This is a genomic window from Staphylococcus sp. 231237_7MaSpsaltlick, assembly GCF_043107035.1.
In genome coordinates this window covers 115,344-173,014 of the sequence record NZ_JBICNX010000009.1, presented here as the reverse complement: position 1 = coordinate 173,014, position 57,671 = coordinate 115,344, and the positions used below count along the sequence as shown (strand labels likewise).

The 57,671-nt window shown below is 33.1% G+C and carries 51 protein-coding genes and 1 pseudogene (2 of these 52 cut by a window edge); 5 read left to right on the top strand and 47 right to left on the bottom strand.

The window, feature by feature from the left end:
* Positions 1 to 262, bottom strand: the 5' portion of a protein-coding gene (locus tag ACF91D_RS18160; RefSeq protein ID WP_017724257.1) for an Asp23/Gls24 family envelope stress response protein. Its footprint begins 110 nt before the window's first position; 262 of the gene's 372 nt are visible here — the first part of the coding sequence; its start codon is at positions 260 to 262; its stop codon lies beyond the left edge, outside the window.
* A 247-nt stretch (positions 263 to 509) separates the two neighbouring features.
* On the opposite strand from ACF91D_RS18160, the gene rpmB reads away from it, so the two are divergent.
* Positions 510 to 698: a 50S ribosomal protein L28 gene (gene rpmB / locus ACF91D_RS18155; RefSeq protein WP_002483503.1), complete on the top strand. Its 189-nt coding sequence runs from the start codon at positions 510 to 512 to the stop codon at positions 696 to 698.
* A gap of 87 nt (positions 699 to 785) precedes the next feature.
* Here rpmB and ACF91D_RS18150 read toward each other — a convergent pair whose 3' ends face one another.
* The 11 genes from ACF91D_RS18150 to ACF91D_RS18100 all read right to left on the bottom strand — a co-directional run bounded on the left by ACF91D_RS18150 (position 786) and on the right by ACF91D_RS18100 (position 11,191).
* Positions 786 to 1,421 (bottom strand): thiamine diphosphokinase, encoded by a 636-nt coding sequence (locus ACF91D_RS18150; RefSeq protein ID WP_101050779.1) that lies wholly within the window; start codon positions 1,419 to 1,421, stop codon positions 786 to 788.
* A 5-nt stretch (positions 1,422 to 1,426) separates the two neighbouring features.
* Positions 1,427 to 2,071, bottom strand: coding sequence for a ribulose-phosphate 3-epimerase (gene rpe, locus ACF91D_RS18145; protein WP_327620638.1), 645 nt, complete (start codon positions 2,069 to 2,071; stop codon positions 1,427 to 1,429).
* Entirely contained in the window at positions 2,072 to 2,947 is an 876-nt protein-coding gene (gene rsgA, locus ACF91D_RS18140; protein ID WP_039066803.1) for a ribosome small subunit-dependent GTPase A, read from the bottom strand.
* A 410-nt stretch (positions 2,948 to 3,357) separates the two neighbouring features.
* Positions 3,358 to 5,406 carry a Stk1 family PASTA domain-containing Ser/Thr kinase gene (gene pknB, locus ACF91D_RS18135; RefSeq protein WP_039066804.1) on the bottom strand — a complete coding sequence of 683 codons (2,049 nt, stop codon included), beginning with the start codon at positions 5,404 to 5,406 and terminating at the stop codon, positions 3,358 to 3,360.
* Positions 5,403 to 6,146, bottom strand: coding sequence for a Stp1/IreP family PP2C-type Ser/Thr phosphatase (locus ACF91D_RS18130; RefSeq protein WP_039066806.1), 744 nt, complete (start codon positions 6,144 to 6,146; stop codon positions 5,403 to 5,405). Before ACF91D_RS18130 ends, pknB begins: the two co-directional genes overlap by 4 nt.
* A gap of 4 nt (positions 6,147 to 6,150) precedes the next feature.
* Complete coding sequence (rlmN, locus tag ACF91D_RS18125) at positions 6,151 to 7,245, bottom strand: dual-specificity RNA methyltransferase RlmN (protein ID WP_039066807.1); 1,095 nt, start codon at positions 7,243 to 7,245, stop codon at positions 6,151 to 6,153.
* A complete protein-coding gene (gene rsmB, locus ACF91D_RS18120) occupies positions 7,246 to 8,556 on the bottom strand; it encodes a 16S rRNA (cytosine(967)-C(5))-methyltransferase RsmB (protein WP_238347251.1) in 1,311 nt (436 codons plus the stop codon).
* 2 nt (positions 8,557 to 8,558) lie between these two features.
* Positions 8,559 to 9,491, bottom strand: a complete 933-nt coding sequence (gene fmt, locus ACF91D_RS18115) for a methionyl-tRNA formyltransferase (protein ID WP_327620704.1) — start codon at positions 9,489 to 9,491, stop codon at positions 8,559 to 8,561.
* Positions 9,484 to 9,972: a peptide deformylase gene (locus ACF91D_RS18110; RefSeq protein WP_039066810.1), complete on the bottom strand. Its 489-nt coding sequence runs from the start codon at positions 9,970 to 9,972 to the stop codon at positions 9,484 to 9,486. The genes fmt and ACF91D_RS18110 overlap by 8 nt, the downstream gene beginning before the upstream one ends.
* Before the next feature lie 253 nt (positions 9,973 to 10,225).
* Complete coding sequence (locus tag ACF91D_RS18105) at positions 10,226 to 10,915, bottom strand: GNAT family N-acetyltransferase (protein WP_101050783.1); 690 nt, start codon at positions 10,913 to 10,915, stop codon at positions 10,226 to 10,228.
* 78 nt (positions 10,916 to 10,993) lie between these two features.
* Positions 10,994 to 11,191 (bottom strand): hypothetical protein, encoded by a 198-nt coding sequence (locus ACF91D_RS18100; RefSeq protein ID WP_039066813.1) that lies wholly within the window; start codon positions 11,189 to 11,191, stop codon positions 10,994 to 10,996.
* Between the two features lie 876 nt (positions 11,192 to 12,067).
* Between ACF91D_RS18100 and ACF91D_RS18095 the strand changes: the two genes are divergently transcribed.
* Complete coding sequence (locus ACF91D_RS18095) at positions 12,068 to 12,967, top strand: ABC transporter substrate-binding protein (RefSeq protein ID WP_208181568.1); 900 nt, start codon at positions 12,068 to 12,070, stop codon at positions 12,965 to 12,967.
* Between the two features lie 1,295 nt (positions 12,968 to 14,262).
* Here the strand turns inward: ACF91D_RS18095 and priA are convergent.
* The 4 genes from priA to gmk form a co-directional block, all read right to left on the bottom strand.
* Complete coding sequence (priA, locus tag ACF91D_RS18090) at positions 14,263 to 16,671, bottom strand: primosomal protein N' (RefSeq protein ID WP_101050785.1); 2,409 nt, start codon at positions 16,669 to 16,671, stop codon at positions 14,263 to 14,265.
* A 1-nt stretch (position 16,672) separates the two neighbouring features.
* Positions 16,673 to 17,881: a bifunctional phosphopantothenoylcysteine decarboxylase/phosphopantothenate--cysteine ligase CoaBC gene (gene coaBC, locus ACF91D_RS18085; protein WP_039066820.1), complete on the bottom strand. Its 1,209-nt coding sequence runs from the start codon at positions 17,879 to 17,881 to the stop codon at positions 16,673 to 16,675.
* A gap of 436 nt (positions 17,882 to 18,317) precedes the next feature.
* Positions 18,318 to 18,530, bottom strand: a complete 213-nt coding sequence (gene rpoZ / locus ACF91D_RS18080; RefSeq protein ID WP_029377521.1) for a DNA-directed RNA polymerase subunit omega — start codon at positions 18,528 to 18,530, stop codon at positions 18,318 to 18,320.
* Positions 18,530 to 19,153, bottom strand: coding sequence for a guanylate kinase (gene gmk, locus ACF91D_RS18075; RefSeq protein ID WP_017724241.1), 624 nt, complete (start codon positions 19,151 to 19,153; stop codon positions 18,530 to 18,532). The genes rpoZ and gmk overlap by 1 nt, the downstream gene beginning before the upstream one ends.
* A 159-nt stretch (positions 19,154 to 19,312) precedes the next feature.
* Here gmk and ACF91D_RS18070 point away from each other — a divergent pair, with 159 nt between their 5' ends.
* Positions 19,313 to 21,010 (top strand): Rqc2 family fibronectin-binding protein, encoded by a 1,698-nt coding sequence (locus tag ACF91D_RS18070; RefSeq protein ID WP_039066822.1) that lies wholly within the window; start codon positions 19,313 to 19,315, stop codon positions 21,008 to 21,010.
* A gap of 327 nt (positions 21,011 to 21,337) precedes the next feature.
* A pseudogene (locus ACF91D_RS18065) lies at positions 21,338 to 21,632 on the top strand (IS5/IS1182 family transposase); the annotation flags it as partial.
* Between the two features lie 27 nt (positions 21,633 to 21,659).
* On the opposite strand, the gene ACF91D_RS18060 reads toward ACF91D_RS18065, so the two are convergent.
* A complete protein-coding gene (locus ACF91D_RS18060) occupies positions 21,660 to 22,067 on the bottom strand; it encodes a VOC family protein (RefSeq protein ID WP_017724238.1) in 408 nt (135 codons plus the stop codon).
* A gap of 148 nt (positions 22,068 to 22,215) precedes the next feature.
* Positions 22,216 to 23,070: a YitT family protein gene (locus ACF91D_RS18055; RefSeq protein WP_039066824.1), complete on the bottom strand. Its 855-nt coding sequence runs from the start codon at positions 23,068 to 23,070 to the stop codon at positions 22,216 to 22,218.
* Between the two features lie 835 nt (positions 23,071 to 23,905).
* Between ACF91D_RS18055 and ACF91D_RS18050 the strand changes: the two genes are divergently transcribed.
* Entirely contained in the window at positions 23,906 to 24,805 is a 900-nt protein-coding gene (locus ACF91D_RS18050) for an Mph(C) family macrolide 2'-phosphotransferase (protein WP_327620639.1), read from the top strand.
* A gap of 399 nt (positions 24,806 to 25,204) precedes the next feature.
* Here ACF91D_RS18050 and ACF91D_RS18045 read toward each other — a convergent pair whose 3' ends face one another.
* From ACF91D_RS18045 to bshC, 29 genes are all read right to left on the bottom strand, one after another.
* Entirely contained in the window at positions 25,205 to 25,387 is a 183-nt protein-coding gene (locus ACF91D_RS18045; protein ID WP_039066827.1) for a hypothetical protein, read from the bottom strand.
* Positions 25,388 to 25,409: 22 nt separating this feature from the next.
* On the bottom strand, positions 25,410 to 26,021 hold the full coding sequence (gene pyrE / locus ACF91D_RS18040; RefSeq protein ID WP_039066829.1) for an orotate phosphoribosyltransferase: 612 nt from the start codon (positions 26,019 to 26,021) through the stop codon (positions 25,410 to 25,412).
* A complete protein-coding gene (gene pyrF, locus ACF91D_RS18035; RefSeq protein WP_208181574.1) occupies positions 26,022 to 26,714 on the bottom strand; it encodes an orotidine-5'-phosphate decarboxylase in 693 nt (230 codons plus the stop codon).
* Positions 26,715 to 26,818: 104 nt separating this feature from the next.
* Positions 26,819 to 29,992 (bottom strand): carbamoyl-phosphate synthase large subunit, encoded by a 3,174-nt coding sequence (gene carB, locus ACF91D_RS18030; RefSeq protein WP_327620640.1) that lies wholly within the window; start codon positions 29,990 to 29,992, stop codon positions 26,819 to 26,821.
* Positions 29,985 to 31,085, bottom strand: a complete 1,101-nt coding sequence (locus ACF91D_RS18025; protein ID WP_392437490.1) for a carbamoyl phosphate synthase small subunit — start codon at positions 31,083 to 31,085, stop codon at positions 29,985 to 29,987. Before ACF91D_RS18025 ends, carB begins: the two co-directional genes overlap by 8 nt.
* Positions 31,085 to 32,359, bottom strand: coding sequence for a dihydroorotase (locus tag ACF91D_RS18020; RefSeq protein ID WP_039066836.1), 1,275 nt, complete (start codon positions 32,357 to 32,359; stop codon positions 31,085 to 31,087). The genes ACF91D_RS18025 and ACF91D_RS18020 overlap by 1 nt, the downstream gene beginning before the upstream one ends.
* Positions 32,356 to 33,258: an aspartate carbamoyltransferase catalytic subunit gene (locus ACF91D_RS18015; protein WP_069792867.1), complete on the bottom strand. Its 903-nt coding sequence runs from the start codon at positions 33,256 to 33,258 to the stop codon at positions 32,356 to 32,358. The genes ACF91D_RS18020 and ACF91D_RS18015 overlap by 4 nt, the downstream gene beginning before the upstream one ends.
* A gap of 32 nt (positions 33,259 to 33,290) precedes the next feature.
* Positions 33,291 to 34,595 carry a uracil-xanthine permease family protein gene (locus tag ACF91D_RS18010; RefSeq protein WP_039066839.1) on the bottom strand — a complete coding sequence of 435 codons (1,305 nt, stop codon included), beginning with the start codon at positions 34,593 to 34,595 and terminating at the stop codon, positions 33,291 to 33,293.
* A 279-nt stretch (positions 34,596 to 34,874) separates the two neighbouring features.
* Positions 34,875 to 35,402, bottom strand: a complete 528-nt coding sequence (gene pyrR / locus ACF91D_RS18005; protein ID WP_039066840.1) for a bifunctional pyr operon transcriptional regulator/uracil phosphoribosyltransferase PyrR — start codon at positions 35,400 to 35,402, stop codon at positions 34,875 to 34,877.
* Positions 35,403 to 35,985: 583 nt separating this feature from the next.
* A complete protein-coding gene (locus ACF91D_RS18000) occupies positions 35,986 to 36,903 on the bottom strand; it encodes an RluA family pseudouridine synthase (RefSeq protein WP_039066842.1) in 918 nt (305 codons plus the stop codon).
* A gap of 12 nt (positions 36,904 to 36,915) precedes the next feature.
* Positions 36,916 to 37,392, bottom strand: a complete 477-nt coding sequence (lspA, locus tag ACF91D_RS17995; protein ID WP_069792868.1) for a signal peptidase II — start codon at positions 37,390 to 37,392, stop codon at positions 36,916 to 36,918.
* A 211-nt stretch (positions 37,393 to 37,603) separates the two neighbouring features.
* Positions 37,604 to 38,398, bottom strand: a complete 795-nt coding sequence (locus ACF91D_RS17990; protein WP_101050796.1) for a VOC family protein — start codon at positions 38,396 to 38,398, stop codon at positions 37,604 to 37,606.
* Positions 38,399 to 38,657: 259 nt separating this feature from the next.
* Entirely contained in the window at positions 38,658 to 41,408 is a 2,751-nt protein-coding gene (gene ileS / locus ACF91D_RS17985) for an isoleucine--tRNA ligase (protein ID WP_107549549.1), read from the bottom strand.
* 250 nt (positions 41,409 to 41,658) lie between these two features.
* Positions 41,659 to 42,276 carry a DivIVA domain-containing protein gene (locus tag ACF91D_RS17980; RefSeq protein ID WP_039066847.1) on the bottom strand — a complete coding sequence of 206 codons (618 nt, stop codon included), beginning with the start codon at positions 42,274 to 42,276 and terminating at the stop codon, positions 41,659 to 41,661.
* Between the two features lie 153 nt (positions 42,277 to 42,429).
* Positions 42,430 to 43,209: a YlmH family RNA-binding protein gene (locus ACF91D_RS17975; RefSeq protein ID WP_069792872.1), complete on the bottom strand. Its 780-nt coding sequence runs from the start codon at positions 43,207 to 43,209 to the stop codon at positions 42,430 to 42,432.
* Positions 43,210 to 43,298: 89 nt separating this feature from the next.
* On the bottom strand, positions 43,299 to 43,589 hold the full coding sequence (locus tag ACF91D_RS17970) for a YggT family protein (RefSeq protein ID WP_039066850.1): 291 nt from the start codon (positions 43,587 to 43,589) through the stop codon (positions 43,299 to 43,301).
* Between the two features lie 12 nt (positions 43,590 to 43,601).
* Entirely contained in the window at positions 43,602 to 44,201 is a 600-nt protein-coding gene (locus ACF91D_RS17965) for a cell division protein SepF (RefSeq protein WP_039066851.1), read from the bottom strand.
* A gap of 5 nt (positions 44,202 to 44,206) precedes the next feature.
* Entirely contained in the window at positions 44,207 to 44,881 is a 675-nt protein-coding gene (locus ACF91D_RS17960) for a YggS family pyridoxal phosphate-dependent enzyme (RefSeq protein WP_327620642.1), read from the bottom strand.
* 17 nt (positions 44,882 to 44,898) lie between these two features.
* Positions 44,899 to 45,687, bottom strand: a complete 789-nt coding sequence (gene pgeF / locus ACF91D_RS17955; RefSeq protein WP_039066853.1) for a peptidoglycan editing factor PgeF — start codon at positions 45,685 to 45,687, stop codon at positions 44,899 to 44,901.
* Positions 45,688 to 45,810: 123 nt separating this feature from the next.
* Positions 45,811 to 46,986 carry a cell division protein FtsZ gene (gene ftsZ, locus ACF91D_RS17950; protein ID WP_039066854.1) on the bottom strand — a complete coding sequence of 392 codons (1,176 nt, stop codon included), beginning with the start codon at positions 46,984 to 46,986 and terminating at the stop codon, positions 45,811 to 45,813.
* A gap of 29 nt (positions 46,987 to 47,015) precedes the next feature.
* Positions 47,016 to 48,443, bottom strand: coding sequence for a cell division protein FtsA (gene ftsA, locus ACF91D_RS17945; protein ID WP_069792874.1), 1,428 nt, complete (start codon positions 48,441 to 48,443; stop codon positions 47,016 to 47,018).
* Positions 48,444 to 48,548: 105 nt separating this feature from the next.
* Positions 48,549 to 49,436, bottom strand: a complete 888-nt coding sequence (locus ACF91D_RS17940) for a cell division protein FtsQ/DivIB (protein WP_392437484.1) — start codon at positions 49,434 to 49,436, stop codon at positions 48,549 to 48,551.
* A 15-nt stretch (positions 49,437 to 49,451) separates the two neighbouring features.
* On the bottom strand, positions 49,452 to 50,801 hold the full coding sequence (gene murD, locus ACF91D_RS17935) for a UDP-N-acetylmuramoyl-L-alanine--D-glutamate ligase (protein WP_039066856.1): 1,350 nt from the start codon (positions 50,799 to 50,801) through the stop codon (positions 49,452 to 49,454).
* Position 50,802: 1 nt separating this feature from the next.
* Complete coding sequence (gene mraY, locus ACF91D_RS17930) at positions 50,803 to 51,768, bottom strand: phospho-N-acetylmuramoyl-pentapeptide-transferase (protein ID WP_039066857.1); 966 nt, start codon at positions 51,766 to 51,768, stop codon at positions 50,803 to 50,805.
* A gap of 209 nt (positions 51,769 to 51,977) precedes the next feature.
* Positions 51,978 to 54,275, bottom strand: a complete 2,298-nt coding sequence (locus ACF91D_RS17925) for a penicillin-binding protein (RefSeq protein WP_069792876.1) — start codon at positions 54,273 to 54,275, stop codon at positions 51,978 to 51,980.
* The gene (gene ftsL / locus ACF91D_RS17920) at positions 54,256 to 54,648 is read right to left on the bottom strand and encodes a cell division protein FtsL (RefSeq protein WP_017724210.1); all 393 of its coding nucleotides are present in this window, start codon (positions 54,646 to 54,648) and stop codon (positions 54,256 to 54,258) included. Before ftsL ends, ACF91D_RS17925 begins: the two co-directional genes overlap by 20 nt.
* A 14-nt stretch (positions 54,649 to 54,662) precedes the next feature.
* Positions 54,663 to 55,598: a 16S rRNA (cytosine(1402)-N(4))-methyltransferase RsmH gene (gene rsmH / locus ACF91D_RS17915; protein ID WP_327620643.1), complete on the bottom strand. Its 936-nt coding sequence runs from the start codon at positions 55,596 to 55,598 to the stop codon at positions 54,663 to 54,665.
* Positions 55,599 to 55,613: 15 nt separating this feature from the next.
* Complete coding sequence (gene mraZ, locus ACF91D_RS17910) at positions 55,614 to 56,045, bottom strand: division/cell wall cluster transcriptional repressor MraZ (RefSeq protein WP_039066862.1); 432 nt, start codon at positions 56,043 to 56,045, stop codon at positions 55,614 to 55,616.
* Between the two features lie 148 nt (positions 56,046 to 56,193).
* On the bottom strand, positions 56,194 to 57,671 hold the 3' portion of the coding sequence (bshC, locus tag ACF91D_RS17905) for a bacillithiol biosynthesis cysteine-adding enzyme BshC (RefSeq protein WP_208181579.1). The gene runs 136 nt beyond the window's last position; only the last 1,478 of its 1,614 coding nucleotides appear in the window; the start codon falls outside the window, past its right edge; the stop codon is at positions 56,194 to 56,196.

The window sequence follows — 57,671 nt, the reverse complement described above, 5'->3', positions numbered from 1 at the left end:
TGCTTGCAACTTCTGATATTTTTGTCCCGAAGCTAACAATTGTATACATATCAACATCAATCACTCCATTGTCTTCTCTTACAACAATGCCTTTAGAATAATTTTCATGCCCTAATATTTCGGCAATACCGTCTCTTACTTGTTGTCTAGAAGCCATGCCTACAATTCCATAACATTCTACTGCTTTACTGCCCACCACTGATGCTATTACTTCGTTTGAAATATCTATGCTACCATAATCATTTGTGATTTCTAACGTCATAAAATTGCCTCCTAAGTTTATGGTTCTGAAACGAACTGTAAATAAACAATTATTTAAAATGAGTTTAATAATAAAATACTATATTTATCCACAGTTTACAATTATACCATAATTTAGTTCTAACAAAAGTAGAACTCATATAAATCAGAAAAATTTCTCATTATATTGTTATATTTTTCTATTTATGGTATATTGTTTAGGTATGTAGTAGATACGTGTATTTATATTTATTAAAGGAGGTACTTTCATGGGCAAACAATGTTTCGTAACAGGTCGTAAAGCTTCAACTGGAAACAATCGTTCACACGCTTTAAATTCTTCTAAAAGAAGATGGAATGCTAACCTTCAAAAAGTTAGAATTCTTGTAGACGGAAAACCTAAAAAAGTTTGGGTTTCTGCACGTGCTTTAAAATCTGGTAAAGTAACTAGAGTTTAATAAATATAATGCACGAAAAAACCAATCCTTATGTGGAGGATTGGTTTTTTTATTTTCAGACGCTTTATCAAAACATAATGATAGATTTTAATCTCTACTTCGTATCATCAATATATTCCCTTCTATTAACTCCACTTCCCCATTCGAAGCTTGAATCTCATTGGAAATAGTTAACGTTGACCCCTGCTTAAGCGTCTCCCTATAAAGGTTATATTTAAAATGCTTTAATGTAATGACCGTTGGATATGTAACAGGAATAAAAGAAATATATGGGTACAACTCATTCATTTCAATATGATATTGACCTCGTTGTAAAAATTGAACTTCATTTGACTGATCAATCAATTTTATAACGATATCATTTTCTACATATTCAGGTTTCTCCAAAATTTGTAAAGCACCCAAAAAATGATCTAATCTACCACCAGTAGCACCATACACATGTATTTCTTTATATCCACTCTGCACTGCTTGGTCTATCCCTAATGCTAAATCTGTATCATCTTTTTCTGAATTATACGGGTTTATTTCAATTTGTTGTTTTATAAATGATTTTTCTTCTTGTGTAATTGAATCAAAATCGCCAACTGCAAATTGCGGTGTGATACCAGCTTCCAACAACATTAATGTACCTCTATCTATACCAATCCAATCGGCATCAACATTATCAACCAGTATATCTTTAGGTAAATTTCGATTACCACATAATAAATTGGCTTTCATTAACGTCAACCTTTCAATGTTTTAGTAACTGACTTATAATCACTTTGTTTGAAGAAGTATGACCCTGCAACTAACATATTTGCACCATGATCAATCACGGTTTGTACTGTTTTATCATTAATACCACCATCAACCTCAATATCAAAATCTATATTTAGCCTTTGTTTAACTTCAGATAGTTGATCTAGTTTATCAACTGTATCACCAATAAATGATTGTCCCCCAAAACCAGGATTTACGGTCATCACTAATATATAATCTACCATTTTGATAATAGGAACAATTGCATCTACCGGTGTTCCTGGATTTATCACCACACCAGCCTTTACATTGGCATTCTTAATTTGTTCTATCACGCGATGGATATGTGGTGTAGCTTCTACATGAACTGATATCATATCTGCACCATGTTCTGCAAATAGTTCTACATATTTTTCTGGTTCCTCAATCATTAAATGTACATCAATAGGTAATCGAGTTCCTTCTCTAACTGCATCTAAAATTGGAATACCAATTGAAATATTGGGTACAAATTGACCATCCATAACATCAAAATGTACACCATCTACGCCAGCTTCTTCTAAAGCCTTTAATTCTTGTTGTAAGTTTAAAAAATCTGCTGATAATAAAGATGGGTAAAGTTTTGCCAATTAATATCTTTCCTTTCTATTTGCAATCTCATTAAATAGTTGCACGTAATGATCATATCTAAATTGTGTTATATTACCTTGTTCTACTTCAATTTTGACATTACACTTAGGTTCATTGATATGATTACAATCTCTGAATTTACATGATTCGCCATACTCATGAATTTCCATGAAATAATTTTTGAGTTCATCTTTTTGAATATGGTCAAAATCTAATGCACTAAAGCCTGGCGTATCTGCAATAAATCCATGTGTTCTCTCAAAAAGTTCTACATGCCTAGTAGTATGACGACCGCGATTAAGCGCTTTTGAAATGTGTTGTGTTTCAATATCTAAATCGGGGAAATATTTATTCAACAATGTAGATTTCCCAACACCAGATTGCCCACTTAATACGGCTAATCCATCGCCCCATTGCGCAAAAACATGTTCGATATCATCATTGATACTGATGAATTGAGTCTTATAACCCATGTCTTCATATACATTTAATAACTGTGTCACCTTTTGTTGCATTTCAATTGAAGCTAAATCTTTTTTAGTTATAAGTATGCGTGGACGCATGTGATATGAGTGTGCGATAACTAAAAAACGATCTAGTAATTGTGTAGAAAAATCTGGTTCTACTGCACTCATTACTAAAATAAGATGATCAACATTACTTACAGGTGGTCTTTTGATTTCATTTTTTCTTTCGTGGACATGTTGAATATAACCCTCTGTTACATTTTCAACTTCAAAATCCACTACATCACCAACAATGGGCGAGAATTTATTTTTTCTAAATAGACCACGTGGTTTAGTGTCATACATTTCGCCTTCTACATCTACACGATATACGCCACTGATTGATTTTATGATGCGTCCTGTTTTCACTTAGGCACCTCTCTTATAATTACTTGTACTCTTTACATTATAGCAAAGCCTTTTTAAATTAAATATTATTTGAGTTTATTTTGGATAAAAAAATTAGTGATTGGTAAAAAAATACATTAGCTAAATATTCTATCTCAACTATTCTCATATAATGATATACAAAACACCAATGCAATCAATTAAATGATTACATTGGTGTTAAATTTGTTAGCGACACTATACTCGTTCACTTTGTTTGGTTCGCAAGACCTTTGCTCTTGCATAAGCGACACTATACTCGTTCACTTTGCATCGGTTCGCAAGACCTTTGCTCTTGCATAAGCGAAACTAAACGCGTTCACTTTGCATCGGTTCGCAAGATCTTTGCTCTTGCATAAGCGACACTATACTCGTTCACTCGTTAAGTGTCGCTAAAAATCATAGGGGATGTCTTTATCAGCAACAACCTTATCATCAACACGAACAGTAAAACCAGCCGTCTTACCTTTCTCAATTGTCATCGGTATCTTAATAGTTTTGTTTTCTTTAATCTTAAATGTCTGTGCTGCGGATGATCCTTGATCATCTTTATCTCTGATATACACTTTAACTTCCTGGCTTTCATCATCGTCACCAGTATATTGCACTTGATATGTTTCGGTATATTCTTTCGTTGCAGCTTCTTCATCTTTAGAATCGTCCTTATCTTTGTCATCTTTGTCCTCAGCCTTATCCTTAGAATCATCTTTAGACTCTTCCTTACCTTTAGACACAACAAACGATATCGTCGAACCTTCATCTACTTCTTCACCTTTTGGTGATTGACTAATAACATCATCTTTTTTAACTTTGTCATCATTTTTTTCTTCTGAAACTTCTACCTTAAAGCCTTTTGATTCCAACGCTTCTTTAGCCGTTTTAAAAGATTTATTTTCATAATCATCAACATAAACTTGTTTAATACCTAATGACTCAATTAATTCAATATTACTGTCATTAACTTTCACTTTATCTCCAGGTGAAATGTTTTGTGATTCAATTAAACCTTTAGCTACATTTTGTTTGCTATAAGCTTGTTTAACTTTACTATCTTTAATACCTAAATCTTCCAACTTACTTATGGCCTCAGATTTTGACATGCCATATAGACTTGGCATCTCAGCTAATTGTGGTCCTTTAGACATCACTATATCTACTTTACTGTTTTGCTCTAATCGCTCACCTTGTTCAGGCTTCGTTTTTATAATTTTATTTTCAGGGTATTTATCACTGTACTCACGAGTGGTTTTACCCATTTGTAATTTGTTTTCTTTCAAAATATGTTCGGCTTCTTTTTCAGTTTTCCCTGTTAAATCTGGCGTTTCTAAATATTTATTACCAAACATGCCCATAGCCATAAAGCCGAATAAACCAAATAACAATAAAACAATAATTAAGGTATATAAAAATTTCTTCTTCTTAGAACGTTTCTTTCTAGGCACTGCGTAGATATGTTCTTCACTGGATTGAAATTGTTGTTGATTGACAATAGGAATTTGCATTGTCTCACTAATACTTTTACCTTTGTCTTCTTCGCGTGTCTGGTTTGCAATTTCTGATTTATTTATCGGTACTGTTTTAGTATTAGTGATAGAAGATTGGTATCTGTCTTCTGATACACGTTCATCTGACATAACAGTTTCTAAATCATTTTGCATTTCTCTTACTGATTGGTAACGCTCCATCTTGTCTTTTTCAGTTGCTTTCAATACAACGTTGCTCAAAGCTTGACGAATATCTGAACGTTCATCAGTTACATTAGGCATAGGATCTTGAATATGCTTTATTGCAATACTGACAGCAGTTTCTCCAGAAAATGGTGGTTTACCAATAAGCATTTCATATAATACAACACCCATTGAATAAATATCTGTGCCATTATCTGTAATATCTCCACGTGCTTGTTCTGGGGACAGATATTGGACAGTACCCAATACATGATTTGTTTCTGTCATTGTTGTTTCACTTAAAGCTTTAGCTATACCAAAATCCAATATTTTTAATGTTTGATTTTTATCCACTAAAATATTTTGTGGCTTAATATCTCTATGCACAATTTTTGTATCGTGGGCGTGTTTAATACCATTGATAATTTGATTTATAAAATTCAATATTATATCAACATCTAAAGGATGATTTTTTTGAATGAATTCCGATAATGTCAAACCTTCAATATATTCCATAACTAAATAGAAGTTTTCATCATCTTCTGTTACATCAAAAACGTTAACAATATTATTGTGAGATAGTTGTGTTAAATTATGTACTTCTCGTTCAAACCTTTTAATTGCTTCATCTTTTTCACCTGATGGAATTCTAATAGCTTTAATTGCGACACTTCGCTTTAGAATCGAGTCTTCAGCTAGATAGACTCTACTCATTCCACCGCCACCAAGTTGTTTGGTTACTTTGTAACGTTCATTAATTATTTTGCCTATCATACTTTATCACCTTCAACCTCAGCCAAAACTAAACTTACATTATCGTTTGTACCTTCCGTTAATGCAAGTTCAATCAAATATTGACCTTGTGTTTCTAATTCGTTGTCTTGAAGCAACGCTTCTTGTATTTTATGATTACGCACAAAGTCTGTTAAACCATCAGAATTCAACATGAGATAGTCATAAAACTTTGTCTTTTTTACAAAAATGTCTGGTGTCACCAATCTATCTGTTCCCATTACTTTTGTAATGATATTACGTTGTGGGTGCGTATATGCTTCTTCAGCAGTGATTTGGCCAATCATAACAAGGTGATTCACAAAAGAATGATCATTTGTAATTTGCTCAATCTCTCTACTATTTACTAAGTAAGCACGTGAATCTCCAATATTTGCAACGACCACATAGTTATCAAATACTAAAGCACAAACACAAGTTGTACCCATACCTTGATACTCTGGGTTTTCTACTGATTTGTCATAAAGTTCTCGATTAATAGCTTTTAAGGTTGTCTTCAACCAAGTTTCAGCTTGATCTGCCTCGATTAAATTTTCTTCTTCAAATCGTTGCTGTAACTCTTTGGTTACGAACTGACTAGCTACTTCACCTGCTAAATGACCCCCCATGCCATCACAAAGCACTAATAATTGTTGTTCTGTACGATTGTAAAAAACGCCACCAGCATCTTCGTTTTTATCACGATATTGTCCTGTGTCAGTAAAAAATTGTGCATTTAGCATGTCTCTACCTCGTTTCTACTTTTCGTTCCTTAGCTCTTAGTTGCCCACATGCAGCATCGATATCTGCACCTTGTTCACGTCTAATTGTTGCATTTATACCTAGTCGTTTTAACTCTTTTTCGAATTTAAAGATATCTTCTTTTGGAGTCTTAACATAATTTCTTTCTGGCACGTGATTTACAGGAATTAAGTTAACATGGCAATTTAATTTTTGTATCAAATGCGCAAGTTCCCTAGCATGTTCTACTTGGTCGTTAACACCACCAAATAAACCATACTCAAAAGTAATACGTCTATTTGTTTTTTCTTGATAATAATTGATTGCTTCCATTAACTTTTCAACGTTATAAGCTCTGTTAATAGGCATTAATCGTGAACGAACTTCATCGTTCGCACCATGCAAACTAACTGCAAAGTTAATTTGAATATCTTCATCAGCAAAATCATAAATACGTGGAATAATGCCTGAAGTAGAAACTGTAATATGACGCGCACCAATATTTAGTCCATTATCATCATTAACAATTTTCAAGAAATCCATCATTTCATCATAATTTTCAAATGGTTCACCAATGCCCATAATTACAATTTGAGATACACGTTCTTCAGTTTCGTCTAATGCCTTTTGTACCGTTAATACTTGTGAAACAATTTCGCCCGCTTCTAAGTTACGTTTTAATCCACCTAACGTAGAAGCACAAAAAGTACAACCAATACGACAACCAACCTGTGTTGTTACACATACTGAATTACCATATTCATGTCTCATCAATACCGTTTCGATTGTGTAACCATCTTGTAGCTCAAAAAGGAACTTGATTGTACCATCTTTACTTTCTTGTTTAACTACTGTTGTCATCGTAGTCATAGTAAAACTGTCTTTTAAAACTTCTCTTAATTCTTTTGATAAATTTAACATTTCATCAATACTGTCTACACGTTTTTCATATAACCATTCAAAAATTTGTTTTGCTCTGAATTTTTGTTGGCCATTATTAACTAACCATTCTTGCATCTCGTCGTATCTCAGTGAAAAAATTGATTGCTTTTCAAAATCGGGAAGAAATTTATTCTTTTTTTTCTTTTCTGTAGTTATCATTTAGTAAGTTTCCTTTCTTTTTATCCTAGTAATGAAAAAGCCATCAGAGTTGAAATCTTGAGGTAACACTTGCATTGTCTTCACTTTTTCGCCAGTTATTGGATGTTCAAAAGCATCAAATTCAAAATCTTTATTCGCTTTTAAGAACGTGTATATTACATTTTCATTTTCCATTTGTTCAATCGTACAAGTTGAATAAATAATTGTGCCGCCTGGTTTTACGCTATCTTTCACATTATTTAAAATTTCTAATTGAATTTCAACTAATGATTGAATAGAATGTTGTGATTGTTCATATTTAATTTCAGGTTTATGTCTTAATACACCTAAGCCGCTACATGGTGCGTCAACTAAAATCTTATCATACACTTTATCATATTTTTCAGTTGCATCGTGTTCAAAAGCAGAAATGTTAGATAAACGTAATTTTTTAATATTGAAATCAATTAAATCAATTTTATGTTCGTGGATATCAGTCGCGTCAACATGACCTGTACCGTTTAATATTTCAGCTATATGGCAAGCTTTGCCACCTGGTGCACTACATGCGTCGAGTACTTTGTCACCTTCTGTTAATGACATAATTTCGCCAACGAACATCGAGCTTTTATCTTGGATAGACACCAGCCCATCTTTAAATAATCTTGATTCAATAATTGGCTTACCACTAATATGCAAGCAAGTATCAATTTCTTTATCTAGTTCTACTATATAATCATCATCTGTTAATCTTCTAATTGCTTCATCAACAGTAATTCTTGTTAGATTAACACGAACAGTTGTTGACACTTTATCTAAGAAAGATTGTGCAATCTCTTCTGTCTTTTCTAAGCCGAAATGTGTAACCCAATGATCGACTAACCATTTAGGTAAGCTATATTCAATAGCAATTCTCTTCTTATCATCTGTAATTTCCGTAAAGTCTGGTAACTCACTGCGCATCATATTTCTTAAAATACCGTTAACTACGTTTCCATTATGTGGTCCACCTTTATATTTAGCTATTTCCACTGCTTCATGGATGATAGCATGTTCAGGTATTTTATCTAAGTACGCGTATTGGTAAATACTCATCCAAAGTAATTGTCTTACCCAACCTTTAAGTTTTGTCTGTACAAATGGTTTTAAGAAATAATCTAATGTATATTTTCTTTTCAACGTGCCATATACAAGTTCTGTAAACAAACTTTTGTCTGCTCTGTTTAATTCATTATTTGATAATACTTCGTTAATAATAATATTACTGTAAGCTTTATCATTTATAATATCTTGGATTGTTTCAAATGCTAATAACCTTACATTTGTATCTATTGTCATGATAGTACCTTCCCAACAAGCGCAGTTTGTACTCCGCTTAAATAGTTTGCAGTTAACATACGTTTTTTACCTGCAACTTGTATATCTGTTAATGCAATAGCATCATCAGAACCTGTAGCAACAATAATTGCTTTTTTCGTTGTTTCTATAATTGTTCCAGGTTCACCTGTTTTACCTTGCTCAATTCGACTAGCATATACTTTTAAGTTACCATCGTCCATTTTTGTATATGCGACTGGCCAGGGTGAAAGACCTCTTATATGATTGTATATTGCTTCGGCTGATTGCGACCAATCTATTTTTTCTTGATCACGACTAATGTTTGATGCAAATGTTGCTTCGGCTTCATTTTGTTCTATACGTTGATTTGTACCATTTATTATTGAAGGTAACGTCTCTTTTAATAAGTCTGCACCTAAGAAACTTAATTTATCATGCATTGATTCAACATTATCTTGATCTTCTATTGCAATTGCACGCTGAGAGATAATATCTCCTGCATCTAATTTTTTAACCATATACATAATAGAAATCCCTGTTTCTTTCTGACCATCTATAATCGCTTGGTGTATTGGTGCTCCACCTCTGTATTTCGGCAATAATGACGCATGTACATTGATTGCGCCTAATTTAGGAGCATTTAATAATGATTCTGGTAAAATTTGTCCGAAAGCTGCGGTGACAATTAAATCTGCATCTAATGAAATAAGTTTCTCTAAATCTTCTGATTGAGCTAATTTTTCTGGTTGGTATACTGGTAAGCCATGTTTCACTGCCACTTCTTTAACTGGCGGTGGTGTTAATGTTCTCTTTCTACCTACTGGTCTATCTGGTTGTGTTACAACAGCAATCACATTATGTTCAGCAATTAACATTTCTAATACTTTTGTTGAAAAATCAGGTGTTCCCATAAAGATAATTTTACTCATTGTCAAAATACGCCTCCATCTCAGCTTCGTCTAAAATACGCTCTGCACGTTCTGTAAATAATATGCCATTAAAATGATCAATCATATGTAAAATCATTCTAGCAATATCATCATATGCTGTCATTTCTACTTCATTACCATGTTTATCATTACTTTTAACCACAATCATTTTACTTCTAGTTACTTCACCGAATACATTTGGCACACTAATGGAACCTTCTAAATCTGTCACTTTTTCATCAGATTCATTGACTAATTGAGGATTAATCAGTTGTAACAAACCGTCTATTTCCATATCTATAATAGCTACTTTTTGTTCAATACCTATTTGCGGCGCACAAATTGCAGATGCTTCAACATCATACATCGTATCTTCTAAATCTAATAATAGTTGCTCTAATCGTTTATCAAATTGAGTTACGCTTGGTATCGTCTTTTTAAGTATTGGGTGTTTGCTTGTTACAAGCTGCTTAATTGTCATAATTATATCTCCTCATAAAAATTCATCATATCATTATAACTTATTTTAATAGAAATTGCATCATACATTCAAATTTAAGATTATAGTATATCTCATATATATGTATTGGTTTATCCCTTTCCAATGCGCGCATTAAGTTATTTTGTTACTATTATTTTCAATATAAAAAAATGATTTTATCACAATTTGATAAAATCATCTCTTAAAAACTGATTCATTTTCATATTATCTTTATATATATTAAAGATTAATATTAGATAGACAAACGATAAATTTGATTACCAAATTCATCAAAATTCTTTTCATCTAGCCATTTTTCATATTGTTGTTTAAACTTCGGCCATTCGCTATCAATGATGGACAACCAACAAGTGTCTCGATTGCGTCCTTTATAAACTTTATGATTTCGAAAGATACCTTCATATTTAAAACCTAAACGTTTTGCAGCTTTGATAGAAGGTTCATTATGTGCGTCGCATTTCCATTCATATCTTCTATAGCCTAACGTTTCGAAGATATAATTAGCCAATAAAAATTGAACTTCAGTCGCGATACGTGTTCGTTTTAAAATATTGGCATAATGAATATGCCCAACTTCAATGGAACCATTTGACTGATCAATTCTAAGCAAAGCAACCATACCCATTGCTTGTTCTGTTTGGCTATCAACAATCGCAAAAAAATATGGATCTTTGGATTCAACTTTTCTATTTAAGTATACTTTAAACGCTTCTATATCTTGAGGTTGTTCATCAGGTAAATAAGTCCAATTAGGCAAATCCTCAACTGTTCCAAAATGGGCATATAAGCCTTCGCTATGTTTTGGTTTCAACTTTTCTAAGCGACAATATCGACCTTCTATTAATGTTACATTCGGTAAATTGGGCGCTCGAAAATCTTCTAGTTTATCACCAATAGGTTGATTAAATTCGTTGTATTTCATAAGCATTTACCCCTTTGATTTAGTATATTCTCAAATAGTTATGTATACTAATATCCTATTTAGAACTACTCATATTGTTTATTTAAACATTTCCTCTGAAGTTGTATTAAAAAATTCTGCTAATATTTGCGCGTCTTGATGATTTAATTTCACTTTTTTCTCTTCTATTAATTCAATCATTTCTGGACTAAGTGACGTATTATATAAAGATGTAATGCGATTTGATAATTCTACTATGCTTAAGCCAACCGCTTCTCTATTACTAAGCAAACTCATAGGCACAACTCCTTAATCATCAATTTTAAAAAGCAACTTCAACACCGGATAATAAACTTTATTTCATTTTATGCTACAAGCTTATTTCAAATTGTCAGCAATTTAAGTAGGACTCCTTACTCCTTAATATACCTTCATTCAATATTAAATGCAAAGTTAAATTTGATTATTTTTTTGTAAATATTATTAAATTATATATTTCTTACGTTTTTATAAGTATTTTAATATTATAGTTTGAGTTATACAAAAACGAGTGGCATAAGTTTATTTTGTCCTAATTAGCTACTCGTTCAATTGATTATTTCATATAAACATTAGATGATTATTCTGATTTTCATAAAATTAAATCGTCTGAGATTATCTAGTCTATTTTATATAACCTGCCTTTTTTGCCCTTATAAGCGCCCGCCTATTCATCTGAACGAGTACTTAATTTCACTTAAAATTTTTCGTTTTTATTATTACATTGGTTATTAGATTAAAATGTAGCCACTAGTATATTCAGATAAATTGGAACAATAAAACTTTTATCTATAATTGTGAAACTTTGCGTAACTTTTCGTTTTTCTGTTTATCTAAAATATGTAACTTCGATATTAGATTTTGGCGCCTAATAGAGAACCCTATACTTATTATAACCTGTTCTATCTAAAGTTTATTCAACGTATTTAATAAATTCCATTTTATTAATCATCTGATTAAGTTTCAAAAATTATATCGATTAGGTCTTTGTAACAAATAAATTAAGTATAAAGATGTAAACATTTATGATGAAAAAATAAATTTTAATTATTTCTTTTATATCTTCACATTTTTTATTGATAATCAATATCAATTAGTTCATAATTAATTTAAATAATTATAAGGAATGATTTAATGAAAAAAATACTTTTTTTAATATTTTCTTTACTATTAATCTCAGTTGCTTGCGATCAGGAAAATAAAGAAAATAAAGAAACCAAAACGTTTCAAACTAAATCTGGAGAAAAAATTAAAATACCTAAAAACCCAAAAAGAATTGTAGTCCTAACTTCAAATTACGGTAACTTTAAAGATTTAGGCAATAAACCTGTCGGAGTTAATGCAGACTTTCCAAAATCAAAATATATAAATGAAAAAGGTGCTAAACGTGTAGGTTCAGAAGATGTAGAAAGCGTTGCAAAATTAAAACCCGATTTAATTATAACTTATGATGTTAATTCAAAAATTAAAAAATATCAAAAAATAGCGCCAACAATTCCTATAAAGTATAATGATTATTCATACAAAGAAATGCATCTTGCAATTGGAAAAATTTTAAATAAAGAACAGAAAGCTAAAAACCAAATTAAAGATTTAGAAAATCAATTACACCAAGATGGTCAAGATATAAAAAAGAACATTGGTAAAAATAAAACATTCACCGTAATGGAAATACAACCAAAGCAACTTTCAATATTTGGCGAAAATTTCGGTAGAGGGACCCCCATTATATATCAAGAATATAAGTTTTCATTTCCTAAAAATGCAAAAGAACAGTTATCTGAAAATGGTTTTAAAAAAATAGCATATGAAAAATATAATAACTACGCAGCTGATTACGTACTAATTCCAACAAAAGATGGCAAACCTATAAAAGACAGTTTCACTAATTCGTCACTTTGGAAAAATCAATCAGCATATAAGAATGAAAATATCTACTATTATCCTAAAAATGAAGCGACATATTCAAATCCATCTTCATTGAAAAAATTATCAACTCATTTCAAAAATATTCTAATAAGAAAGTCTACCTAAAATAGACGATTTCAAAACTTAGACAAACCCTACGCTTAATTTGGACTGACCCCAAATAGGGGGAATGAAATAAAAGGCTGTACACTTTTAACGGTTGGTGAGTAAAATCATCAATCGTTATTTTTTATATTTGAATACAAAAAAGCACAAATTAGCACGGTATCCATGTAAATTTTTGCTAAATCCTCTATATCTCATTCATCTTATACTACGATGTAATTTTACATCGATTTTATGTAATAAATAATTATTAGGAACCAATTCATAGATAGGGGTTATTTCATATTGCTTTCTTTTATCAATTGATTTATTCAACATAATAAACATCACCACTGTTTAAATTATATATTATACTATTTACATATAAAATTAGCAGTGATTTGAGCCGACTCCTGTGGGAAGAGTACTTGCCCAAGACTACAGGCTAAGGCAGTGCTCGCGAAAAGCTTGTACAAAAAACTGCCAACAAAGTCAGATACTTTGTCGACAGTAAAAACGCAACTCCTAAACAGTGTTGCGTGTAGTTGTATTACCATAAAAAAATATATTAAATGCTTTTTATTTTTTAAACTTTAATTAACATTTTTAAACCTATGTATGTACCTACGCACAACTCTTACTATCATAGAAATAGTTGGAAAAACCATGGCTAACAATATCCAATAATAAATATCAACAAAGGTATTTTCCCATTCTAAAGGGATTAAGATACCACATATTAAATATAGTATCAAAATAACAAAATTTATTAAAACACATAATAGTAAATGACTGAACTTCGAGACACCTTTATAATTAAAAGTGTTTTTCCAATATCTTAAATACATTTTTTCTCCTTTATATTAAATAAATTCTATAGTTATTTAATTAAAAACCACTCTAAACACAAGTGTGGACTTAGAAAGTATGTCTGGATGTACGCCTTATGGACATGTATTAGACCTATTCTATCTAACAGCACCCTAAGGTATACCACATAATATTATTATATTAGATATACTTAGTAAACTATAATTAATATAAAAAAGTTACGTCACATACTTTCAGACATACACATACTGATTTGTTAGAAGAAATGGAAGTTTTGTTAAAAGCTATTATGAAAAAAGTGGGACATATAATCGAAAAACTACTACCACTATATACACCCCTACAACAGAAAAATAGACAAACAGTCAACCGAGAAATTAGAAATATCCCAAGTTGAACTACCTGCCCTTTTTCTGCCCTTAATTAAGTTTCAGTAACCTCATAAAGCTTTAAAAACACTACTATTAAGCACGTATACTACCAATTTACATCATCATTTGGGGGTTTATGTCTATCTTTAAAGATAATTTTTCTTTTAAGTATTGATCATGATAATAATCGTCTAAGTATTTTAGTGCCTCATGTAATGCGGGTTCACTTTTATATTTCACTAAAATTTGAAAACGGTATTCATTGTTAATACGAGATAAAGCTGCCGGCGATGGACCGAGTACTAATGCTTTATCCGTTAAATGTTGTAACAAAATTTTATGAATATGTTTCGATGCTTCCATAACTTTTTTCATTTCTTTATGTGCAACCGTAAAGTTAATTAAAAAGAAATAGGGTGGATATTTCCCCATTTTACGGTAATTCATTTCCTTATTAAAAAAGGCTGTATAATCGTTAGCTTGAACATCTTTAATAGCATAATGTTCTGGATTATATGTCTGGATGATAACTTGCCCTTCTTTTTCATGTCTACCAGCTCGACCAGAAACTTGGGTTAATAATTGATACGTTCTTTCACTAGCTCTAAAATCCGGAAGATTTAACATGGTATCAGCATTTAAAACGCCCACTAATGTAATATTTGGAAAATCTAAACCTTTAGCAATCATTTGAGTACCAAGCAAAATATCTCCTTTACCTGCTCCAAAATCATCTAAAAGTTTTTCATGTGCGCCTTTTCTTGTAGTTGTATCCACATCCATACGTATAATACGGGCTTCTTGGAAGGCTTCTTGTAATAACTCTTCAACTCGTTGGGTGCCTGTACCCACTTGTCTAATATGCTCACTTTCACAGTTCGGACATTTATTGGGTGGAACTTCTTGATGTCCACAATAATGACATTTAAGTTGATCTGTCGATTTATGATAGGTAAGTGAAATATCACAGTTTGGACATTGTGGCACATGACCACAATCCCTACATAACATAAATGAAGCATATCCCCTTCGATTTAGGAATAGTACGATTTGTTCGTTTCTATCTAATCTTTGTTGTATAGATTTGCGTAATTGCTCAGAAAACATCGAACGATTACCTGAACTAAGTTCAGTTCTCATATCTACTATTTCAATTTCTGGCAATGCTTGCTGATTGACCCTATTTGGTAATGACAACAATTCATAAACGCCTTTTTCTGCTCGTGCATAAGTTTCAAGACTTGGTGTTGCACTCCCTAAAATCAAAGGACATTTATGATACTGACTTCGCCATTGGGCTATATCTCTGGCATGGTACCTAGGATAATCTTCTTGTTTATATGAAGACTCATGTTCTTCATCAATTATAATCATCCCTAAATTTTTAAACGGAGCGAAAACACTTGATCGCGCTCCTACACTTACGCTCGCTTTACCATCCCTAATTTTCTGCCATTCGTCATAGCGTTCACCCTTGGACAGACCAGAATGCAATACTGCTACTTCATCGCCGAATCTCCTTTTAAACCTTAAAACCATTTGAGGGGTCAAAGCAATTTCTGGTACTAACATCATTGCTTGTCTTCCTAATTTCAATACTTCTTCAATCGTTTGTAAATAAACTTCTGTCTTACCAGACCCAGTGACACCATGAAGCAAATAAGTTCGTTGTTGACGTGCTCGAATATTTTCTAGTATAGAGTCATATGCCGCTTGTTGATCATCAGTAAGTTGTTGTTTTTGATCTTGTTCAAAAACACGTGTTTCAAAGGGGTCACGTTCAACAATAGCATCATACTTTTCTACAAAACCTTTACGCATTAAAGTATCAATACTTGATTTAGAAAAGCCCATTTCTTCTAAATCTTTTAATAGTACCGTATGATGACGCTCGTCTAATAAATAAGCATAGAGCTCGTACTGTTTTTTTGATTTTTCCAAAGAACCTAAGACGCTATCATAGTCGAAACCCTCTATAATGCTTACAGCACGTTGTTTCTTTTTACTAACATTTTGAGATAAAAGTGTCATTTCAGATACTATACCTTGCTTTAACAATGGTACTATTTGGCCTAAGTCATCATTATATTGAGCCTCTTTATATAGATATTGACCTTCTTTGTCAAACTTAACTTTAAGAGCTTCTGGAACTGCGTCTACATCTTCAATTAAAAAAACTTTTGTATATTTCGCCTTAATAGCGCTTGGCAACATTACTTCTAACATTGAAATTCGTTTTGTAACGAAGTAATTATTATACCACTCAGTTAATTGGATAAGCTCTTCTGTTAATTCTGGTTTGATATCTTGAATCTCTTTAATTTCCTTTAATTTTGCGGTATCTATATTGCCATCGGGTTTATCCGTGACTTTCATAACATAACCTTGAATGGTTCTCGGCCCAAATGGAACAATAACTCGCATACCTACTTGAATCATTGATTGTAGTCTTAGAGGAATTATATAGTCAAATGTAAAATCAACGCTCTTTGAAGGTATATCAACAATTACCTTAGCTATCATATTATTGCCACCTTGTTTCTAAACTATTCAGTATATGCTCCGCTAATTCGACCTTTTTATGTTTTCCTAACGCTTCTGTATCACCAGTTTTATAGTACATTGTGTAGTCATTATCATCTGAACTAAACCCAATCGTTCTGTCCCCTACATTATTTGCAATTACTACATCAGCATTTTTATTTTTTAGTTTCTTTTGAGCATATTCTGCTATATTTTGTGTTTCTGCTGCAAATCCCACTAAAAATTGATGTGTTTTGTGCTCACCTAAATACTTTAAGATATCAGGCGTACGTTTAAATGAAACTGACAATGTGCCTTCTTGTTTTTTCAGTTTATGTTCAAGTGTATCTACAGGTGCATAGTCTGATACTGCTGCTGCTTTAAACACAATATCTTGATTTTCAAAACGGGTTTTAACTGCATGAAACATATCTTCCGCACTTTGAATTTGGACTACTTCTACATTAGCTGGTGGTGTTAAATGAGTTGGCCCTGTAACGAGTGTAACTATAGCGCCACGTTTTGTTAGTGATTCTGCTAAAGCATAACCGATTTTACCTGAAGCACGATTAGATAAATAGCGCACGGGATCTAATTCTTCGACAGTAGGACCAGCAGTAACAAGTGCACGTTTTCCTTCAAAATGACTATTTTTATAAATCGCGTTTTGAGTCGTTTCATTAAAATATTGATTCAATCGTTCTACAATTTGTAAAGGTTCTTCCATTCTACCTTTTGCTACATAGCCACATGCCAAAAAGCCTTCGCCGGGTTCAAGAAAATAATATCCATCTGAACTCAAAGTAGCTAAATTTTGTTGTGTTCTAGGATTTTCATACATATGCACATTCATAGCAGGTGCAATGAACTTTGGTGTTTCAGTAGCTAACAATGTAGAGGTTACCATGTCATCAGCAATGCCATTAGCTAATTTTGCAATTGTATTTGCAGTAGCTGGAGCAACAACAATGGCATCCGCCCAATCGCCTAGCGCAACATGTTGTATTTCTTCTGGATTCTGCTCTTTAAAAGTACTTGTGTAAACTGGATTTCTACCAATTGCTTGAAAAGCTAGTGGCGTAACAAATTCTTGAGCATGATCAGTAAGCATTACTCTTACATCATAATTTGCTTGTGTTAATTTACTAGTTAAATCGATCGCTTTATATGCCGCAATACCACCTGTAACAGCGAGTAATATTCGTTTCATATTATTGTCATTCTCCTTCAAATGAATTAAATAAGACTTTTCAAGTCAACATTTTATGTGAAAGCCCAAATTTAAATTTAATGTTTAAGCTTTTAAGAATACTTTAATTACTCATCATTATACACAAATTAGTAACTAAATTAAAAAAGGGCGAGACGGAAACCTTATTTTCTATAATTATTTCATTGTCCCACTCCGAAAAAGGATAACTCGTAGTTAAAAGTTTTAGCTAAATTATTCCTCAGTCTAAGTTTCACTGATTCAACAAGTAGATTACATACACTAAATCTTTAGCGTAAGCGTGGTGCTCTTTATTTAGAATATAGAACTTTATCGTTAAAGAGCCCGAGACATTTGTTTATGTCTCAGGCTCACTTTAAAAATTCCATTTTCAAAACGCATATGTTCTATACTTGTATTTCAAGTTCATTATTTTTTAGAAAGATTTTAAAAATAGTTCGTCAGGAAAAACTTCACCGTCAGCAATTTCTTCTAAGGCTTTACCCACAGGTTTTTTTGAAATATATTTATTTAACAATGCAGTTTCAGGCTTTTCATCCAATTCACGTGCACGTTTTGCAGCAGTAGTTGCTACTAAGTATTTTGAGTTTATTTTATCTGTTAATTGGTTTAATGGTGGTTGTAACATTATTTTTTTGCCTCCAGTATCATTTTTCTATATTTTGCTTCAATACGTTCCCTCTTCAAGTGTTCAGCTTCTACTATTGATTGAATACGTTGTTTCGCTAAGTCTACTTCATCATTAACAACAACATAGTCATACAAATTCATCATTTCAACTTCTCGACGCGCTTCATGCACTCGGCTTTGAATCTTCTCACTGGATTCTGTTCCACGACCCACAAGTCGTTCACGCAAATGATCTAAACTTGGTGGCGCAAGAAAAATAAATAGTGCATCTGGGAATTTTTTGCGCACTTGTTTAGCACCTTCTACTTCAATTTCTAAAAACACATCATTACCTTGATCCATTGTGTCTTTAACATATTGTACAGGTGTACCATAATAATTCCCCACAAACTCAGCATATTCTATAAATTGATCTTGTTTAATCAATTCTTCAAATTCTGATTTTGCTTTGAAGAAATAATCAACACCATCGACTTCACCTTCACGCTTGTCACGTGTTGTCATCGAAATAGAATACTTATAAGATGTGGACGGGTCATCAAATATTTTTTTTCTAACTGTACCTTTTCCAACGCCAGAAGGTCCAGATAGTACAATCAACAAACCTTTCTCATTTTCCATGACTTACTACCTCTCTAAACTGTTCTACTATTATTAGACAATGATACCACAATCTCTAATTAGTTGTATAGCATAGCAAAGGACAAACTTTGACCATGAAGATTTCTTATTGCCATGTTACAATATGATGAATGACTAAAAATAAGGTGGCTGATAGTAATGGCATATGATGGTTTATTCACTAGAAAAATAGTGGAATCTCTTCAATTTCTAGTAGATGGAAGAATTCATAAAATAAATCAACCCGAAAACGACACGATGTTAGTCGTTATCCGACAAAATCGTAAAAATCATCAGCTTCTACTTTCTATCCATCCTAGTTTTACTAGAATGCATTTAACAAATAAAAAATATGATAATCCATTTGACCCACCAATGTTTGCCCGTGTTTTTCGTAAACACATCGAAGGTGGTATTGTTAAAGCAGTAAGACAAATTGGTAATGATAGACGTGTAGAAATAGATGTTCAAAGTAAGGACGAAATCGGTGATACGATTTACCGTACAATCATTTTAGAAATTATGGGCAAACACAGTAATTTAATATTAGTAGATGACAATCGTAAAATTATTGAAGGGTTTAAGCATTTAACACCAAACACTAATCAATATCGTACAGTTATGCCCGGCTTTCAATATGAAGCACCTCCAACTCAAAATAAAATTAATCCTTTTGAAATTTCTGGAGTCGAAGCGTTAAAATATATCGATTTTAATAGCGGAAAAATTGCACGACAATTACTCAATCATTTCGAAGGTTTTAGTCCTCTCATTACAAATGAGATTGCAAACCGTAGACAATTTATGACGACACAAACTTTACCGGAAGCTTTTGATGAAGTACTCGAGGAAATTCAAGGTGAGCCCACGCCTGTTTTCCATAAAAATCATGAATCTGGAAAAGAAGATTTCTATTTCATGAAATTAGACCAGTTCTATGATGACGTAGTACTTTACGACTCACTTCATGATTTATTAGATCGTTATTATGATGCGCGTGGAGAAAGAGAACGTGTTAAACAGCGTGCCAACGACTTAGTAAAATTTGTTCAACAACAACTTCACAAGTCACAAAACAAATTAAGTAAGTTAATAGACGAACTTGAAGGTACCAAAGAAAAAGAACAACAACAATTATTTGGTGAACTTATAACTGCTAATATCTATCGTATTAAGCAAGGTGATGAATCGCTTACTGCGCTTAATTATTATAATGGCGAAGAAGTGACGATACCACTTAATCCAACAAAATCACCTGCTGTTAATGCACAAAATTATTATAAAAAGTATAATAAATTAAAAACGCGTGAACATGAATTACAACATCAAATTCAATTAACTAAAGAAAACATTGACTACTTTGAAAGTATCGAGCAACAACTTACACATATTTCTGTCGATGAAATTGATGATATTCGTGACGAGTTAGCTGATCAAGGGTTTATGAAGCAGCGTAAACAAAGCAAGAAGAAAAAGAAACAGACGATGCAAATCCAAGCATATACATCTACAGATGGCGATACAATCTTGGTTGGTAAAAACAATAAGCAAAACGATTATTTAACTAATAAACAAGCTAAAAAACATCATCTTTGGTTCCATACTAAAGATATCCCTGGTTCACACGTTGTCATTCTAAGCGATGAGCCAAGTGAAGAAACAATTAAAGAAGCTGCAATGTTATCAGCATATTTTTCAAAAGCTGGTAGTTCTGCACAGGTGCCAGTTGATTACACTGAAATCAAACATGTTCACAAACCCTCAGGGGCTAAACCTGGTTTCGTAACATACGACAATCAAAAAACACTTTATGCTACTCCAGACTATGATTACATTCAACAATTAAAAGTCAAATAGCATAATGAGGCTGGGACATAAATCTCCATTCTTAAAATAAAGGACTAATCCGTTTTTAAAAAAAACGAATTAGCCCCAGACTGTCGACAAAGTCTACGACTTTGTTGGCAGTTTTTTTGTGCACGCTTTCCGCGGGCACTGCCTTAGCCTGTAGTCTTCGGCTAGCGCTCTTCCCGCAGGAGTCGGCCCAAATCACTGCCAATATTATCCAAAAATATTATAATATATATAAATTAAACAGTGGTGGCATTTATTATGTTGAATAAATCAATTGATAAAGACTGCTAAGCTAAATTAACGAGGTACCTTTTATATAAAGATTATAATATGCTTCAACTTACACTACCAATGGAAACTTCAGTTCTTACTCCCACAAATGATATGTCATAACATGTTAATGAAATAGTTGAAACAATCCCTGAAAACGAATTCAAATATCATCGCGATGCTACATCATATCATCCGAATGATGTGGCTATCACAAAATCAAACACCTTCTTATAAGACTATTAATCGTTTTATAATAAATCCTAAAGTAGATGTCCTATTAAAATCTTTTTCCATTCAATTTCACAGTCAATGTCTGAAACAAAATCTTATAGATGATAAGACTATTTTTATAAAATCATTTATTCACTTCTGTTTATGATTATTTGCTTTCTGGCAGTGCCAATTGGAAATTCACACCAAATTTGTCTTGTATCCACGCAAATTCTCTAAATGGCGGCATTTCTGTTTTAGGCATTAAAATTGCACCGCCACTTTTCAATTTATTAAATAATCTTTCCATTTCAATTGGGTTATCAACAGTTACATATAAAGACATTGCTGGATTCATTTCAATATCTACACCATTCATGTTGTCAATTGCCATAAATACTTGATCTTTCAACCTAAAAATTGCATGTTGCACTGCCCCAGTTGGCTCATTATCACTTTCACTATAACGGACCAATGCTAATATTTCAGCATCTTCAAAAGTATTTACATATAAATTTATTGCTTCTTCTGCGTTACCGTTAAACATTAAAAATGTCGTAATTTTTGGTATTGCCATTATTTTACCTCCTAAATGCTTCTTATCATTAGCATAAAGGATATTTCATAAAAAATCGACAAAGCAATATAGAAATCAAAAAATCAAACATTATTTCACTCTAATATAAGTAAAATAATATGATAAGATATCTAAAAATTAATAATATTTAAGATAAATTGATGAAGCCATTTCCTAGCACATCTCGTACATCATGAATGACTAAAAAGGCATTTTCATCTTCTTCATTCACCAATTTCTTCACTCTTGTTACTTGTGATTGAGGAACAACGACATATAACATACTCGTTTCATGCTTACCATAGCCACCTTTACCATTCAATAAAGTTGATCCTCTACCCGTAAAACTATTAATTCTATCACTAATAATTTCATTTTTACTAGAAATAACAGTAACTGCTTTTTTAGGATTGAACCCTTCAATGATAAATGAGGTTGCTCTCTCTGTAACAAATAGCATTATTATAGTAAATAACACATTGGTAAGCGGTAATACAAAAAGAAAAGATAAGACAACTAGGCCATCTAATACGAAAATAGCTTGTGCCGTTTTTATATCAAAATATTTATTTAACATCTTTGCAATAACAGATGTTCCGCCAATGACACCGCCTGCAGCAATAACTAGTCCAATACCAACACCGACTAAAACACCACCGAATGTTGCATTTATAACAAAATTATCTATGCCTGTATTAAAAGTTTTTGTTAAATCTAAAAAAATAGAGATGGCTGTATTCGCTATAAATGTATAAATTGCAGTACGTGTACTTAAAAATTTCCAACCAACAATGATAACGATTGTGTTAATAATCAATGATGTTAGTGCAGGTGACCATCCAAATGCATATTTTAATGCTAACGATATACCGACTGTTCCACCATCACCTAAATTAGATCCTAATATAAAACAGTTTACGGCTAGCGCACTTACAAAAGCCCCTAATATACATATAATGATATTTTTTGTATGGTCTTTCAACAACTGTTCTACCATTTTCATATAAGTCCCCCTCTTTTTAAAATAACTTTTCATAAATAACAAAATGCTTTATAAATTAATTTAAAATTATTGTGCATCAATCTTCAAAAGTTATCATTTATATTGTAAGGCCAAATGTACCACAACCAATAAAGCCATACTACCTTTAATCGCACGCAACTTTTATAATATAATTTAAAGCGTTACATCTTAATGACTATTATTGTTATACTTTATTTATGACCATAATGCTTTTACTTTTTACGTTTCACAGTTAAAATATAAATAAAATTACTGGAGGTATTTCATGTCTTATTATATTATTCCATTACTTATAGCTGCCTTAGTAATATTGGTGTGCTATATTATTATTAAAATAATGATACGTTAGTTTTAAAATTAAAATATGATCTTTAAATTGTTCATCTATTTTAACAATATAAATAAACACCTCCGTTTAAACATACGGAGAGTTCAGAATACAGATAAACTCTATGCATTAATTTGTATAGGGTTTATTTATGATATAACTTAATAGCTATACCTTAGTTTATGTGGAATAATTTTTTAAAGTATTATAATAAAATAAATAGCAATTTATCACGTTTTTATAAAGTCTGCGATAATAAGATTCTTCATCAAAACTATGTTCAATGAATTTAATGTCTTTAATAGAAAAACAATGCTTATATAATACTCAGAAAGTACAATCATTTATAATATTAGAACATAAATAATTTCATACTTTTATATACCAAACTTGTGTAGTCAGTTATCGTTTGCAGATTACGTTAATTTATATCAAGATAAAAATACGTTTATAAGGAAAATATAATAAAAATAAGGAGCCAATAAAATGACTCAACATAATGAAATAATTAAACTTGCAGAAAAACATCAATTACACATCCAACCTCGAACAATTTCATTGAATGAATCGGGTCTTGATTTCCAAGTTGCATTTGGAAAAGATGAACATGACATAGAATGGGTTTTAAGGCTACCGAGAAGACCTGACGTTTATAAACAAACAAAACCCGAAAAACAAACGGTAGACTTTTTACAGAATAATGTTTCATTTGAAATTCCGAAGTGGAAAGTACATGCAAAAGATCTTATTGCTTACCCAAAACTTACAGGCAACCCTGCAGCCACAATAGATCCAGAAATACAAGCTTATGTCTGGAAAATTGAACACAAACCAGTACCAGAAAACTTTATTAATACATTAGCCGAAACACTCGTAGATTTACACAATATACCAGAAGAAAACATTACCGCAGAGCATATAAAAATTAAAACTATACAAGAAATAAAAGATGACTTTCAAAGAAGAATGAATAAAGTTAAAGAAACATATGGCGTAGCATATGAATTATGGGACAGATGGAAACAATGGTTAGAAAACGACGAACTATGGCCTCGACATGCGACCATGATACATGGAGACTTACATCCAGGACATATAATGGTTGATAACCAAGCAAACGTCACAGGTCTTATAGACTGGACTGAAGCAACTCACTCCGATCCATCAATGGACTTTATGGGACACCATCGTGTATTCGGGGAAGAAGGATTAGATCAACTTATAACTGCATACAGTAAGGCTGGTGGTGAAATATGGCCACGAATGAAAGAGCATATCATAGAATTTAATGCAGTATTTCCAATGTTTATTGCTGAATTTGCTATGAAATCAGGAGAATCAGCATTTGAGAAAATAGCATTGAAAGAGTTAGGTATGGAAGAATAGGAGTTTTAAAATAACGCATATAATTTTATTGAAGGTTCAATAATAGATTGAATTAGCTGTATCAAAGTTGTAACAGTAATGTACACGACGATTATCAAAAATACCTTTCATATAAAAAATACTAGCCGAAGACTAGAGGTTAAGCCTGAAGAAAACGTGTACAAAAACTGTCGACAGTTTGAATCCTCAATCCAGTTAAAATGGAAGATTTTTCCATGTAATATTTAGTTATTACTATTTAAGATAGAACTATTATTATTGTTTGTCGTGTATAAACAATAATGAGACAGAAATTTAACTATTAAAAATTAAATTTCTGTCTCATTATTTTTATTCTAAATTCTCAAATATGATGTTAAACAACATTAAAGCTATATAGAAGTCACATTAAGTTCGTTATTATATGTGTCCTTTTTGTTTAATAGTTGATTTAGATTTTTTATAAATATTTTCTTCAGCTGTTTGCATTGAACCGATTTTGTCATATACTGCATTATCTTGATGTCTATAATCTTGCTCTTTTTTTAAAAATTTGTTTAAGTGTGCGAAATGATTATAAGCTTCTTTCGGGTCATTTGTCATAACATCCCCTCCACTTAGTATATTATGATAAGTTGTCTCTCCAATCAACTAATCTACTAATATCATTGTCAGAAATTTCTCCATTTTCTTTCGCGACTTCTATAAGTTCATTATAATCGCTCAAAGTGTAAAATGGTACTCCAACGTTTTGAAATTCTTCATCAGCTTTTTTCAAGCCATAAGTAAATATAGCAACCACACCAATAACCTCTGCGCCTGCTTCTCTAAGTGCATTGACCGCTGTAATTGATGAACCACCAGTAGAAATTAAATCTTCTATAACTACAACTTTTTTACCGTCGCTTAATGCACCTTCAATTTGATTTTGCTTACCATGGCTTTTACTTTTTGAACGCACATAATTCATAGGTAAGTTAAGTACTTCAGATACATAAGCTGCATGTGGGATGCCTGCAGTTGCTGTACCAGATAGGACTTCGACATTTTCAAAATTTGTTTTAATCAATTCGCTTAAACCATCTCTAATGTCGCGTCGCACATCTGGATAACCCAGCGTTACACGATTATCACAATAGATAGGAGATTTAATCCCTGAACTCCACGTAAATGGATCATTTGGAGATAATGAAACTGCTTTAATATCTAATAATGATTTTGCAATTGCTTTTGCCATTTAACTCAACCAACTTTCTTTAATTTTATGGTAACTTTCGACTGGATTACTATTTTTAGTAATCGGACGACCTACGACGATGTGTGTCGCCCCCATTTTTTTAGCATCTTCAGGTGTCGTCACTCTTTGTTGATCATCTTTCGTTGAATCTAATGGTCTAATACCTGGTGTTACTTTTAAAAATGCTTCTCCTAATTCACTTTTAAGCAATTCAGCTTCAAGTGGTGAACAAACTACACCATCCAAACCAGCTGATTGTGCCAACTGCGCATAGTTAAGTACAGCATCTTCAATCGAACTTTGAATATTTTGTTCATTTCTCAACATTGCTTCCGTTGTAGACGTCAGTTGTGTTACTGCTATGAGTTTAATGTTAGGGTTATGCTTTTTAAGTCCTGCTAAAGCACTGTTCATCATTTCAGTTCCGCCAGCAGCATGTACATTTACTAAATCAACATTCAATTTACTTAACCCTTCCATCGCTTTTCCCACAGTATTTGGAATATCATGTAATTTTAAGTCTAGAAAAATATCATGACCGCGTTCTTTAATCGATGATATCAATTGTGGTCCAGTTTGATAAAAAAGTTCCATTCCAACTTTTACAAATAATGGTTCTTGAAATCGATCTAAGAATGCATCTACCGCTTCCACAGAATCAAAATCTAATGCAATAATAGGTAAGTTTCTCATTTAATTTACACCCCAACACTTTAAATTTCTTTATTTACTTAATTAAAAGGTAAAATAGTATTTGGATAAAATACTGTTTTACCTTAGTTTATTTTAATAACGTATTACATGTTTTTCATTGTAAAAGTCATACTTTCAAGCACACTTGTTAGTGCGTCTACTGTATCTAACGATGTTAGACAAGGCACACCATTTTCAACAGATGCACGTCTGATTTGGAAGCCATCACGTTCAACTTCTTTTCCTTTTGTCATTGTATTAACGACGATTTGAACTTCACCATTTTGAATGCGAGTTAATAGATCATCTTCGCCACCAATTTTGCCTACGACTTCTGAAGGAATTTCATTTTCAGCTAATTTCTGGGCAGTACCTTCTGTCGCTAAAATTTTATAGCCGACTTCGTTTAAGCGATGTGCGATAGATACAATTTCATCTTTATCTTTATCACTTACTGTCATCAAGACTGTCCCGTGGTCACTGACTTCCATACCACTTGCAGTTAATCCTTTGTATAGCGCTTTTTCCATTGTAGAATCTTTGCCCATCACTTCACCTGTAGATTTCATTTCAGGCCCAAGCGTAATATCTACATTTTTCAATTTATTAAAACTAAAGACCGGTGCTTTAACAAACACACCATTTGCATACGGTTGAATACCCGCTTCATAACCTAAATTAGCAAGTTTTTCTCCCATTATGGCACGCATTGCCAATTGTGCCATTTGAATATCAGTAATCTTACTTAAGAATGGCACCGTACGACTGGCACGTGGATTTACTTCCAAAACATACACGCCGTCGTGTGCGATAACAAATTGAATATTAATTAATCCAACTATGTTTAAGCCTTTTGCTAATTTAATAGTGAAATCTTCTAATGTGTCTATTTCTTCTTGTGTCAATGTCTGGGGTGGATAAACTGCAATAGAGTCACCTGAATGAACGCCCGCTCTTTCTATATGTTCCATGATACCTGGAATAATTACAGTCTCTCCATCACATATAGCATCAACTTCAATTTCTTTCCCCGTTAAGTACCTATCTACTAATACAGGGTGGTCTGGACTAGCTTTAACAGCTTGATTCATGTAGTCTTCTAATTCTGCATCACTATTAACAATCTCCATCGCTCTTCCACCTAATACGTAAGATGGTCTTACAACGACTGGATAACCGATGTTTCTTGCATTTTCTAGTGCTTCTTGAGGTGATGTAGCCGTCTTACCATTTGGTTGTGGCACACCAATTTTATGCAATAATGCTTCGAATTCTTTACGGTCTTCTGCTCTATTTAAATCTTCTAATGATGTTCCTAGAATTTGAACGTCATGTTTTGCAAGTTTATCAGCCAAGTTAATCGCTGTTTGCCCACCAAATTGAACGACTACACCTTTAGGTTGTTCTAAATCAATGATATTCATGACATCTTCTTCAGTTAGTGGTTCAAAGTATAATTTATCTGATATTGAAAAGTCAGTTGATACTGTTTCTGGATTATTGTTTACAATAATTGCTTCATAACCAGCTTGTTGAATTGCCCACACAGCGTGCACTGTTGCATAGTCAAATTCAACGCCTTGACCAATACGTATTGGACCTGATCCTAGCACTAGAATCTTTTCTTTCTCTGTAACGATAGATTCATTTTCGTATTCATATGTCCCATAATAATATGGTGTTGCTGACTCAAATTCTGCAGCACATGTATCTACCATTTTATACACTGGTGTTATACCATTTGCTATTCTTAAATCGTGAACTTCAGTTTCTGTCATATCGAAGCGGTGCGCGATGACACGGTCACTAAAGCCATAATTTTTAGCGAATTTCAGGTAATTAACATCCCCTTTATTAGCTTTTAAATCATGCTCAATATTAATAATATGTTGGAATTTATTTAAGAAGAAATAATCTATTTTTGTCATTTCATGAATTTCTTCTAATGTAGTACCTCTGCGGATTGCTTCTCCTATAAAGAATAGACGTTCATCATCTTGGTCTTTGATACGTGATTTAATATAATCTAAATCAAATGTCTCGCCGTTTGGTAAGCCTAAATGATGGACACCGTATTCTAAAGAGCGAATTGCTTTAAGTAAGGACTCTTCATATGTTCTGCCAATTGCCATTACTTCGCCTGTGGCCTTCATTTGCGTACCTAGAACACGTTCACCTTTTTCAAATTTATCAAATGGAAAACGTGGAATTTTAGAAATCACGTAATCTAATGTTGGTTCAAAGGCTGCGTATGATGTTTCAGTAATTGGATTTAACATTTCATCTAATGTCAATCCTACTGCAATTTTGGCAGCTAGTTTTGCAATTGGGTAACCTGTTGCTTTAGACGCTAACGCTGACGAACGAGATACACGAGGATTCACCTCGATGATATAGTAATCCATAGAATGTGGGTCTAGTGCAAGTTGTACGTTACAACCACCTTCAATGCCTAATGCGCGTATCACTTTTAACGACACATCACGTAACATTTGATATTCTACATCTGATAACGTTTGACTAGGTGCTACTACGATTGAGTCACCTGTATGTATACCCACAGGGTCAATATTCTCCATATTACAGACAACGATAGCATTGTCATTTTTATCACGCATAACTTCATATTCAATTTCTTTATAGCCAGCGATTGATTTTTCAATTAAACACTGTGTGGCTGGACTATAATGTAAGCCATTACCTACTATTTCTTTAAATTCTTCGTCGTTATAACAAATGCCGCCGCCAGTACCACCCATTGTAAATGCTGGTCTTACGATTAACGGATAACCAACTTCTTCTTTAAATTCAAATGCTTGTTCAACTGTATTGACGATATCACTTTCAGGAACTGGTACATTTAGTTCATTCATTAATGTTCTAAATAATTCTCTGTCTTCTGCTTGTTGAATAGATTTCAATTCTGTACCTAATAGCTGCACATTATTAGCTTCTAATTCACCACTATCATGTAATTGAATTGCCATATTTAATCCTGTTTGACCGCCTAATGTAGGCAAGAGTGCATCTGGTTGCTCTTTTCGGATAATACGTGCAATAAAATCATGCGTTAACGGTTCAATATATACTTTATCGGCAATTTCAGTGTCCGTCATGATTGTAGCTGGGTTTGAGTTAACTAATATAACACGGTAGCCCTCTTCTTTTAATGCCAAACATGCTTGAGTACCTGCATAATCGAACTCTGCAGCTTGACCGATAATAATTGGTCCTGATCCTATAACTAAAATCGTTTCTATATCTTGACGTTTAGCCATTGATTGTACGCTCCTTTGTTTTATATTCGTTCATCATATCGATAAATTCATCGAATAAATAATTAGAATCTGATGGTCCCGGACATGCTTCAGGATGATACTGTACTGAAAAGGCTGGTAGTGTTTTATGTCGTAAGCCCTCAACTGTGCCATCATTAATAGCAATATGTGTAATTTCTAAGTCTGTATTTATTAAAGAATCTTTATCGATCGCATAACCATGGTTTTGACTTGTCAATGCAATTTTGCCAGTTTTTAAATCTTTGACTGGGTGGTTAGCGCCTCTATGGCCAAACTTCATTTTGAAAGAAGTTGCTCCTTGAGCCAGTGCAAATAATTGGTGCCCTAGACAAATACCGAAAAACGGAACCTGTCCTAAGATGCCTTGAATCATCTCCACTGCTGTTTCAACTGCTTCAGGGTCGCCGGGGCCATTTGATAACATCACACCATCTGGTGACATTCTAATAATTTCTTCTGCAGTAGTGTCGTATGGTACCACCGTTACATTACAACCACGTGCGTTAAGTTCTCTTACAATATTTTGTTTTTTACCAAAATCAACCAAGACAACATTCAAGCCATAACCAGTAGATACATAAGGAGATTTTGTAGATACCGTTGTCACTTCATTACGCGGTAATTCTTTTGCTTTTAATTGTGTCACTATTTGCTCAATCTCGGCTTTATTATCTGTAAAAGCTGCTTTTAGCACACCATGTTTTCTAATTTTCCGTGTAATACTTCGTGTATCAACGCCTGAAATGCCTGGTATATCATACTCTACAAGTACTTCGTCAAATGTTTTTTGTTTTCTAAAATTACTTGGTTGGCTGCTGATTTCTTTAACTACAACACCATTTAAAGTAGGAACGAGTGATTCAAAATCGTCTCTATTTATACCGTAATTCCCTATTAAAGGATAAGTAAATGTAATAATTTGGCCAGTGTATGAAGGGTCTGAAATCGTTTCTTGATAACCCGTCATTGCCGTATTAAAGACAATTTCACCTAGTGTTAAATTATCGGAGCCTATTGGATATCCTTCATAATATGAACCATCTTCTAAAACAAGATAACGTTGTTTTAACATTATTTTTCCTCCTTAAATTTAACTTCACCTTCAACCATTGTTAATACTGGTGTTCCATAAACGCTATACCCTATAAATGGAGTATTACGCCCTTTAGACGCAAAGTCATCTGCATTGATTTCAGTTTCTTTGTCTAAATTGATAACTGCTAAATCTGCTAATCCACCTTCTTCTAATTTTCCGTATGGTAAATCAAATGTCTGAGCCGGTTTAATTGTTAAATAATCAACTAATTGTTGTAATGTCCACTCACCATTTTTAACAAAGTGTGTATAAAGTAATGGGAAAGCTGTTTCACTACCTACGATACCAAATGGTGCTTTAGTCATTGGTTGATCCTTTTCTTCTGCTGCATGTGGAGCATGGTCTGTCGCGATACAATCAATTGTTCCGTCTAGTAATCCTTCAAGCAATGCATCTCTATCCTCTTTACTTCTTAAAGGAGGATTCATTTTATAAATCGCATCATCTCCAGGAACATCGTCTTCAGTCAATAATAAGTGATGTGGGGTAACTTCAGCAGTTACATGTATGCCTGCTTTTTTAGCATCGCGTATCGCTCTAACACTTTCCTTAGTAGATACATGGCACACATGGTAATGCGCGCCTGCTGCTTCTGCTAATAACACATCTCTAGCAATTTGTACTGCTTCACAAATATTTGGAATACCTGGTATACCTAAAGATTTGCTGCGTTCTCCTTCGTGCATGGCACCGCCATAAATCAAGCTGTTATCTTCACAATGTGCTACGACAGCCTTATTAACTTTTGCAGCTTCTTGCATAGCTTCGTACATCATGTTTGCTTGTTGTACGCCTACACCGTCATCTGTAAAAGCAAAAGCGCCATTTTGTGCAAGCGTAGAAAAATCAACATGTTCCTTACCTGCTTGTCTAACCGTTATAGCGGCATATGGTAAAACTCTAACTTGCGCGTTTTCAGCGATCAAGCGATTTAAGTGGTTAAGATTTTCTTCAGAATCTGGTACAGGACGAGTGTTTGGCATAGGACAAACTGTAGTGAAACCACCTCGAGCTGCGGCTTTAGTCCCTGTTTCAATTGTTTCCTTATGTTCGCCGCCTGGTTCGCGTAAATGAACATGAACATCGACTAATCCTGGTGAAACAAATTGTCCTTTGACGTCGATTTCTTCTGTGTCTGCATCAACATCTATTTGAGGTGCGATTTTCTTAATATGTTTTCCCTCTATTAAAATTGATACTTTTGTTAGCTCACCGTTTTGTAAAATTTGCGCATTTGTTAATAATTTCATTTTGCTGTTGCCCCTTCCATTTGTAAGATGTAGTCAATAATTGCCATGCGAATATACATACCATTTTCCATTTGTTTAAAAATACGAGACTTAGGTGCTTCAACAAGTGTATCTTCTATTTCTACGCCTCGATTAACCGGTGCGGGATGCATAATAATCGCCCGATCATTTAGCTTGTTATATCGTTGTTGTGTAAGTCCAAACTGTTCATGGTATTGCGTTGTTTCAAAACTAGCTATTTCACTATCGCCATGTCTCTCGTGTTGTACCCTAAGTAGCATCACAATGTCTATTGAATCAATCACTTCATCTATTTCTACATACGGTGCTTCTAATGTTTCATCTTTCCATGACTCTGGACTTGAAAACATCACATTGGCACCTAAGGCACTTAAACTTTGAAAGTTACTTTTGGCTACACGTGAATTTTTAATATCTCCACAAATTAAAATATTTAAGTTCTCAAATGTTTTGTATTCTTCGTAGATTGTCATAATATCTAATAAACTTTGAGTGGGATGTTGTCCACTTCCGTCACCAGCGTTGATAATGGGAATATTTAGATTCTCTAACTCATCATAATAATTTGTTTGAGGATGTCGAATTACTAACACATCTGCACCTACTTGTTCTAAAGTCTTACAAGTATCATATAGTGATTCACCTTTTTGAACAGAAGATGTATCTGTTTCAAAATCAATTAATTTCAAACCTAATTTTTGTTCGGCTACTAAAAAGCTACTTTTTGTGCGTGTGGAATTTTCAAAGAATAAATTTGCTACGAATTTATCATCAAAACAACATGGCTTTGCATCACCATTTTTAAAAGCGCTCGCGCGTTGTACCAATTCATAAATTTCAGTCGTATTTAAGTGTTCCATTGTTAGTAAATTATCCATATGTTTCAGCTCCTTATTATGACAATTTTTTATTAATCTGCTGGTGTTTCTTTTGGTAAAATCAAATTTAGTGTTATGCCTGCTAAAGCAGCTAATGCCATGCCTTCAATTTCTAAATTAATACCTAGTCCGTTTAAATTAAATACAAGGTTACCTATCCCTATAACTAATATGACAGATGCAATAACCAAGTTTCTGTTACTCGCGAAATCCACTTCACTTTCTACTAACATCCTCAGACCACTAGCTGCGATGATACCGAAAAGTAAAATCGAGACGCCTCCCATTACTGGCGTTGGTATAGATGAAACTAATGCTGTGAATTTCCCTACAAATCCTAAAATAATTGCAATAGTTGCAGCGCCACCAATAACATAAACACTGTAAATTTTTGTTATTGCTAACACGCCGATGTTTTCTCCATATGTTGTACTTGGAGGGCCACCAATGATGCTCGCAAACATCGTTGATACACCATCACCAATGATAGACTTATCTAAACCTGGATCTTTAAAAAAGTTACGACCCACAATTTTGTTTATTACCATTTGATGTCCAATATGTTCACTAACAGTCACAAACACAATTGGTATTAATACCATTACTAACCCCAAGTGAAATGAAGGTGTATAATCTTTAAATGGTATGTATACTTCAGGAAATTGTAACCATTTGGCCTTGGCAATAGGCGCAAAGTTTACTAATCCCATAGCAATTGAAACAATATAGCCAGTAACTATGCCGATTAGTACCGGAATTAAAGATAAGAAACCTTTAAAGTAACCTTGCACTATAATCGTTACCAGTAATGTAATCACTGCTACTGCTAAATAACTTAAGTTATAACCTTTCATATCTCCCGAGTTCTCAAACATTGCCATATTGACAGCGGTTGGCGCTAAACTCAAGCCGATAACCATAATAACCGGACCAACAACTACTGGGGGTAATAAGTTCATTAACCAATTTGTCCCACTGATTTTAATTGCTATACCAATCAGAACATACATGACACCACTCATAAAAAGTGCCACAAGCATGTCGCCTAAGCTATGTGAGTTTAACCCTGTAATGATCGGCGTTATAAAGGCAAAGCTTGATCCAAGATAAGCAGGTATTTTTGCTTTAGTAATTAAGATATATAACAATGTCCCGATTCCTGATGCTAAAAGTGCCGATGATATTGGTAGTCCTGTCAAAAATGGTACAAGCACTGTGGAGCCAAACATCGCAAACAAATGTTGCGTACTCAAGAATGCCCATTGTCCAATTTTAGGTCTATCACCTACATCTAATACTGGTTTGACTGTCCGTTCAAACATTGTTTCATTTTCCATGTTTATGCTTCCTCTCATAAAAAAAATCTCTTTACATTGAATTCATGTAAAGAGACTAAAAAGTATATATTATCTGTTTTGATTATAGAAAACTAAGCGTTATTCGTAAGTTTAAACGGTAGCTCTATATAATTTAATCAAGATAATATGAAGAGGCGTTTGTTTTAAGCTAACAGCTTATCTTTCTAAAAGCTTTATAAAAACCCCTGTTAAACGGTGATTATCATAATAGCTTTTACCTCTTCCCTTTTCCAGTCTCTCGTACTGAATTAAAAGGTGCTATTCAATTACAACTGCATTTCTATCATCTATTTCTTGAAGAAACACTGATACATCTTCTTCTTTTGCTGTAGGAATATTTTTTCCTACGAAGTCTGCGCGAATCGGTAATTCTCTATGACCTCTGTCTACTAAAGTAGCTAAACCAATTTTTTTTGGCCTCGCGTACTGTAGAACAGCGTCCAATGAAGCTCGCACTGTACGTCCTGTGTATAAAACGTCATCGATAATAACAACGACTTGATTTGTAATATTTACATCTATTTCATACGCTTTGTCATCAACTTGGTTTATTGTTTGTTCTAAATCATCTCTAAATTGTGTAATATCAATCGTTCCAGTTGGTACGGCGATCTCTTCTATTTGTTCAATCTTTTGTTGTATACGTCTCGCTAAAAATGCACCGCGTGTTTTAATGCCTAACAAGATTAAATTATCGGTACCTTTGTTATATTCTAAAATTTCATGTGCAATACGTGTAACCGTTCTTTGTATTGCTGCTTCATCCATAACAACGCGTTCTGACATTTTTATACACCTGCCTTTAATTAAGTGATGATATAAAGAAAACCTCATGTCTTTATCAGACATGAGGTTTAGTTAAAAAGTGTTCCAAACTTCAAGAGACATCACTCATTAAAATGAGACGCTTTCTCTTCCATAGTTAAAAATTTATACTATGACTCCTATTGTGTTAAGATATTATAACTACAACAGTGCTTCTTCATTTATATGAACAAACAGTAAGTTTATAACCTTTTTTATTAAATACATGTCTTCGGAGCCTCTCTGGACTCTCAATTAAAGACGTTCGCTCTTTATTAAACTGTCATAATAATACCATGAATCATATTACCTTGCAAGTCGGTAAACATGAAAATAACAACTCTAGTAATTGTTAATTCCATTCATCATAAAAACAATAAAATTCTTAAGACATAGACTTCATATTCAATATAAAAAACTAATATTTATGATGGTATGCTCACTTCAAAGTGGACACTTAAAAATGTAAACTTCAATAGACAAAGAAAACGTCAATTTCTATATAATCTCAATAGAAATTGACGTTTATTCTTTAGGCACGGATATTTATATCAAGCTCTTATAATTATTTTTCGCTTCTACGTAACTCAGCTAATAATTGCTCAAAATCGTCTGGTAATGCAGCTGATTTTTCGATATTTTCATGTGTAATTGGATGTTCAAACCCTATTACACCAGCATGTAATGCTTGGCCGCCTATAGCCATCGTTTTTTTCGGTCCATATTTTGGATCACCAACTAATGGGAAACCAATATATTTCATATGCACACGAATTTGGTGCGTACGGCCAGTTTCTAAAATACACTCGATTAATGTATATTTATCAAAATGCTCTAATACATTAAAATGTGTAATTGCATCTTTTCCATCATCAACAACATCCATAGATTGACGATCATTTTTATTTCTGCCAATCGGTGCATCAATTGTGCCATAATCATGAGGAATGTTTCCATGTACTAATGCAACATATTTACGAGTGACTGTCTTATTAACTAATTGATTTACTAAACTACGATGTGCGATATCATTTTTAGCAACCATTAATAATCCAGATGTATCCTTATCGATACGATGCACAATACCTGGACGAATTTCACCATTAATTCCTGATAAATTCTTCATTTGATACATAAGACCATTAACTAAAGTACCTGTATAATGACCAGCTGATGGGTGAACTACCATACCTTTAGGTTTATATACAATAGCTACATCATCATCTTCATAAAAAATATCCAAATTTAAATTTTCTGGTTGAATATCCGCTTCTACAATTTCCTTTTCAGTCACAACTATATAATCATTCATCTTCGTTTTGTAGTTAGATTTAATGACCTTATCGTTAACTTTCACAAGATTCTCTTTAATCCAATCTTGGATTTGAGTACGTGACCAATCTGAATTATATTCAGGTAATAGCTTATCAATACGTTGACCTGTATCGTTCTGGTCTTCTATCTTAAACTCATGTATATCCATACGATATCTCTCCTATTCTTCTTTCTTCATATCTGTTAACAAAGCGATTACTATCAACAAAACGCCTATAGTCAAACTAGAATCTGCTACATTAAATATAGGGAAATTATAACCAAAAATATTTGTATCAACAAAGTCTACAACTTCTCCATGTAACACACGATCAATAAAATTACCTAAAGCTCCTGCAAATAATAAACTAATAGCCACTTGCATTAATAAATGCTGTTTTGCTTCTTTAATGTAAAATATAATTAATACAACAAGAATTATAATTGTAATAATATAGAAAAAACTCATTTTCCCACTCAATATACCCCACGCTGCACCATTATTACGGTGTGAAGTTATATTTAAAAAATTGGGAATTACGTTAAAAGAATCTCCAACTTTCATAGAACTAGCAACAATAAATTTTGTGATTTGATCTAATAATAATATAACGATTGTTATGAATAAAGAAATACCAATGTAGTACTGACGTTTCATGTCTGTACCTCCTATTCTGCGCTCAGTCGCTTTTACAACATCTTTCATTATATCCTAATCAAACTTATAAAAAAAGTTACAGTTTGATTATATATATAAAAATTAAAAATTCATGATCAACCATTGATCTAATGCTATATATTTATATGAAAGTCATTTAATAAGTTTTCTTAGTATCATAATAAAATAATTTGTCATTGCTCCATGTTAATTACATAACTTTATAAAAATTAAAACGAAACATTATACCGTCAGGTCCTGTAATATTTTTATGCGTCGTCTCAGGATAGTGATAGTCTACACAAGCTAACCCATATGTTTTATGGTTTTCAATACGTTTAATTCGAGAAAACCAATTATTGACTACTATATGTTGGTGATAACCGTTAGAAGATAAATACAATGCTGTGTTTGTTTCTAAGGAAGAAGCTTCTAAACCAAAGAAATTTTTATAATATGAAATTACACGTTTTAACTCTATTGTTTTAAGATTAATATATCCGATTATTGTTTCATCAGGGATGCCTTGCCACTTTTCATTTGAAACATAGGTTAACAAATTAGGCACGTTGATTGGTCGTGTCTCTAAGACAGCCTTATCATCTTCAAACACCCAATCTTCAATCGGATGATCCACATAAAATTCTAAACCATTGCCTTCCGGGTCTTCTAAAAATAATGATGTTGTAATATCGTGTTCTCCACCATTAATAGGTAAATCATTCTCACTCAATTGAACGAGCAAATCCGCTAAATCTGTTTTCGATGGTAATCTAATAGCGAGATGAAATAACCCCGCTTCCGAAGTTAAAGGCTCTCTACCATGGTTAATTTGCTTTAATGTTAGAAAATGATTTGAATTACCAATTTCATAATGAACAATTGAATATGATTCATTTACTACATTAAGCCCTAAGATATGTTCATAAAATTGTTTCATAGCTTCTTTATCTCTTACATTTAATGTTATGCCGTTTACAAAATGTGCACTTTGATTATGAAACATAAAAAACACCCTTCTAAAATCAAGTTTTACTTAAATTCTTATAAATTTCTTTATCCCTGTCCAATTACAGATTCTATTATAAATGCGCATTGTTGAAACTTAAGTAATGGAAGCGTAAATATCAAGCCTCAATGGCATTATGTTTATAAAAATAAATTTGAACGTCAATCCACTCCAGAAAAGATGAGGCTAAGACAATTAATTATGTCCCAGCCTCATCCAAATCAATTTATTCAATTAATAACAACTAGCGTCTTAATTATACTAGTGTTTTGACAACTTCTTGACAACGTGGACACAAGTTATTTAATTCGCCTACAGAACCTAATGATTCACTATAATTCCAACAACGTTCACATTTTTCACCATGTGCATGCTCAATACGGATATCACCATATTGGTAAGGAATTCCATTTTCCACTTGGTCTACTACTTCTGCTTGTGAAGTAATAAATAATTGTTGTAAGTCAGCAAATTGTTGTAAGAAAGACGTCGCATCAAAGTTATCATTGCTTCCAATCACAACTTTAGCTTCTAATGATTTACCAATTACTTTTTCGTTACGTGCGACTTCTAATGCACGGTTAACATCATCACGTAATTTCATAAACGTATTCCATCTATCTACAAATTCACGATTTACTTCAACACGTTCTGGCATGTTTGTTAAGTGTACACTTTCTTCCTCTACATGAGGGATATGTGACCAAACTTCTTCAGATGTATGAACTAAGATAGGCGCTAACAATTTAGTCATATCAACAACGATTTGATATAACACTGTTTGCATACTACGACGTTTATGAGAATCACGCTCTTCAATATAAAGAATATCTTTACCATAATCTAAATAGAAATTACTTAGTTCTACATTAATAAAGTTTTGAACTTCTTGGAAAATATCTAAATAATCATAGTTATCATAGTGGTCTAACGTATTCGCAGTAAACTCACGTAATCTATTCAATAAATATTTATCCACTTCTAATAAATTATCTTCAGCGATTGCATCAGTAGCAGGGTTATAATCATTTACGTTACCTAACATAAATCTTAAAGTGTTTCTGATTTTTCTATAAACATCAGAAGTTTGTTTTAAAATTTCATCTGAAATACGTACGTCTGCTAGATAATCAACACTACTCACCCATAGACGTGCAATGTCTGCACCTTTTTGTTTAACAATTTGATCCGGTACAATCACATTACCTAATGATTTACTCATTTTCTTACCTTCTCCATCCATTACAAAGCCATGTGATAGTAACATTTTATATGGAGATTGCCCTCTCGTAGCCACTGAAGTTGTAATTGATGAGTTGAACCAACCACGGTATTGGTCACTACCTTCAAGGTATAAATCAGCTGGGTATGATAATTCCGGACGTTCCTCTAACACACCACGGTGTGATGAACCTGAGTCAAACCAAACATCCATGATATCAGTTTCTTTTGTAAATTCACCATTTGGACTACCTGGATGCGTAAAGCCTTCAGGTAGTAAATCTTTCGCATCACGTTCAAACCAAATGTTTGATCCATTTGCTTCAAATAAATCAGCAACATGGTTAACTGTTTCAGATGTCATGATAATGTCGCCATTTTCAGCATAAAATACTGGTAACGGCACACCCCATACACGTTGACGTGAAATAACCCATTCGCCACGGTCACGAATCATGTTATAGATACGTGTTTTACCCCAGTCCACTTTGAATTGGGTTTCATCGATAGCATCTAAAATATCTTGACGTACTTTATCTATAGATGCAAACCATTGTGGCGTCGCTCTAAAGATAACTGGTTTTTTCGTACGCCAGTCATGAGGATAACTATGTGTAATAAATTCTAAATGTAGTAATGCACCATTTTCTTTTAGTAGGTCTGTAATTTCTTTATTCGCTTTATCATAAAACATGCCTTCAAATTGACCAGCTTCATCAGTAAATACACCTTTATCATCTACTGGGCTAATCACAGGTAAATTATATTTTTGACCAACTATATAGTCATCTTCACCATGTCCAGGTGCAGTGTGTACACATCCAGTACCTGCATCAGTAGTAACATGTAAACCATTAATTACTAATGATTCACGCTCAAAGAATGGGTGTTGGGCTTCAACATATTCTAATTCTTTACCTGTAAATTCATTTTCTAATACTAAAGTATCTTCGTCCCATCCTAACGCTTCTACAACATCACTCGCTAAATCTTTACCAATGATGTATTTTTGACCATTTACATTGTATTGACCGTAAGTTAAATCAGGATGCACCGTAATCGCTACATTTGATGGCAATGTCCATGGCGTTGTAGTCCAGATAATAAATTTTGCATCTGGATCGATAATACCTTTACCATCTTTAACATCAAACGCTACATAAATAGATGGTGAACGTTTATCTTGATATTCAATTTCCGCTTCTGCTAATGAAGATTCACTTGATGGTGACCAATATACTGGTTTTTTCCCTTTATAAATCAAACCTTTATCCGCCATTTCTCCAAATAAACGAATTTGAGCTGCTTCATATTCTGGTTTTAAAGTAATATAAGGGTCATTAAAATCGCCTTTAATACCTAAACGCTTGAAATCTTTTTTCTGATTTTCAATTTGCTCTAATGCAAATGCTTCACATTTTTTTCTGAATTCTGCTACTGACAATTCTTTGCGTTTAACACCTTTTTTAGTTAACGCTTGTTCGATTGGCAAACCATGTGTATCCCAACCTGGCACGTACGGCGTATAATACCCACGCATTGATTTATAACGTGTGATGATATCTTTTAAAATTTTGTTTAACGCATGTCCCATGTGTAAGCTTCCATTCGCATATGGTGGGCCATCATGTAGAATGTATGAGGGGTTCCCTTCATTTTTATCTAATACTTTTTGATAGATGTTTTTTTCATCCCATTCTTCTTGTATCTTAGGCTCTTTATTTGGCAAACCACCACGCATTGGGAAATCTGTTTTTGGCATTAATAATGTATCTTTATAGTCCATTTCTATACACTCCTCGTTCCGATTTTCATACTTTATTCATTTTAAATAATAAAAAGAACTCTAAGTTCAATTAACAGGGACGATGTATACCGCGTTACCACCCTGATTAACTCAACTTAGAGTTCTCTCATTATCTTTATTACTTTGTAATGACATAACAGTGATATAAGAAACTAACATATGAAAGGCTCCCACTATCCCTAACTCGCTGTGATATGTTTATTGTTTCAAACGCGTCTGTTATCTAATATTATTTATTTTCTGAATCAGTAGCTGATGTTTGATCGCTAGCAGTTGCGTTATTGCCTGCTTCAGCTCTCGCTTTCATAGCTTTTTCTTCTTCAGTCAATTCATTATCATTTAAGTGATTAATATTTTCTTCAGTGACTTGTTCAGAATCAAGATCATAATTTAATAAATAATCCCAATCTTCATTTTTAAGTAAATCTAATTGTGCTTCGACTAACATACGGAAACGCGATCTGAAAATTTTGGATTGACGTTTCATATCTTCAGTTTGGAAAGATAGTCTACGTGCTTTTTCAACTGCGTCGTTAACAATTCTATCTGCTTCTGCTTTTGCTTTAGATACTATCGCTTCGGCATCTTTTGAAGCAGCTGCTTTAGTTTCTTCTCCGGCTTGTTTAGCTTGAATTAACGCATCACTTACAGATTGATGTACATCTTTATACGATTGAATATTGCTTTCTTTGTCTTCAATCACTTTTTCTAACTGTACTTTATCTTCTTTCAAACGTTCAATTTCATTACTCAATTGTTCTAAATAGCTTTCAACTTCAGTAGGCTCAAAACCATTTCTTGCATTTGTAAAAGTTTTATTTTTAATTTCATTTGGTGTAAAAGGCATAAATATCCTCCTTCTATAATACACTATTTTCTACAACGATTAAATAACAGAAATAGTGTTTTATCGACAATATGTTTTTATAATATATCATTTACTAAATTGCGCAAAGCGTTAAATATGTTATCTCAAATTATATGATAGTTTATTATACCATTATTTGAATAACGTTTTGTAAGAAATTCTGATTTTATCTTTTTTAGTTTTACCGCCTATGTCAGTAATCATAGCTCTACCAAATCCTTGGATTGATAATAAGTCACCACTATCAAGTTGAAAGTCTGCAGCGTCAACCACTGTATGATTCACTTTAACACGTTTCTTGTCTATCAGTTGTTTTGCAATAGTTCGTGATTTTCGTATCATGTCTTTTAATACAACATCTAACCTTAAGCCACTTACAGTTGTATCAAATGTTTGCCAATTCTCTTTTGATTGTATCATATCTTTTATAGGAATAGAATTAAGTTTAACTGTTGCGCCTTTGATTCTATTTAATTCCAATATAATATAAGATTCTAGTTGCTTTGTCAAAGTGAATTGAATATTATCTGCCACAACAATGTCACCTAATTGTTCTCTTTCAATTCCAAGTGACATAATTGTGCCTAAAATATGTTGATGTTGTAATGTTACAAATTTTTGTGGATAATCAACTTTAATCAATACAATTTCGAATGCTTCTTCACTTGGTACAAAGTAACTTGGCGCGACAATAGCCCGTTTTCTTTCCGCATATGGTCCGCCATAAAATGTAACATTCAAGTCTTCAAAGCTACCGACGACAACCTCCATTATATATTGACCACGTGGATCAAGAAACGTTGTCAATACAGGTGCGTATTGATTATTAGCACGATTGCATTTATCTATAAGTTGATCTATTAAATCATGTTCTTCTTTTCTGAAATGCTGATAAATATCGATGTGTATCACTCCAAATACAATACAAAGCACCTCTCGTTATTTAACGTTAGGTGCTTGTCATTTATTTTATGTTAGTTCATTTAGTATTATTCAATGCCTTACATTAATTTAGTTAAAATCAAATTAAATATGCTCGCTAAACCACTACGGAATAGTACGAGTACTACTATGGCAACAATTGATGATATATCAATCATTCCAATTGGTGGTATAACTTTACGGAATTGCTCTAAAAACGGTTCATATAGTTTTGATAAAAATTGACCGAATTTATTTTCACGTGCATTGGGAATCCATGACATAACAAAATATACAATCATCCCATAATAATAAATCTGAACCAAGAATAAAATAAAATTAAATATGTTTGCTAATAAACCAATATCCATTTATTTTTACCTCTATTCACCTTGGTATTCCATATTTTCTATTTGATCAGTGATACTTCCAGCAACTTCAACATTGTCTGGCGTACATAAGAATATATCTGATCCAACTCGTTGAATATCTCCACCAATTGCATAAACAGTACCACTTAAAAAGTCGATAATACGTTTAGCAGACACTTTATCAATACGTTGTAAATTAACTAATGTGGCACGACGATTCTTAAGTTCGTCTGCAATATCTTGTGTATCTGAAAAAACACGGGGTTCAAATAAACACATTTTAGAACTTTCTTGTGCAAAAGCGAATTGATCTTGTTCTTGATTATTCATATTCACAACGTTCCTTGTATTATTTTTAGATGAACTGTTATTCATTTGATACTTCCTTTCTCCCGATGATTGCTGTAATCTAGTTGACTGTTTCTTGGGAACGGACTGTATTGATCTTGGCTTTTCTGTATAACCATTATTTGATTGTTCATTAAAGTTGCTTTGAGACTGCGCTTGTTGTTTGTTTTGTGTTCTATTTTGTTCTTCTTCTGGCGGCGCTTCTAATTCGTCATCTTCCTCTTCTACAACGAAAAATCCATTAAATAAATCTTTTAAAGCCACGGGGCTCACTCCTCTTTTCCTACAAGTTTAGTCCCAATTCTCACAAATGATGCACCTACTTCAGCGGCTAAATGATAATCGTTACTCATTCCCATAGAAAGCTCAGTACATGGTGCATAATTTAAATTGAGCGCTTTAATTTCATCTCTTTTTGTTTTTAATAATTGAAACAAGCTTTTTATATATGGCTCATCTTCAGTCAAAGGAGCCATCGTCATAAGACCAACGATTTCTATATTCTCATATTGCTTTAACTCTTCAATAAAAGTCTTAACCTCTGATAACGAAACACCTTGTTTAGATGATTCACCAGATACATTCACTTGAACAAAACATTTAATTTTATGTTCGGCTCTTTTATCAATTTCTTTTGCTAATTTCAAACGGTCTAATGCATGGAAATAGTCAACTTCATTGATAACTTCTTTAACTTTTCTAGTTTGTAATGAACCTATAAAATGCATAACGGCGTCATTAGGTAAGATTGCTTTCTTTTGTTGAAACCCTTCCAAACGGTTTTCGCCGAAATGTCTAATTCCTGCATTATATGCATCATTAGCTCGGTCTATTGTAACATACTTTGTCACTGCAATCACGTTTGGCATTGTTGAAATATTACCCTTTTCGTAATGTGTCTGTATTTGTTCATTTATACACTTTAAATTATATTGTACGTCCAATTCTATACACCTCTTCGTTATTGACCAATAAATGCTAACATACGACCCGTATTTCCTTTTTCAACTCTATAAGAAAAAAATAATGATAAATCTTCAGATGTCGCATAGCTTGTTATATAAATATTATTTTTGGGAACACCAGCATATTCTAACAGTAATGCATTCGCAAGTTTCAAATCAATACCGTGTCTATCTACACCTCTAGTTTGTGTATATTGATTAATATCTATCGGCAGCGCTTCAAATTTAGATTTTATATCATCGTTAATTTCATAAGATATAGAAGTTGCGGGTCCAATGACAACATTTAAATCGCTTAACTCAAAATCTATACGTGAAACCATTTCATTGACTATTTGACCAACAGTTCCTCTCCAACCTGCATGTGCAAGACCTATAAAATGATATTTTTCGCTATAAAAGTAAATAGGTACACAGTCAGCATAGCACATTGTAAGTAAAATATTATCATCATATGTGTATAAACCGTCTACACCATGCAATCGATCTGTCAGTGAATCTATATTAGACCCTCTATCTTGTTCAGTTACTTCTACAACTTTATTTTCATGAGTTTGAATTGGAAAAACCCATTGCTCTCTAGGAAATTCAATGGTAGCAGCGAGTATTTCTTGATGTTCAGTGATACTTTGTTGATTGTCGTTAATATATCTTGCCATATTAAAGGCGTTTTGAGGAAAAGGGCTAAAACCATCTTCTCTTGTTGTTATACCCAGTTTAACATTTTTTAAATGAACGTCCTCATATTCTAATGTATGATGCTTTTTAATAAATTTATCTTGCATGATCACAAACCTCCATAGGATATATAAAAGCAACATTATTATTAATTAAATTTAAAAAAGTCATCAGATCTACTGACCTGATGACACTTTATTATTTAATTTAGTCTACAAAACTTGTTGCGACTAACGTCTAGTTCTTCTTGAACGTCTTTCTTCTCTATTTCTAATGAAACTTGGAATATCATCTTCATTAGTTGTATGTGCTCTACCTTCACTAGCGTTTTCTGATGATGCTTGTGAAGCACTTGCTGAACTTGAAGAAATTGTGTCTTCTTTAGTAGTACTTCCGCTTGTTGCACTATTACCAAAGCCAGTGTTTGAAGCTTTACGACCTTGTGATGAAGGTTTGTCTTCAAAACCAGTTGCGATAACTGTTACAACAATTTCATCTTGTAATTCTGGGTTAATTACTGTACCGAAGATCATATTAACATCTTCGTCTGCTGCATCTTGCACGATATCTGCTGCTTCTTGTGCTTCGAAAAGTGACAATGATTCTCCGCCTGTAATATTCATAAGCACACCTTGCGCACCTACGATTGAAGTTTCTAGTAATGGTGAAGAAATTGCTTTTTTAGCAGCTTCTACTGCACGGTTTTCGCCAGAAGAAACACCGATACCCATTAAAGCTGAACCTTGGTTAGACATAATTGTTTTAACGTCTGCAAAGTCTAAGTTAACTTCACCAGATACAGCGATTAAATCAGAGATACCTTGAACACCTTGACGTAATACGTTATCTGCTTCTTTAAATGCTTCCATCATTGGTGTTGATTTATCAACAATATCTAATAAACGGTCATTAGGAATAACGATTAATGTATCAACAGCAGCTTTCATTGCTTCAACACCTGCTGCAGCTTGCGTTTGACGCTTACGGCCTTCAAAACCAAACGGACGTGTTACAACACCTACTGTTAATGCGCCCATTTCTTTAGCAATTTTTGCTACAACTGGAGCAGCACCTGTACCAGTACCGCCACCCATACCAGCAGTTACGAATACCATATCTGCACCTTGAATTGCATCTTCAATTTGTTCACGTGACTCTTCAGCAGCTTTTTTACCAATTTCAGGGTTAGCACCGGCGCCTAAACCACGTGTTAATTTTTCACCAATTTGGATTTTAGACTCAGCTTTTGATAAATTTAAAGCTTGTCCATCCGTGTTAATTGAAATAAATTCAACATTATTCATACCATGGTCAATCATACGGTTTACAGCGTTATTACCGCCGCCCCCTACACCGATGACTTTTAACGTCGCTAAATGATTAAATCCTTGTTCAAATTCTAACATTTATATTTCCTCCTAGTTTTAATGGCCAATCAATCGAATAGAGATTTCATAAGTTTTTTGAATTTACCTTCTTCTTTGTCTTGAGGTTTACGTTCTTCATCATGATCGATGTTTACTTCGTTATCGTACACCTCTGGCTCTTCTTCTGCTTCAACAGTATTAGTTGCTTCTCTTGACTCAGTTGATGACGTTTGAGGTTCTTCAGGTTTGTTCGATTTTTTCTTAAACCAATCAAATCCACTTGATTTTGTACTATGTTCTCTTTCATCAGATTCGATGACTTCTTCCTCGAATTCTTCACTGTCATGATTACTAATTGTAACATAATCTAGTAATTCGTCGAAAGTAATGCTACTAGAAATTGTTGAAATTGCTGACGAGAACTCAGGTTTTCTGATTCCCATTTGTGATGGAGTGTGAATTCTCACTTTTTCACTCACCATATCTTGAAGCAATTCTTTAACTCCTAATAAGTTTGCAGAACCACCTGTAATAACAAAACCACCATTTACTTTTGTAAGTCCTAATTCTTGCAATACTTCAAACACATTAAAGAAAATATCTTCGACGCGTGCTTCAATAATGTCTGCTAAGTCTTTTTGTGTAAATTCCGCTTCTTCGTCACTGTTGACTTGTTCAACGGAAAATACATCGTGATCAGAAGCAGAATCAAAGAAAGCGTGTCCATATTGATGTTTAATTTTTTCAGCGGTCTCGTATGAAGTATTTAAGCCTGAAGCTATATCTTCAGTAATATCTCGACCTGCCATTTCTAATGCATCTGCATCAACTAATTCACCACGCTCGTAAAATGCAAGTTGCGTGATATCTTCACCAATGTCGATTACACATGCACCTAATTCTTTTTCAGTAGCTGAAAGAACTGAGCCATAGTTGTATGCATCAGAATATACATCAAGTACATCCACGCCACAAGATTCAACACATTTAATCATATTAATTAATATTGATTTTTGTATTGCAATAACACCAGCTTCAACTTTCAGACTATGTCTAGCAATCAATTCTTTTGGATCAGAAACTTCATTCTCCCCATCTACAATAAATTTAATTGGAAATGCGTTAATAATTTCAGTTTCAGGGACATCATTTTTATCGCGAATACTTTCAAGTACACTTTCAATATGTGTACCATCTAATTCTGTATCTTCATAAAATTCTATTTCATTGGACTCATCAAATACCTCTGTTCCGATAATAGGTAGTTTTAAAAATACTTCCTTAATATCTACTCCTGAAGCAATAGAGGCTTTTTTGATTGTATCTTTAATTGCTTGTTTAGCAATATCGAAATCATCAATAAGACCATTTTTAATCCCACTTGTGTAGGTTTGTCCTGTACCTATCACATTTATACCGTTGTGAAATTTCTCGCCTACTATCGTTTTAACGCTCGATGAACCGATATCTATACTTACATAATAATGCTCTTCCATAGATAGGCACCTCCTGACAATAACTTATTCAAATTCACACTATTAATAGTTTACAATAGGTTTTAACGCTTGTGAACTATAAAGATAAGTATTTGTCGAAATTTTTTAATTATTTTTGTCTGTTTTCTCATTAATCTTATTTAATGCACTTTGAAGCTCATCTTTTGCCTTATCTTCTCCTGTTGTACCCTTATCCACATTTTGGTCACTTGAAGATTTTGTAGTGCTACCACCACTATATGGAATAAACGATGCACCTACTGATAAATCAATATACCCCGCTTTTTTTAATTCTCCAGATTCATCACGTTCTAATGATTGTGACATTTGCGGATAGTATTTCATTTTTTTACCAATTGTATTTAAATTACCAAGAATTTGAATATCGTCTGTTGTGAATAATTTGATTTGATTTTGTGCATTTTCTTGAGGGTCAAATTTAATTTCTGCTATCATCCCTCTAACCTTCGCAGGCATTTCAGAAAGCGCTTGTATAATCTTTTCTTTTTTGTCTTTTTCAAACCCTTCAAGAATTGGCCCATTATCAGTAGCATTACCATCATAATCTTCTAACTCTGTACCGTCTTCTAAAACAGGTAGGTAATTATCTTTCTTTTTAGTTAGGGCTACAATTTGTTTTTCTGACACTTTCACAGTTAACTTGTTTGGAAAATGCTTTTTAACTTCTGCACTTTTGATAAGCGTGCTTTCTTCAAGCTTGTTTTGAGCATTTGTAGTGCTATAAGTGTACATTCTTGAGTTGTCTTTTACGTTTATAGCTTTATTAATTGTATTCTTAGATGTATTATCATTCCCGCTAATCTCTACACTACTAATCTTACTCAAAGGTGTAAACATATAAATCAATATTAAAATAATTATAAACAATAAAACACCAAATACTGAATATTGAATTTGCTTTTGTCTTTTACGTCTTTTTGCTCGTTTCTCTTTTAAGTAATCAGAGTCAAATTCACTAACTTTGTCAGACATTTAATATCACACCCTTTAAAAAGAAGGTAAATTTGCTTGGAAACTTTGGATAAATTTATTTCCACGCTCTTCAAAAGTATTGTACTGATCCCAACTTGCACATGCTGGTGATAATAATACAACGTCATTTGGTTCTATGACAGACTGTATCTTATCTACTGCATCTTGCACATCAGAAGCTGTAATGACGTACTTACCTTGGCTTTCACCTAACTTCACAAATTTCTCCTTTGTCTCACCGAAAGTTACCATAACTCTTACATTTTTCATATGTGGAATAAGCTCATCAAAGTCATTGCCACGATCTAACCCGCCACATAACCAAATGATTGGTTGTTTGAACGAATTTAATGCAAATTGTGTAGCTAATGTATTCGTAGCCTTTGAGTCATTGTAATACTTGTTCGTTTTATTTGTTCCAATATATTGTAAACGGTGTTCAATACCTGAGAATGACGTCAAACTATCAATAATTGCTTTAACGGAAACTCCAGAAAGTAATGCTGCCAATACTGCGGCAAGAATATTTTCTAAGTTATGTTCACCTGGTAGCACAAGATCATCTATATGAATGATTCTAAAACCTTTAAATACAATATAGCCATCCTCAACATAAATACCGTCTACTTCTTGATGAGTTGAAAAATAATATGTTTTTGCTTTCAATGATTCAGATTCGATTAAATGACGTTGATGGTAATTACAAATTAAATAATCATTTTCTGTTTGGTTAATATATATTTTCTTCTTAGCATTTTGATAATTTTCTAGAGATTCATGATAATCAAGATGCGCTGAATAGATATTCGTAATTATAGCGATATGTGGTTTATACTTATCGATTCCTAATAATTGGAAAGATGATAACTCCGTAACTAAATAGTCATCAGCTGAGACTTCTTGTGCAACTTTTGAAGCCACGTAACCAATGTTACCCGATAGTTTACCAGTCACCCTACTTTTTTGAAACATATCTCCAATTAATGAAGTCACTGTTGTTTTACCGTTTGTACCAGTTACACCAATAATTGGCGCTTCTGATATTAAATAACTTAATTCTACTTCCGTTAATATTTTCAATCCTTTTTCAGTTGCTGCTTCTATTAATGGAACATTATAAGGAATACCTGGATTTTTAAATATTATAGGATTACTATCTAACAATGAAAGTGGGTGGTCTCCCCCAATTACTGTTATGCCCATATTTTCTAAATCGATCGCATGTGCATCTTGACTCAAGTCTTTACCGTCATTGACAATTACATTTGCACCAAGTTTTTTTAATAATTTAGCGGCTTCATAACCACTTTTCGCCAATCCAATCACTAATACGTTTTTATTTTCTAATTCTGTATACTTCAGCAATTTAATTCACTCCAATCCATAAACCGATGAGTCCTGTAATCAAGCCTACTGTCCAGAATACTGTCGTCACTTTTTTCTCATTCCATCCAATCAATTCAAAATGATGATGTAACGGAGACATTTTGAAAATACGTTTTCCAGTCAATTTAAATGAAGTTACTTGTATCATAACCGATAATGTTTCTGCTACAAATACAAAACCGATAAAAATTAGAGACAGTTCTTGATTGAGCATAATAGAAATAGTAGCAAATATACCACCTAGTGCCAAACTACCCGTATCTCCCATAAAGACTTTCGCCGGATTCAAGTTGAATGGTAAGAAGCCAATTAGCGCAAAAATCATGATAACACAGAATAATCCGATAGACGTTGCACCTTGGAAGTAAGCCATAATTGCATACATTACAAAGCCGATAATAGATAAGCCTGTAGCTAGGCCATCTAATCCATCTGTTAAATTAACTGCATTTGAAAAACCTACTTGCCAAAAGACTATGAAAATTACATATGCAATCGAAAGTGGTACTTCAATATTTGTAAAAGGCAAATGAATTCCTGTAGAAAAGTCAGTTAAGTTAAATACTTGGCTTAAAATAAAGAAGATAACTGCAATACCTATTTGAGCTAAGAATTTTTGCTTACTCGTTAAACCTTCATTATTTTTCTTTACTACAATAATGTAATCATCAATAAACCCAATTAAACCAAAACCTATTGTTACAAATAACAACAAAATAATCGGATTAGAGTTATCCATAAAAATGATTGCTAAAATTGAAGTTACAATAATACTAATGAGAAAAGTCAATCCACCCATAGTAGGTGTGCCTGTTTTCTTCATGTGACTTTGCGGACCTTCTTCTCTAATGCTTTGCCCAAATTTCATTCGTTTTAACGTTGGTATTAGAACTGGGACTAATATAAACGTGATTAACAGTGCGATAATTGCGAGTAAATAAACCATATTGCGCTCCTTTATTTATTTAATTGGATTATGTCGTTATGCTCGTCGATTAGTCATATGTACTGAGGTTCGTAGCCAACCAATTCAAGTTGTTACTTTATTGCAACACTTAGTGATTAGCTACTTTTATTTAAACCTCAAAGTTGATTACATATTAAGTCTTAGATTTTAATGAAATATCTCCATTAAGAAAATCCACTTAGCTCAAACTACGATTCATTATCTTTTGAATCTTTATTTTCATCTGAGTCTTTGTTGTCATCTTTGTCTTTTGAATCTTTGTTGTTATCTGAGTCTTTGTCCGAACTAGATTCGTCTTTTGAAGTTTGGCCATTAATATCTTCTGAAGATAACGTTACTTCAATTTTATCTTTGCTGCTTATTTTTTGTCCTTTAGTAACAGATTGATTCGATACAAATCCACTACCTTTTGTTGTTACTTTAGTTTTTGTAAGTAACTCAAATGCCACAACTTCTTCTTTCGACCAACCTGTCATATCAGGCATTGTAATATCACTATCTGTCAATAATAATACTTTACTGTTAGGCAATACTTCTTTATTAGCGCTCACAGATTGCTTAGTAATTTTCTCTCCATCGCCAATTACTATAGGTTTTAGAGACTTACTATTTATTTTATCTTGCGCTTTTTGCGTTTCTTGTCCTTCAACATTAGGTACTTCACTATATTTCACATCTGAGTTGTCTTTAGTATTCTTATCTCCAACATTCAGATATTTTAGCGTATTTTCCATAATAGGTTTAAATGCTTTACTTACACCCATCTCATAAGCTTCTTGATCATTTTTCTCTGCTAAACTCATACCAGCATAAACAATTACTTCAGGGTCATCTTTTGGTGCATCACCGATAAAACTAACAAAATACGGATTTTCACCTTCAACATAACCACCATTATCTGGGTCTGCAACTTGTGCTGTACCTGTTTTACCTGCAACATCATAACCATCGATTTGATAGTTCTTAGCATGGCTATCTTCACTATTTACAACTTTATCTAACTCAGTACGCACTTTTTTAGCTGTATCTTTCGTTATAGGTTTACCATCATATTCTTTCTTACCTTTATAAAAAGTATCTTTGCTGACGGGGTTCGTTATATTATCAACATACCAAGGCTTAATCATGTTACCGTCATTAACGAAAGCAGATTGCGCTTTAAGCATTTGTACTGGTGTTACTGTAGTAGACTGACCAAACGCAGATGTTTTCTGTTGTGCTTCATTATCCCAAGCGATTCCACCAGTAGCTTCCCCGTCAAACATACCGTTTGTAGATTGACCGAAACCAAATTTCTCATACCAGTCTTTCATTTTATCTGCGCCAACTAAATCTTGCAGGTGCATCATTAATGTATTAGACGAATATGTGAATCCTAGTGACATTGGGATTTCTCCCCAACCCACCTTGTTCCAGTCAGAAATTTTTGATCCCATGACTTCTCTAGGTTCGGCTGTATATTTTTTATCTGGTTCAAATTTCCCTTCTTGTATAGCAGCTGCTAAGCCATATGATTTAAAGGTTGAACCAGGCTCATATGTGTTTTGGTATAAATCATTTGCCCACTTTTTACCGAAATCTTTTCCTGTTTCTGGATTAAAAGTTGGACGCTGACTAAACGCGAGTATTTCACCGGTATGTGCGTCCATTACAACAGCGAATAAATCTTTCGGTTTATAGTGTTCGACCATGCCATCTAATGCCTCTTCAACAAATACTTGGATATTAGAGTCCAATGTTAAATGTACATCATCCCCACGTTTAGGTGTTTTTTCCTTCTTAGTATTAGGTGCAATATAACCCCATATATCATGGATGTAGGATAATGCTCCTTTTTGCCCAGATAAATAACTATCAAATATTTTCTCAACGCCCATAGCGCCTTTCAAGTCGCCACTATCCGGATCTTTTTGGGCCATTCCAATTAAATGTGATGCAAAGTTTCCATTAGGATAAAAACGTTCAGTTTCTGGATAAAGCGTTACACCAGGTAACTTCATTTTTTCAATTTTTTCTTTTTCTTGATATGTTAAATCAGTTCCTTTTTGTCCAAATTCAACTTGGAACGCTTTTTTATTATCTAATTTTTCTTCAATTTCTTTAGCAGACATATCAATGACTGTCGCTAACTTCTTAGCAGTTTCTTTCTTATCTGTAACGTGTTTAGGTTTATCGCTACCTTCACTTGCTTTTTTATCAACAATAGCCACGACTTTATACCGTTCGACGTCTTCTGCCAAAATCTTCCCATTACGGTCATAAATTTTTCCGCGTTCAGGTTGTTGCTGGCTATTAACTAAATATTTCTCGTTTGCCTTCATAATTAAATCTTCGCCTGAAGAATGTCCAGTTAGCATTATATATGAATATCTTAAAACCAACGTAAAAAAGAGCAGTCCGAATCCAAGAATGAGTAGGACTGCCCCTATTTTACTTTGTTTAATAAGAAACTTGGGTTTTTTTAATCTAATTTTTCGCTTCGCCATTATTACGCACTACCTTTACATTGTCGTTCTTAAGGCTCATTCCTTCGTTTTTGGCCTTATCGTAAATGCGTTCATATGAAGAGTTCTTTTTAATTTCAGATTCTATTGCGCTATTTTCACTTGATTGTTTTTCGATTTTTGTATCTAAATCTGCAATTTTTCCTCGAGTATCATACGCATCCATTTTTAAAGATAGCATATAAATACTTATCAATGCAATTACTGTTATAAGTCCTATGTATAACATTTTCTCAAATTTTGTAAGTTTAACTACAACTTTGCGTTTTACGGTTTTGGGCTGGGTCGAGGGTTGCGACTCAGGAATTTGTGTTTCCGGTTCATTATAAGGTTGATATATCTTTTCTACTGCCACTCAACATTCACTCCTTATTTTAATATTTCTGCAACACGTAACTTCGCACTACGCGCTCTATTATTAGTTTCTAGATCTTCATCAGTAGCGGTAATAGGTTTACGGTTAACGCGTTTCAATTTAGGTGTGTATGCTTCGGGTATAACTGGTAATCCCCTTGGTACATCTGGCCCCTTTTCGTACTCTTGAAACATTTGCTTGCATAAACGGTCTTCCAAAGAATGGAACGTTATGACTGAAATTCTACCATCAACTTTTATTAAATCTATCGCTTGTTCTAATGAGTCTTCAAATGATGACAATTCATCATTTACCGCTATTCTAATTGCTTGGAAAATCCTTTTTGCTGGGTGCCCGCCTTTACGTCTCGCTTTGGCAGGTATTCCTTCTTTAATGACATCAACAAGTTCTAATGTCGTTTCGATTGGCTGTTGTTCTCTATTTTGCTCAATACGTCGGGCAATTTGTTTAGCGAATTTCTCTTCACCATAACGATGGAAAATTTTCACTAATTTTTCAAACTCCCAATCATTAACGACTTCATAGGCTGATAATGATTGGGATTGATCCATACGCATATCTAACTTCGCATCTTGATGGTAACTAAATCCACGCTCTGGTATATCTAACTGTGGGCTAGAAACTCCTAAGTCGTAATAAATACCATCTACTTTTTCAATATTCAAATCATTTAAAATTTCAGTTAATTTTCTAAAGTTGTTATGGACAAAGGTAACTTTATGCAAATGATCCTTTAAAACTTCTTTTGCATTTTCAATAGCTGTAGTATCTTGATCTATTGCTATCAGTCTTCCTTTGTCACCAAGTTGATTTATTAAATATAGTGCATGACCTGCTCCACCTAATGTACAGTCGACATACACGCCATCTTCTTTTATATTCAAATAATCAATGGTCTCTTTAAGCATTACGCTGACATGATGAAACAAAATAACGCCTCCATATTAGAAATCAAAATCAATTAAGTCTTCAGCAATATCTTCAAAACTATCTTCAGATTCATCGTAGAAGCTGTTCCAAGTTTGTCTATCCCAAATTTCAATTCTATTCGAGACACCTATTACTGTGCATTCCTTACTTAAGTTTGCGTATTGGCGTAAGTTTTGCGGAATATTAATACGCCCCTGTTTATCAAGTTCTACTTCAACAGCACCTGAAAAGAACATACGCATAAATTTACGTGCATCTTTTTTAGTCATTGGTAAGGTTTTCATTTTTTCTTCAATAACTTGCCATTCTTCCAAAGTATAACCAAATAAACATTTATCAAGGCCACGAGTGATTATAAAACGCTCATTTAAGTCATAACGAAATTTTGATGGAACAATCATGCGTCCTTTTGTATCCAACTGATGTTCGTATTCTCCCATGAACATTTATAATCACCTCACCTTCTCATATATATAATTTACCACATCTCACCACTATCCTCCACTAATTATACAATTTTCACCAAAATTTATCGTTTTACATAAAAAAATGCCCGATCCATCATTTTGATGAATCGGGCGAAACCTTGGCGCTCTAAGGTTTAACAATAATATGATCGAAAGTGTAAGAAAGTGGTGGATAGGTGGAGGGACTGAACACATCTATCCCAAAATCATTCATAATTTGTAGCGGATTCCAGATTCTTTCTTGTAAACCTCCCATCGGATGGAGGACTTCATTTAATTCTTTAAAATGTTTAATACTAATTTCATTTTCACGTTCTATATTTAATAAATACCTTTTAATTAAATAATCATATTGCTTTTGGTGTATTTCATTATTTTTGTCCAATAACTGTTTATTATCATTGTTCCCATCTACTTCAGCTTGCAATCTTTGATATAACTGAGTTTGTTGTACTTTTAAATGCTCTATTTGATCTATAAACTCTTGTGAAGCTTGTGCACGTACGAACTGCTTTTTGTAGTCTTCAACACCTTTTTCAATAATTGAATTTTCATCCAATTGGTATTGTTTAAGTAGTTTTTCAGTTCTTTCATATAAATAGCTAATACGTAAACGTGGTAATACAATCGGCATCGTTACATCCAAAGTTTTAAATACATCATTTAATTCAGTCCAATATTTAATTTCACTCGGACCACCGACAAAAGCAACTGTGTTAAACAACCATTCTTCCATAACTGGTCGTGTCACAACGTTATTTGAAAAGAGCTGCGGTTCAGAATCTACTATTTTTAATAACTCATCTTTTGAAAAATACTTATCTGATTTATTCAAATAAAACTTGTTATCTTTAAAAGTTAATAATTGCCTCATATTATTATCATGCATAAACAAATGGACATTCGTGTCTGTTTGAATCATTTGTTCTAAGCCATTTGCTATAGTCTGCTTTTGTGTATTTCTAAACGCTTCATCCACTTCACTATGATGTTCAATAATTTGTTTAATAAATGGTTGTTCTAAATCCCTTAAATGAGCATCATTTGCATCTATAATTAATAAGCCATAAGACTTAAATACTTCATGCAACAATGCTTTAAACATATCTGTCCAACTATCATTTGCTTCAATGATATCATTACACATTTTTAATAATGGTTTGGAATGAATTGTTTCGTTCATTTGTTTGAAAAACTGTCCTAAAGTTTCTTTTAATTGTTCTTTATCAGGATAATACCTTGAGACACTAGTTTCAGGAGGTGTCATTGTATGATATTTTATTTTTTGTAATTTAGCATATTGTGTATTATAGGCATAAGTATGGTTAACTTCATCAAAATCATGATCTTCACCAGCAATCCAAAATACAGGGATTACATTTTTCTCATATTCATTCGATAATTTCTCACTTAATGTAATAATAGAAAATATTTTATGGAAAGTATATAATGGACCGCCGAACAAGCCAGCTTGTTGACCTCCAATAATTACCTTCGCCCCATCACTTAATAACGCTATATTATTTTCTTGTTGCTCAGTTAAAGATAAATCGCTCATATATTCTTTTATAATATTAGCTAATTCAACTTCTCTACCATTATTAG

Coding starts and splice junctions, on each gene's coding strand:
- rpmB (WP_002483503.1), top strand. CDS start 510: ATGGGCAAACAATGTTTCGTAACAGGTCGTAAAGCTTCAACTGGAAAC.
- ACF91D_RS18150 (WP_101050779.1), bottom strand. CDS start 1,421: ATGAAAGCCAATTTATTATGTGGTAATCGAAATTTACCTAAAGATATA.
- pknB (WP_039066804.1), bottom strand. CDS start 5,406: ATGATAGGCAAAATAATTAATGAACGTTACAAAGTAACCAAACAACTT.
- ACF91D_RS18130 (WP_039066806.1), bottom strand. CDS start 6,146: ATGCTAAATGCACAATTTTTTACTGACACAGGACAATATCGTGATAAA.
- rlmN (WP_039066807.1), bottom strand. CDS start 7,245: ATGATAACTACAGAAAAGAAAAAAAAGAATAAATTTCTTCCCGATTTT.
- fmt (WP_327620704.1), bottom strand. CDS start 9,491: ATGAGTAAAATTATCTTTATGGGAACACCTGATTTTTCAACAAAAGTA.
- ACF91D_RS18110 (WP_039066810.1), bottom strand. CDS start 9,972: ATGACAATTAAGCAGCTTGTAACAAGCAAACACCCAATACTTAAAAAG.
- ACF91D_RS18105 (WP_101050783.1), bottom strand. CDS start 10,915: ATGAAATACAACGAATTTAATCAACCTATTGGTGATAAACTAGAAGAT.
- ACF91D_RS18100 (WP_039066813.1), bottom strand. CDS start 11,191: ATGAGTTTGCTTAGTAATAGAGAAGCGGTTGGCTTAAGCATAGTAGAA.
- ACF91D_RS18095 (WP_208181568.1), top strand. CDS start 12,068: ATGAAAAAAATACTTTTTTTAATATTTTCTTTACTATTAATCTCAGTT.
- priA (WP_101050785.1), bottom strand. CDS start 16,671: ATGATAGCTAAGGTAATTGTTGATATACCTTCAAAGAGCGTTGATTTT.
- coaBC (WP_039066820.1), bottom strand. CDS start 17,881: ATGAAACGAATATTACTCGCTGTTACAGGTGGTATTGCGGCATATAAA.
- rpoZ (WP_029377521.1), bottom strand. CDS start 18,530: ATGTTACAACCACCATTAAACCAATTAACAGATAAAATAAACTCAAAA.
- gmk (WP_017724241.1), bottom strand. CDS start 19,153: ATGGAAAATGAGAAAGGTTTGTTGATTGTACTATCTGGACCTTCTGGC.
- ACF91D_RS18070 (WP_039066822.1), top strand. CDS start 19,313: ATGGCATATGATGGTTTATTCACTAGAAAAATAGTGGAATCTCTTCAA.
- ACF91D_RS18060 (WP_017724238.1), bottom strand. CDS start 22,067: ATGGCAATACCAAAAATTACGACATTTTTAATGTTTAACGGTAACGCA.
- ACF91D_RS18055 (WP_039066824.1), bottom strand. CDS start 23,070: ATGAAAATGGTAGAACAGTTGTTGAAAGACCATACAAAAAATATCATT.
- ACF91D_RS18050 (WP_327620639.1), top strand. CDS start 23,906: ATGACTCAACATAATGAAATAATTAAACTTGCAGAAAAACATCAATTA.
- ACF91D_RS18045 (WP_039066827.1), bottom strand. CDS start 25,387: ATGACAAATGACCCGAAAGAAGCTTATAATCATTTCGCACACTTAAAC.
- pyrE (WP_039066829.1), bottom strand. CDS start 26,021: ATGGCAAAAGCAATTGCAAAATCATTATTAGATATTAAAGCAGTTTCA.
- pyrF (WP_208181574.1), bottom strand. CDS start 26,714: ATGAGAAACTTACCTATTATTGCATTAGATTTTGATTCTGTGGAAGCG.
- carB (WP_327620640.1), bottom strand. CDS start 29,992: ATGGCTAAACGTCAAGATATAGAAACGATTTTAGTTATAGGATCAGGA.
- ACF91D_RS18025 (WP_392437490.1), bottom strand. CDS start 31,085: ATGTTAAAACAACGTTATCTTGTTTTAGAAGATGGTTCATATTATGAA.
- ACF91D_RS18020 (WP_039066836.1), bottom strand. CDS start 32,359: ATGAAATTATTAACAAATGCGCAAATTTTACAAAACGGTGAGCTAACA.
- ACF91D_RS18015 (WP_069792867.1), bottom strand. CDS start 33,258: ATGGATAATTTACTAACAATGGAACACTTAAATACGACTGAAATTTAT.
- ACF91D_RS18010 (WP_039066839.1), bottom strand. CDS start 34,595: ATGGAAAATGAAACAATGTTTGAACGGACAGTCAAACCAGTATTAGAT.
- pyrR (WP_039066840.1), bottom strand. CDS start 35,402: ATGTCAGAACGCGTTGTTATGGATGAAGCAGCAATACAAAGAACGGTT.
- ACF91D_RS18000 (WP_039066842.1), bottom strand. CDS start 36,903: ATGGATATACATGAGTTTAAGATAGAAGACCAGAACGATACAGGTCAA.
- lspA (WP_069792868.1), bottom strand. CDS start 37,392: ATGAAACGTCAGTACTACATTGGTATTTCTTTATTCATAACAATCGTT.
- ACF91D_RS17990 (WP_101050796.1), bottom strand. CDS start 38,398: ATGTTTCATAATCAAAGTGCACATTTTGTAAACGGCATAACATTAAAT.
- ileS (WP_107549549.1), bottom strand. CDS start 41,408: ATGGACTATAAAGATACATTATTAATGCCAAAAACAGATTTCCCAATG.
- ACF91D_RS17980 (WP_039066847.1), bottom strand. CDS start 42,276: ATGCCTTTTACACCAAATGAAATTAAAAATAAAACTTTTACAAATGCA.
- ACF91D_RS17970 (WP_039066850.1), bottom strand. CDS start 43,589: ATGGATATTGGTTTATTAGCAAACATATTTAATTTTATTTTATTCTTG.
- pgeF (WP_039066853.1), bottom strand. CDS start 45,687: ATGCAAGATAAATTTATTAAAAAGCATCATACATTAGAATATGAGGAC.
- ftsZ (WP_039066854.1), bottom strand. CDS start 46,986: ATGTTAGAATTTGAACAAGGATTTAATCATTTAGCGACGTTAAAAGTC.
- ftsA (WP_069792874.1), bottom strand. CDS start 48,443: ATGGAAGAGCATTATTATGTAAGTATAGATATCGGTTCATCGAGCGTT.
- ACF91D_RS17940 (WP_392437484.1), bottom strand. CDS start 49,436: ATGTCTGACAAAGTTAGTGAATTTGACTCTGATTACTTAAAAGAGAAA.
- mraY (WP_039066857.1), bottom strand. CDS start 51,768: ATGGTTTATTTACTCGCAATTATCGCACTGTTAATCACGTTTATATTA.
- ACF91D_RS17925 (WP_069792876.1), bottom strand. CDS start 54,275: ATGGCGAAGCGAAAAATTAGATTAAAAAAACCCAAGTTTCTTATTAAA.
- mraZ (WP_039066862.1), bottom strand. CDS start 56,045: ATGTTCATGGGAGAATACGAACATCAGTTGGATACAAAAGGACGCATG.